Origin of the sequence: Methylophilus sp. Q8 (genome assembly GCF_000800115.1) — a bacterium.
In the GTDB taxonomy this organism is placed as follows: domain Bacteria; phylum Pseudomonadota; class Gammaproteobacteria; order Burkholderiales; family Methylophilaceae; genus Methylophilus.
This window is the reverse complement of sequence record NZ_JUHE01000001.1, coordinates 1,034,744-1,092,414: the sequence shown is the minus strand read 5'-3', so window position 1 is coordinate 1,092,414 and position 57,671 is coordinate 1,034,744. Positions and strand designations below refer to the sequence as shown.

The 57,671-nt window shown below is 51.1% G+C and carries 51 protein-coding genes (2 of these 51 running past the window's edge); 23 read left to right on the top strand and 28 right to left on the bottom strand.

Going from position 1 to position 57,671, the window contains the following annotated elements; translation table 11 throughout:
• Window positions 1–2,110 carry the 3' portion of a hypothetical protein gene (locus GQ52_RS05290; RefSeq protein ID WP_047515707.1) on the top strand. It extends 257 nt beyond the left edge of the window, so 2,110 of the gene's 2,367 nt are visible here — the last part of the coding sequence; the start codon falls outside the window, past its left edge; its stop codon occupies window positions 2,108–2,110.
• Window positions 2,111–2,232: 122 nt separating this feature from the next.
• On the opposite strand, the gene GQ52_RS05285 is transcribed toward GQ52_RS05290, so the two are convergent.
• Both GQ52_RS05285 and GQ52_RS05280 read right to left on the bottom strand, forming a co-directional pair.
• Entirely contained in the window at window positions 2,233–2,766 is a 534-nt protein-coding gene (locus tag GQ52_RS05285) for a single-stranded DNA-binding protein (RefSeq protein ID WP_024930123.1), read from the bottom strand.
• Between the two features lie 7 nt (window positions 2,767–2,773).
• Window positions 2,774–4,168: an MFS transporter gene (locus tag GQ52_RS05280; RefSeq protein ID WP_047515705.1), complete on the bottom strand. Its 1,395-nt coding sequence runs from the start codon at window positions 4,166–4,168 to the stop codon at window positions 2,774–2,776.
• Window positions 4,169–4,245: 77 nt separating this feature from the next.
• On the opposite strand from GQ52_RS05280, the gene uvrA reads away from it, so the two are divergent.
• On the top strand, window positions 4,246–7,080 hold the full coding sequence (gene uvrA, locus GQ52_RS05275) for an excinuclease ABC subunit UvrA (RefSeq protein ID WP_024930125.1): 2,835 nt from the start codon (window positions 4,246–4,248) through the stop codon (window positions 7,078–7,080).
• A 142-nt stretch (window positions 7,081–7,222) separates the two neighbouring features.
• Here the strand turns inward: uvrA and mtgA are convergent, their stop codons facing one another.
• From mtgA to GQ52_RS05260, 3 genes are read right to left on the bottom strand one after another with little or no spacing between them, the layout of a single operon-like run.
• Entirely contained in the window at window positions 7,223–7,909 is a 687-nt protein-coding gene (mtgA, locus tag GQ52_RS05270; RefSeq protein WP_047515703.1) for a monofunctional biosynthetic peptidoglycan transglycosylase, read from the bottom strand.
• A 10-nt stretch (window positions 7,910–7,919) separates the two neighbouring features.
• The gene (gene aroE / locus GQ52_RS05265) at window positions 7,920–8,744 is read right to left on the bottom strand and encodes a shikimate dehydrogenase (RefSeq protein WP_047515701.1); all 825 of its coding nucleotides are present in this window, start codon (window positions 8,742–8,744) and stop codon (window positions 7,920–7,922) included.
• Window positions 8,745–8,785: 41 nt separating this feature from the next.
• Entirely contained in the window at window positions 8,786–9,235 is a 450-nt protein-coding gene (locus tag GQ52_RS05260; protein WP_047515699.1) for a rhodanese-like domain-containing protein, read from the bottom strand.
• Between the two features lie 351 nt (window positions 9,236–9,586).
• Between GQ52_RS05260 and glnA the strand changes: the two genes are divergently transcribed.
• The 4 genes from glnA to ntrC all read left to right on the top strand — a co-directional run bounded on the left by glnA (window position 9,587) and on the right by ntrC (window position 14,234).
• Window positions 9,587–10,996 carry a type I glutamate--ammonia ligase gene (gene glnA / locus GQ52_RS05255; RefSeq protein WP_047515697.1) on the top strand — a complete coding sequence of 470 codons (1,410 nt, stop codon included), beginning with the start codon at window positions 9,587–9,589 and terminating at the stop codon, window positions 10,994–10,996.
• A 125-nt stretch (window positions 10,997–11,121) separates the two neighbouring features.
• Window positions 11,122–11,613, top strand: coding sequence for a DUF4124 domain-containing protein (locus GQ52_RS05250; RefSeq protein WP_047515695.1), 492 nt, complete (start codon window positions 11,122–11,124; stop codon window positions 11,611–11,613).
• Window positions 11,614–11,722: 109 nt separating this feature from the next.
• The gene (glnL, locus tag GQ52_RS05245; protein ID WP_024930131.1) at window positions 11,723–12,823 is read left to right on the top strand and encodes a nitrogen regulation protein NR(II); all 1,101 of its coding nucleotides are present in this window, start codon (window positions 11,723–11,725) and stop codon (window positions 12,821–12,823) included.
• Window positions 12,824–12,842: 19 nt separating this feature from the next.
• Window positions 12,843–14,234 (top strand): nitrogen regulation protein NR(I), encoded by a 1,392-nt coding sequence (gene ntrC / locus GQ52_RS05240; RefSeq protein WP_024930132.1) that lies wholly within the window; start codon window positions 12,843–12,845, stop codon window positions 14,232–14,234.
• A gap of 1 nt (window position 14,235) precedes the next feature.
• Here the strand turns inward: ntrC and GQ52_RS05235 are convergent, their stop codons facing one another.
• Together GQ52_RS05235 and GQ52_RS05230 are read right to left on the bottom strand one after the other, a co-directional pair.
• Entirely contained in the window at window positions 14,236–14,910 is a 675-nt protein-coding gene (locus GQ52_RS05235) for a DUF6445 family protein (RefSeq protein ID WP_047515693.1), read from the bottom strand.
• A gap of 107 nt (window positions 14,911–15,017) precedes the next feature.
• Entirely contained in the window at window positions 15,018–16,274 is a 1,257-nt protein-coding gene (locus GQ52_RS05230) for a porin (RefSeq protein WP_200884066.1), read from the bottom strand.
• Window positions 16,275–16,640: 366 nt separating this feature from the next.
• Between GQ52_RS05230 and GQ52_RS05225 the strand changes: the two genes are divergently transcribed.
• Window positions 16,641–17,123 carry a hypothetical protein gene (locus GQ52_RS05225; protein WP_024930135.1) on the top strand — a complete coding sequence of 161 codons (483 nt, stop codon included), beginning with the start codon at window positions 16,641–16,643 and terminating at the stop codon, window positions 17,121–17,123.
• An 8-nt stretch (window positions 17,124–17,131) separates the two neighbouring features.
• Here the strand turns inward: GQ52_RS05225 and mutY are convergent, their stop codons facing one another.
• The 4 genes from mutY to katG form a co-directional block, all read right to left on the bottom strand.
• The gene (gene mutY, locus GQ52_RS05220; protein ID WP_047515689.1) at window positions 17,132–18,169 is read right to left on the bottom strand and encodes an A/G-specific adenine glycosylase; all 1,038 of its coding nucleotides are present in this window, start codon (window positions 18,167–18,169) and stop codon (window positions 17,132–17,134) included.
• Between the two features lie 2 nt (window positions 18,170–18,171).
• Entirely contained in the window at window positions 18,172–20,862 is a 2,691-nt protein-coding gene (locus GQ52_RS05215) for an AsmA family protein (protein ID WP_047515687.1), read from the bottom strand.
• A 19-nt stretch (window positions 20,863–20,881) separates the two neighbouring features.
• Window positions 20,882–21,685, bottom strand: coding sequence for an undecaprenyl-diphosphate phosphatase (locus GQ52_RS05210; protein WP_019880670.1), 804 nt, complete (start codon window positions 21,683–21,685; stop codon window positions 20,882–20,884).
• An 813-nt stretch (window positions 21,686–22,498) separates the two neighbouring features.
• Window positions 22,499–24,682, bottom strand: coding sequence for a catalase/peroxidase HPI (katG, locus tag GQ52_RS05205; RefSeq protein ID WP_047515685.1), 2,184 nt, complete (start codon window positions 24,680–24,682; stop codon window positions 22,499–22,501).
• Window positions 24,683–25,028: 346 nt separating this feature from the next.
• On the opposite strand from katG, the gene GQ52_RS05200 reads away from it, so the two are divergent.
• A complete protein-coding gene (locus GQ52_RS05200; RefSeq protein WP_047515683.1) occupies window positions 25,029–25,934 on the top strand; it encodes a hydrogen peroxide-inducible genes activator in 906 nt (301 codons plus the stop codon).
• 12 nt (window positions 25,935–25,946) lie between these two features.
• Here GQ52_RS05200 and GQ52_RS05195 read toward each other — a convergent pair whose 3' ends face one another.
• From GQ52_RS05195 to cutA, 8 genes are all read right to left on the bottom strand, one after another.
• Window positions 25,947–26,816: a DUF3426 domain-containing protein gene (locus tag GQ52_RS05195; RefSeq protein WP_047515681.1), complete on the bottom strand. Its 870-nt coding sequence runs from the start codon at window positions 26,814–26,816 to the stop codon at window positions 25,947–25,949.
• Window positions 26,807–27,709: a 50S ribosomal protein L11 methyltransferase gene (prmA, locus tag GQ52_RS05190; RefSeq protein WP_024930141.1), complete on the bottom strand. Its 903-nt coding sequence runs from the start codon at window positions 27,707–27,709 to the stop codon at window positions 26,807–26,809. Before prmA ends, GQ52_RS05195 begins: the two co-directional genes overlap by 10 nt.
• 2 nt (window positions 27,710–27,711) lie before the next feature.
• Entirely contained in the window at window positions 27,712–29,061 is a 1,350-nt protein-coding gene (accC, locus tag GQ52_RS05185) for an acetyl-CoA carboxylase biotin carboxylase subunit (RefSeq protein ID WP_019880676.1), read from the bottom strand.
• Between the two features lie 125 nt (window positions 29,062–29,186).
• Window positions 29,187–29,642, bottom strand: a complete 456-nt coding sequence (gene accB, locus GQ52_RS05180) for an acetyl-CoA carboxylase biotin carboxyl carrier protein (RefSeq protein ID WP_047515678.1) — start codon at window positions 29,640–29,642, stop codon at window positions 29,187–29,189.
• Window positions 29,643–29,673: 31 nt separating this feature from the next.
• The gene (gene aroQ / locus GQ52_RS05175) at window positions 29,674–30,111 is read right to left on the bottom strand and encodes a type II 3-dehydroquinate dehydratase (RefSeq protein ID WP_019880679.1); all 438 of its coding nucleotides are present in this window, start codon (window positions 30,109–30,111) and stop codon (window positions 29,674–29,676) included.
• 194 nt (window positions 30,112–30,305) lie between these two features.
• Window positions 30,306–30,839, bottom strand: a complete 534-nt coding sequence (locus GQ52_RS05170) for a TlpA disulfide reductase family protein (RefSeq protein ID WP_047515676.1) — start codon at window positions 30,837–30,839, stop codon at window positions 30,306–30,308.
• Window positions 30,832–32,655 (bottom strand): protein-disulfide reductase DsbD, encoded by a 1,824-nt coding sequence (gene dsbD / locus GQ52_RS05165; RefSeq protein ID WP_047515674.1) that lies wholly within the window; start codon window positions 32,653–32,655, stop codon window positions 30,832–30,834. Before dsbD ends, GQ52_RS05170 begins: the two co-directional genes overlap by 8 nt.
• Before the next feature lie 13 nt (window positions 32,656–32,668).
• Window positions 32,669–33,004 carry a divalent-cation tolerance protein CutA gene (gene cutA / locus GQ52_RS05160; protein WP_047515673.1) on the bottom strand — a complete coding sequence of 112 codons (336 nt, stop codon included), beginning with the start codon at window positions 33,002–33,004 and terminating at the stop codon, window positions 32,669–32,671.
• 29 nt (window positions 33,005–33,033) lie between these two features.
• Here cutA and GQ52_RS05155 point away from each other — a divergent pair, with 29 nt between their 5' ends.
• The gene (locus GQ52_RS05155) at window positions 33,034–33,489 is read left to right on the top strand and encodes an FxsA family protein (RefSeq protein ID WP_047515671.1); all 456 of its coding nucleotides are present in this window, start codon (window positions 33,034–33,036) and stop codon (window positions 33,487–33,489) included.
• Window positions 33,490–33,510: 21 nt separating this feature from the next.
• Window positions 33,511–34,518, top strand: coding sequence for a CDP-6-deoxy-delta-3,4-glucoseen reductase (locus tag GQ52_RS05150; protein ID WP_047515669.1), 1,008 nt, complete (start codon window positions 33,511–33,513; stop codon window positions 34,516–34,518).
• 648 nt (window positions 34,519–35,166) lie between these two features.
• Here GQ52_RS05150 and hemB read toward each other — a convergent pair.
• The 8 genes from hemB to rpe form a co-directional block, all read right to left on the bottom strand.
• Window positions 35,167–36,162 (bottom strand): porphobilinogen synthase, encoded by a 996-nt coding sequence (gene hemB, locus GQ52_RS05145; RefSeq protein WP_047515668.1) that lies wholly within the window; start codon window positions 36,160–36,162, stop codon window positions 35,167–35,169.
• A gap of 15 nt (window positions 36,163–36,177) precedes the next feature.
• Window positions 36,178–36,966, bottom strand: coding sequence for an indole-3-glycerol phosphate synthase TrpC (gene trpC, locus GQ52_RS05140; protein ID WP_019880689.1), 789 nt, complete (start codon window positions 36,964–36,966; stop codon window positions 36,178–36,180).
• A gap of 54 nt (window positions 36,967–37,020) precedes the next feature.
• The gene (locus GQ52_RS05135; RefSeq protein WP_047515666.1) at window positions 37,021–37,524 is read right to left on the bottom strand and encodes a DUF3465 domain-containing protein; all 504 of its coding nucleotides are present in this window, start codon (window positions 37,522–37,524) and stop codon (window positions 37,021–37,023) included.
• The gene (trpD, locus tag GQ52_RS05130; RefSeq protein WP_047515664.1) at window positions 37,521–38,549 is read right to left on the bottom strand and encodes an anthranilate phosphoribosyltransferase; all 1,029 of its coding nucleotides are present in this window, start codon (window positions 38,547–38,549) and stop codon (window positions 37,521–37,523) included. Before trpD ends, GQ52_RS05135 begins: the two co-directional genes overlap by 4 nt.
• Entirely contained in the window at window positions 38,549–39,115 is a 567-nt protein-coding gene (locus GQ52_RS05125; protein WP_019880692.1) for an aminodeoxychorismate/anthranilate synthase component II, read from the bottom strand. Before GQ52_RS05125 ends, trpD begins: the two co-directional genes overlap by 1 nt.
• A 1-nt stretch (window position 39,116) precedes the next feature.
• Entirely contained in the window at window positions 39,117–40,634 is a 1,518-nt protein-coding gene (gene trpE / locus GQ52_RS05120) for an anthranilate synthase component I (RefSeq protein ID WP_019880693.1), read from the bottom strand.
• Between the two features lie 158 nt (window positions 40,635–40,792).
• The gene (locus tag GQ52_RS05115) at window positions 40,793–41,506 is read right to left on the bottom strand and encodes a phosphoglycolate phosphatase (protein ID WP_047515662.1); all 714 of its coding nucleotides are present in this window, start codon (window positions 41,504–41,506) and stop codon (window positions 40,793–40,795) included.
• A 27-nt stretch (window positions 41,507–41,533) separates the two neighbouring features.
• Window positions 41,534–42,241 carry a ribulose-phosphate 3-epimerase gene (gene rpe, locus GQ52_RS05110; RefSeq protein ID WP_024930152.1) on the bottom strand — a complete coding sequence of 236 codons (708 nt, stop codon included), beginning with the start codon at window positions 42,239–42,241 and terminating at the stop codon, window positions 41,534–41,536.
• 227 nt (window positions 42,242–42,468) lie between these two features.
• Between rpe and hemA the strand changes: the two genes are divergently transcribed.
• The 10 genes from hemA (at window position 42,469) to GQ52_RS05060 (ending at window position 51,818) form a co-directional block, all read left to right on the top strand.
• Window positions 42,469–43,728, top strand: coding sequence for a glutamyl-tRNA reductase (gene hemA / locus GQ52_RS05105; protein ID WP_047515659.1), 1,260 nt, complete (start codon window positions 42,469–42,471; stop codon window positions 43,726–43,728).
• A 47-nt stretch (window positions 43,729–43,775) separates the two neighbouring features.
• Complete coding sequence (gene prfA / locus GQ52_RS05100) at window positions 43,776–44,858, top strand: peptide chain release factor 1 (protein WP_029512270.1); 1,083 nt, start codon at window positions 43,776–43,778, stop codon at window positions 44,856–44,858.
• A gap of 8 nt (window positions 44,859–44,866) precedes the next feature.
• Window positions 44,867–45,286 carry a GFA family protein gene (locus GQ52_RS05095; protein WP_047515657.1) on the top strand — a complete coding sequence of 140 codons (420 nt, stop codon included), beginning with the start codon at window positions 44,867–44,869 and terminating at the stop codon, window positions 45,284–45,286.
• An 18-nt stretch (window positions 45,287–45,304) separates the two neighbouring features.
• On the top strand, window positions 45,305–46,153 hold the full coding sequence (locus GQ52_RS05090; RefSeq protein ID WP_047515655.1) for a DNA alkylation repair protein: 849 nt from the start codon (window positions 45,305–45,307) through the stop codon (window positions 46,151–46,153).
• The gene (prmC, locus tag GQ52_RS05085; protein ID WP_047515654.1) at window positions 46,153–47,013 is read left to right on the top strand and encodes a peptide chain release factor N(5)-glutamine methyltransferase; all 861 of its coding nucleotides are present in this window, start codon (window positions 46,153–46,155) and stop codon (window positions 47,011–47,013) included. The genes GQ52_RS05090 and prmC overlap by 1 nt, the downstream gene beginning before the upstream one ends.
• 25 nt (window positions 47,014–47,038) lie before the next feature.
• Window positions 47,039–48,172 carry a sterol desaturase family protein gene (locus GQ52_RS05080; RefSeq protein WP_047515652.1) on the top strand — a complete coding sequence of 378 codons (1,134 nt, stop codon included), beginning with the start codon at window positions 47,039–47,041 and terminating at the stop codon, window positions 48,170–48,172.
• Window positions 48,173–48,236: 64 nt separating this feature from the next.
• Complete coding sequence (locus GQ52_RS05075; RefSeq protein ID WP_024930160.1) at window positions 48,237–49,037, top strand: TIGR01458 family HAD-type hydrolase; 801 nt, start codon at window positions 48,237–48,239, stop codon at window positions 49,035–49,037.
• A 65-nt stretch (window positions 49,038–49,102) separates the two neighbouring features.
• Window positions 49,103–50,230 (top strand): homoserine O-acetyltransferase, encoded by a 1,128-nt coding sequence (locus tag GQ52_RS05070; RefSeq protein ID WP_019880704.1) that lies wholly within the window; start codon window positions 49,103–49,105, stop codon window positions 50,228–50,230.
• A complete protein-coding gene (gene metW, locus GQ52_RS05065; RefSeq protein ID WP_047515650.1) occupies window positions 50,227–50,835 on the top strand; it encodes a methionine biosynthesis protein MetW in 609 nt (202 codons plus the stop codon). Before GQ52_RS05070 ends, metW begins: the two co-directional genes overlap by 4 nt.
• Before the next feature lie 296 nt (window positions 50,836–51,131).
• The gene (locus GQ52_RS05060; protein WP_047515648.1) at window positions 51,132–51,818 is read left to right on the top strand and encodes a PEP-CTERM sorting domain-containing protein; all 687 of its coding nucleotides are present in this window, start codon (window positions 51,132–51,134) and stop codon (window positions 51,816–51,818) included.
• A 64-nt stretch (window positions 51,819–51,882) separates the two neighbouring features.
• Here the strand turns inward: GQ52_RS05060 and GQ52_RS05055 are convergent, their stop codons facing one another.
• Window positions 51,883–53,745 (bottom strand): sigma-54-dependent Fis family transcriptional regulator, encoded by a 1,863-nt coding sequence (locus GQ52_RS05055; RefSeq protein ID WP_047515646.1) that lies wholly within the window; start codon window positions 53,743–53,745, stop codon window positions 51,883–51,885.
• Window positions 53,746–54,046: 301 nt separating this feature from the next.
• Here GQ52_RS05055 and GQ52_RS05050 point away from each other — a divergent pair, with 301 nt between their 5' ends.
• The 3 genes from GQ52_RS05050 to GQ52_RS05040 form a co-directional block, all read left to right on the top strand.
• Window positions 54,047–55,915: a methanol/ethanol family PQQ-dependent dehydrogenase gene (locus GQ52_RS05050; RefSeq protein ID WP_019880711.1), complete on the top strand. Its 1,869-nt coding sequence runs from the start codon at window positions 54,047–54,049 to the stop codon at window positions 55,913–55,915.
• Window positions 55,916–55,928: 13 nt separating this feature from the next.
• A complete protein-coding gene (locus GQ52_RS05045) occupies window positions 55,929–56,249 on the top strand; it encodes a c-type cytochrome (protein ID WP_047515644.1) in 321 nt (106 codons plus the stop codon).
• Between the two features lie 184 nt (window positions 56,250–56,433).
• A protein-coding gene (locus GQ52_RS05040; RefSeq protein ID WP_047515642.1) for an AmpG family muropeptide MFS transporter crosses the window boundary here: on the top strand, window positions 56,434–57,671 show its 5' portion. It continues 7 nt past the right edge of the window; only the first 1,238 of its 1,245 coding nucleotides appear in the window; its start codon is at window positions 56,434–56,436; its stop codon lies off the right edge, out of view.

The window sequence follows — 57,671 nt, the reverse complement described above, 5'->3', positions numbered from 1 at the left end:
TTACATTTCAGCTGAATATCATGCGGGAGAATTAGTAGCGGGACAAAGCCCTGCCACCGTGCAAAGCCTGAAGGTGAGGTTTGACCAGAAGGGACATGAAAGACCCTTCCAGAAAACGGTCATCGTCGATATTGTCGATGGCTATTTAAATCCCGGCGACCGCATCACCATTCGATTGGGTGATCGTCGCCAGGGGGGGCCTGGCACACGTGTTCAAAGCTTTGTTGAAAAAGACTTCCAATTCAGGCTCTTTATTGACCCGCTAGGCAGCTCAAAATTTGCCGAAGTACCAGGAGATGTATTACTCGACATTGTCCCCGGCGAGCCATCCACGCTGCAGGTTGTAACGCCACGCCTGGTGAACCGCGAAGAACCTTTCGATATTATCGTACGTGCTGATGATGCCTGGGGCAATACTTGCCGCAACTTACCGCTCACAGGCCTTTTGAAGCTTCATGGGCCAAATGATGCAGTACAGGACCTTCCATTTACCTTGGCAGAGCAAGGGTGGGCAATTGTGCGTCACAGCAATATCAAACTGAATCAGCCAGGTGAATGGACAATAGTCGCACAAGTGCAAGATTCACCAGCAACAGCAGCCAAAGCCTATGTCAATATTTCAGCTGAAGCAGGCACCTTGCGCCCATTGTATGCAGACTTGCACGTACACTCGGATGATACAGTAGGCACCAATGACACCTTGTACAACCTTAGCTATGGTCGCGACGTGGCTGGGTTAGATGTATTGGGTTACACCGCCAATGATTTCAATATCACTGAACAGCGCTGGGACAAGGCCGTTGAACTCATCCATAATCTCAATGAACCCGGTAAATTCGTATGCTATCCTGGCACTGAATGGTGCGGTAACTCCTGCGCCGGTGGAGACCGTAATATCGTATTTTTACGCGATAGCAAACCACTCTTCCCTTTTGATCATCATGGCCGCCTGGTGCGCTCATTCGAATGGAATGAGTTTACACATGGCACACTCAAACCAGGTGCCTGGCCAGTAGATGATTTGTATGCCGCCTATGCGCATGACCCCGAAGGCCATCTGATGATGTCCCATGTAGGTGGTCGGCGATGCAACCTCGACTGGCACCATCCTGAACTGGAACGATTGATAGAAGTAAGTTCGGCCTGGGGGCAGTTTCACTGGGTTTACGCAGAAGCACTTCAACGCGGCTACCGTGTAGGTGCTGCCGCCAACAGCGATGAACACCAGGGACGTTGCGGTGGTGGGGTGCCTGCAACGGCGGTTTTTGGTTCACGAGGCGGCCTCACAGGCGTACTTGCCAAGCAATTTGACCGGGAAGGCGTAGCCAAAGCCTTGCGTGCAAGACATACCTTTGCCACGACTGGCGAACGTAGTTTTGCCAGCTTGAGCCAGGGTGCACACCTCATGGGAGATGCTTACCCATTGGATGAGACTATCCCACTCCAATATCAATTACTTGGTGACCAAGGGTGGGAGGAAATTAGCCTGTATGACGGCGACCAAGTTATCTGGATGCGCAATTTGCATGAAGAGTTGGGCTTTGCAAACAATCGTATCCGTATCAGACTGGGCGGTGCCAGAATCAAGGATCGTTACCGCGGCGCCTATTGGACTGGAGAGATTCAAATCACCGGCGCGTTGATCAATGACTTCACCGCATTTGGGCTCGATCATCCAGAGCAAGTTTGCTGGCGCGAAAATGCAACCACGCTTGGATTTCGTACGGATACCAACGGCGACAGCGACAGCATAGAGCTGCAGGTTTCAACCTTAAGGGGTTGCAAAATTACGCTGAAGTCACGCATTGATAGTTATATCAAGGTTGGGGACCCATTAGAACCTCAGCCTTATGTCCACGCGCCAACCGTCGTTTTGGAGCTGGATGGAGATACCTTGCTCAACAATCAAACCATCGCAAAGGAGTTACCCGGCGCAGAATTAAAAGTATCGATTGAGCGTATCACTGATCAGGCGTTACCACGCGATGTCTCTGGAAAGATTGATTTGCCATCGCTGCACTTGGCAACCCATCGTGAACACCCGCTTTTTATTACCGCTAGACAACGCGATCAATCCAGAATCTGGACCTCGGCATTATTCTTATACTAAATCATCATGCTGTCACTCTAATGCTCTGGTCATCGCCAAGTGTTTGAATGTGACAAAGAAAAACGCCTAAACTAAAAAGCCCCATTAAATTAATGGGGCTTTTTGATATATAACGTTCGACTCTAGAATGGAATATCGTCGTCAAAATCGTCAAAATTACCGGCTGGCTTGCTCGCTGGGGCAGGCTGGAATGCATTACGGTTACCACCGCCCGCATTATTACCGCCACCCATGGCTGGCTGACGCGCAGGTGCCTGGTTGTAATCGTCCATGCCGCCACCGCCCTGTTCCATATCGCCGCCTTCATAAGGCGCGCTGCCACCTTCGCGGCCAGTACCCAGCATTTGCATCTGGTCAGCCACAATCTCGGTACTGTAACGGGTGACGCCATCTTTTTCCCATTTACGGGTTTGCAAACGGCCTTCAACATACACCGGACGGCCTTTTTTCAGGTATTCACCGGCGATTTCGGCTAAACGGCGATACATGACAATGTTGTGCCATTCGGTTTTTTCCTGGCGTACGCCGGATTTGTCTTTCCAGTTTTCGGTGGTGGCGATGCTGAAGTTAGCCACGGCTTCGCCGTTTGGCATATAGCGCACTTCCGGGTCACGCCCCAGATTACCCATCAAAATCACTTTATTGACTGATGCCATGGTGTCACTACTCCCCTATTCTATTCATGATTGCTTGCGACAATGCCGCCTGAAATTCTTTGCTGCGCTGATTTTCCAATTTTACCATGAGCATGGTTTCTGAAGGAATGGCGACCACTTCATACACGCCTTCCATGGCACGGATATCCTGCACCAGGATGGCGGCTTGCTCGTCATTATACCCTTCTTGTATATGGAACATTTTTGTTTTGACACTAGGCGGTGCCTGCATGCCAAGCGCCAGACCAAACCAGATCACCATCAAGGCGGCACAGAAGACAAATACGGTGGGGCTGCCATAGCTGTGTGATAACCAGCCGCCCAGGGCTGCACCCAAAAACATGCCAAACGATTGCGCGGTATTGTGGATACCCATCGCCGTACCTTTAGAAGCTACGGGGGCCATTTTTGAGATCAGCGACGGCAAAGAGGCTTCGAGCACATTAAATGCAACAAAGTATGAGAACAGCGTCGCCACAATGCCCCATAAGCTATTCAGGCTGAACATAAATGCAATCTGTGTCAGCAACATGAGGCCGACTGCACTGATAAACACCGGTTTCAGTTTGGCTTTTTTCTCGGCATAAATAATGGCAGGCACCATGAGGATAAATGACAGCACCAACACCGGCAGGTAGATTTTCCAGTGCGTATTTTCATTCATGCCCGTGCTGTGCTTAATGGCAAACGGCACCACCATAAACATGGCCATTTGTGCGCCATGCAGACAAAAAGTGCCAAAGTTCAGGCGCAATAATTGGGTGTCACGCAGCACTTCACGAATCTTGGCAGGTGCGGCTTGCGCATCGGAGTGAAAGTGCGCATGCAAGGGCTCTGGCACAGCAAACTTCACCACGCCAATGGCTAAAATAGATAACACGGCGGTTAACCAGAAAATGCCTGACACCCCTATCCATTGATTTAAAATCGGCCCTGCCACCAACGACACAGCAAATGTGACGCCGATGGTGGCGCCTATCATGGCCATGGCTTGTGTACGGTGTTCTTCACGTGTGGAGTCTGCCACCAGCGCGGTGACCACGGCAGAAATCGCGCCCGCACCCTGAATCGCACGGCCCACAATCACCATGTAAATATCTTGCGCGGTGGCGGCAAACACACTGCCCACCGCAAACATGATCAAGCCCAGGTAAATCAGCTTTTTGCGGCCAAAACGGTCAGATGCCATGCCAAATGGCAACTGAAAAATCACCTGCATAAAGCCATAGGCGCCAAGTGCCAGACCGATGAGTGCGTGGTTATCCCCGCCCTGCAAAGTTTCAGCATAAATCGCAAAAATAGGCAGTATCAAAAACATGCCCAACATACGCAGCCCGTAGATAGACGCCAAGGCCGCAGTGGCACGCGTTTCTATTCGGGTCATTTTTTCGGAGAACTGCATGAATCTGTAAGAAAACTTGGCTTAATTTTGAATAATTGCGTATATTATCAGGTTGGCTGTCTGTTCGTGAAAGTATCATGGAATTTATCAAAATTCGCGGGGCGCGCACCCATAATCTGAAGAACATCAATCTGGATATTCCGCGCAACCAACTGGTGGTGGTGACCGGCCTCTCCGGCTCCGGAAAATCTTCACTGGCCTTTGATACGCTCTACGCAGAAGGGCAGCGCCGCTATGTCGAAAGTTTATCCGCCTATGCCCGCCAGTTTCTGGCACGCATGGACAAACCTGATGTCGACCTGATTGAAGGCTTATCGCCGGCGATTTCCATCGAACAAAAATCCACCTCGCACAACCCGCGTTCTACCGTGGGCACCGTGACTGAAATTCATGACTACCTGCGTTTGCTCTATGCACGTGCCGGGGACCCTGAGTGTCCGGATCATGGCATCAAACTCGAAGCGCAAACCGTCAGCCAGATGGTGGACAGCATCCTCAAATTGCCCGAAGACACCAAATTGATGATTCTGGCTCCTGTGGTGTCTAACCGCAAAGGCGAGCAGCTCGATTTATTCGATACCCTCAAAGCACAAGGTTTTGTACGTTTGCGTATTGATGGCAAGGTCTACGAAATGGACAGCCTGCCGCAACTGGCCAAAACGACCAAACACAGTGTGGACGTGGTAGTGGACCGACTCAAAGTGCGCGAAGATATGAAACAGCGTATTGCTGAGTCATTCGAAACCGCCCTGAGACTGGCCGATGGCAAAGCGATTGCCCTGGAAATGGATAATGAAAAAGAACATCTGTTTTCAGCCAAGTTTTCCTGCCCGGTATGTGATTACTCACTGGTCGAGCTAGAGCCACGTTTATTCAGCTTTAACAACCCCATGGGTGCCTGCCCCAAATGTGACGGCCTCGGCCAGGTCACGTTTTTTGACCCCAAGCGCGTGGTGGCTTTTCCGCATTTGTCACTCGCCAGCGGCGCCATTAAAGGCTGGGACAAACGCAATCAGTTTTACTTCCAGATGCTGGCCAGCCTGAGCCAGCATTACAGCTTTGACCTGGAAGCGCCGTTTGAGAATCTGCCGGAAGACACCCAGCAAATTCTGCTGTTTGGCTCTGGCCGCGAACAAATCACCTTTAAATACCTCAATGAACGCGGTACATTTTTCAGCAAGTCGCACACCTTTGAGGGCATTATCAACAACCTGCAACGGCGCTACCGCGAAAGTGATTCAACGGCAGTACGTGACGAACTGGCCAAATACATCAACGCGACCAGCTGCCCGGATTGCGCGGGCACACGTTTGCGCCGTGAAGCGCGTCACGTCAAAGTCGGTGACCGCAACATCCACCAGATTTGCGAAGTGCCGCTAAAACAGGCGCTACACTTTTTTGAAACGCTGCAACTCAGCGGCCAAAAGCTGGCCATTGCCGACAAAATCGTCAAAGAGATCGAGAACCGCCTGAAATTCCTGACCAATGTCGGCCTGGATTATTTGTCATTGTCGCGCTCGGCAGAAACCTTGTCTGGTGGCGAAGCGCAGCGTATCCGCCTGGCCTCACAAATCGGTAGCGGCCTCACCGGCGTGATGTATGTGCTAGACGAGCCTTCGATTGGCTTGCACCAGCGTGATAACGACCGCTTACTGGAAACCCTGAAGCGCCTGCGCGACATCGGCAATAGCGTCATTGTGGTCGAACATGATCAAGATGCGATTCAACTGGCTGATTTTGTTGTCGACATTGGCCCTGGGGCTGGTGAGCATGGCGGCAATATTGTTTCTTTTGGCACGCCAGCGGAAATTGAAGCGGATCCCAATTCGCTGACCGGGCAATATATCAGCGGTAAAAAACAGATCACCTTTAAATTGCCGCGCACCCAACCTGACCCTGCGCGTTGGATCAAACTGAACAATGCCACCGGCAATAACCTGAAAAATGTCAGCGTCGAAATCCCGGTGGGACTGCTCACGTGCGTCACCGGCGTCTCCGGTAGTGGCAAATCCACGCTGATCAACGACACGCTCTATCGCGTGGTGGCAACACATTTGTATGGCAGCACCACCGAAGCTGCGCCGCATGAAAGCATTGACGGCCTGGAGTTCTTTGACAAGGTGGTTGATGTTGACCAAAGCCCGATCGGCCGCACCCCGCGTTCCAATCCGGCCACGTATACCGGCCTGTTCACCCCTATTCGCGATTTGTTTGCCAGCGTGCCTGAAAGCCGTGCGCGTGGTTATGGCCCTGGCCGCTATTCATTCAACGTCAAAGGTGGTCGCTGCGAGGCGTGCCAGGGCGATGGTGTACTGCGCGTTGAAATGCATTTTTTGCCGGACGTGTATGTGCCGTGCGATGTGTGCAAAGGCCAGCGCTATAACCGTGAAACACTGGAAATTCAGTTTAAAGGCAAAAATATCCACCAGGTGTTGGCCATGACCGTGGAGCAGGCGCACCAGTTCTTTAATGCGCAACCGGTCATAGAACGCAAACTGAAAACCCTGCTGGATGTGGGCCTGGGCTATATTACGCTGGGGCAATCGGCCACCACACTATCTGGTGGTGAGGCGCAACGGGTCAAGTTGTCACTGGAGCTGAGCAAGCGCGATACTGGCCGTACACTGTATATTCTGGACGAACCAACCACTGGTTTGCATTTTGCCGATATCCAATTATTGCTGGATGTGATTCACAGACTGCGCGACTCCGGCAATACAGTGGTGATTATTGAGCACAACCTGGATGTGATTAAAACGGCTGACTGGCTGATTGACATGGGGCCTGAGGGCGGTGATGGTGGCGGTGTGGTAGTTGGCGTAGGTGCGCCTGAGGAACTGGCAAAAAATACGGCCAGTTATACTGGCCGTTACCTCATACCCTTATTAAAACATCTCGCTGTCAAGGGCTAGGTCAACATGCAACCGGTCCCCGAGATGCGCTGTCATTTGACAGTGCATCCAATACGGATGTGGTAAAGCCACATACATATATTTATATAAAACATTGTATGTGGCGGTATGAGGGTTTAATAGCTTAAACAAGCCCTTAAAATCAGGGTAATTTCACCAATCGCATGCGCGCCTGTATGGTGCCAGCGTGACGACTCAGGTAACGTGTGCTGCGATGTACATCATAAAAGCGTGGATTCGGGATCATGGCCGCCAACCTGGCAGCCTCTGCTGGTCCAAGTGATCTGGCATTCCCATGAAAGTAATGACGCGAGGCCGCTTCGGCACCAAACACACCATCGCCCCACTCAATCACATTAAGATAAATTTCCAGAATACGGCGCTTGGTCAATAACTTTTCTAGCATAAAGGTGATGACCGCCTCTTGCGCTTTGCGCCACGGCGTCCGGTGGCCGGATAAAAACAAGTTTTTGGCCAATTGCTGGCTGATGGTGGAACCACCCGCAACAATTTTGCCTTTTTTCAGGTTTTTCTCGAACGCAGTTTCTATGCCCACCCAGTCAAATCCTTCGTGGTCGACAAACTTGCTATCTTCGGCTGCAATCACAGCGCGCTTTAAGTGGTTGCTGATTTTTGCATAGGGCACCCATTGCTGCTGCAACTTTGCATCAGGGTGACTTTCCTGCATGACTTCGAGGCGTGCTTCCATAAACGCGGTGGAGGTCGGGTTATGCTCAATCCACCATACAATATGCAATAGCGCCCACACCTGGTACAGGCAAACCCACAGCAGCAAGAGGCCAAAAAACAGTTTAATGGCTTGTTTCATTGTGAGAAACCTAGGACTGACGCAAAGACTGGATCACAGAAGCAGTGTCTGGTCGCAAACCATGCCAGAGATAAAACGCTTCGGCCGCCTGTTCTACCAGCATGCCCAAGCCATCTGCCACGCGCGCGCCTGCTGCACGCGCCTGCTGCATAAATGGCGTGTCTCTGCCATACATCATGTCGTAGGCCAGCGTATGTTGCTGGAATACCAGTGCTGGAATTTGCAACACACTATCGTTTAACCCGGCTGAGGTAGCATTAATCACCACGTCATAGCCTTGCGATAAGTCGGCAAATGTCTGCACCTGCAATTTCACCTGCACATGCGCAGCGTCTACGGCAAAACGATCTGCCATGGCCTGCGCTTTATCCAGGCTGCGATTAGCAACGGTCAGTTGCAAGGGCTGCTGTTCAAGCAAAGGCAACACCACGCCTTGCGCAGCACCACCAGCACCAAGCAACAATATGGTTTTACCAGCCAGGCGCGTTTGCTGATGTTTGAGGATGTCGTTGACCAGGCCGCAGCCGTCCGTATTGTCACCAAGCAACTGCGAAGCTTTGAAGCTTAAAGTATTCACCGCACCTGCCGCCTGCGCCCGCGCAGATAAATCCTGGCAGGCATCAAAAGCCTCAAACTTAAATGGCACCGTCACATTGGCGCCCACATAACCGTCGGCTTGCAAGCGCGCAATCGTTGCAGCAAAGCCATCCAAAGGCGCCAGCACCTTCTCGTAAACGATGGATTTATTGAATTGCTGTGCAAAGGCCTGGTGGATCAATGGCGATTTGCTATGTTCGATTGGATGACCAATCACTGCATACTTTTCAACGGTCATACGCGGCAAAGCTTCATTTGTCTAAAGTGATTGATACAGCGTTAATTAGTCCACGGCAGGCCAGCATGCTTCCAGCCGTTAATCAAGGTTCTTTGCTTCAGCGCATTGGCCTCGCCTTCAAAGCCTTCAATCATATTGTAAGCATTGCTATAGCCCAATTGCTGTGCCAGCAGAGCCGCATTATGGCTGCGTCCGCCCGTACGGCACATAAAAATCACGGTGCGAGATTTATCCACTTGCGCTTGCAATTGTGCAGCAAACTCGGCATTTGCCACCATGCCAGGATAAAACGCCCACTCGACATGGGTTGCTACCGGCACGCGCCCGACCAATTCCAACTCCGCACGTGAGCGTACATCGACCAACACCGCTTCGCTATTCTGGCTAATCAATGCATAGGCCTCTTGTGGTGTCACCGCACCTGCATATGACAAGCCGGTTTGTGAGGCGCGGACATGGGCCTGAGTTAAGATATTTTCTACGCTTTCCAAATCACACCTTCATTCATTCACACAAGGACTAAAACGGCGAGTATACCCGCGAAAGCAAGTCAAAATCACAATGCACAATTTTGGTGCTCAATTTGTTGCATTGCACACAAATAGTGCATGATGTTTTTATAATTTTATGTAAGATACCCCTTAACCATGCAAAATGGTTATTTTGGCGTGGCATGCTTCCTGCTAATATTACACATTGAGATTTCCTGGGATTCGGTCATCCGGCTGAATCCCAACTATCCATTGTTTGACACTTGCTCACGTTCCGGGACATCCGCAACATGCCCCGCTTTTTGCGTGTGCAACTTAAAAATTTAGACCTTGATCATTGAGGAGAATGTAATGTCCGTTGCAAACGTAATGAAATTGGTTGCAGAAAACGACATCAAATTTGTCGATTTCCGTTTTACCGACACCAGAGGTAAAGAGCAGCACGTGACTGTGCCAGTTTCTCACTTCGACGAAGATAAATTTACTGAAGGCCATGCATTTGACGGCTCTTCCATCGCTGGATGGAAAGGCATTCAAGCCTCTGACATGCAACTGATGCCTGATGCAAGCACCGCATACATTGACCCGTTTTTTGACGAGCCAACATTGGTTTTAACCTGTGATGTTGTTGACCCTACAGATGGTAAAGGTTACGACCGCGACCCACGTAGCTTGGCGAAACGCGCTGAAGCCTACCTGAAATCCAGCGGCCTGGGCGACACAGCCTACTTCGGTCCTGAGCCAGAGTTCTTCATTTTTGACAGCGTACAATGGGATGCCACCATGGGTGGTAGCTTCGTTAAGATCAACTCCGAAGAAGCAGCCTGGTCATCAGGTGAAAAATTCGAAGGCGGCAACACAGGCCACCGTCCAGGCGTTAAAGGTGGCTACTTCCCAGTACCACCAGTCGACTCACTGCACGACATCCGTTCTGCCATGGTATTGACACTGGAAGAGCTGGGCGTGCCAGTTGAAGTGCACCACCATGAAGTGGCGACTGCTGGTCAATGTGAAATCGGTACTAAATTTGCAACACTGACACAACGTGCTGACTGGACGCAAATCCTGAAATACGTAGTGACCAACACCGCGCACGCTTACGGTAAAACTGCAACCTTTATGCCTAAACCAATGTTTGGCGATAACGGTTCTGGTATGCACGTGCATCAATCCGTATGGAAAGATGGCAAAAACCTGTTTGCAGGTAACGGCTATGCTGGTTTGAGCGATTTCGCCCTGTACTACATCGGCGGCATCATCAAACACGCGCGCGCATTGAACGCGATCACTAACCCAGGCACTAACTCATACAAGCGCCTGGTGCCACATTACGAAGCACCGGTAAAACTGGCTTACTCTGCTAAAAACCGTTCTGCTGCGATCCGTATCCCATTCGTACATTCAGACAAAGCACGTCGTGTTGAAGCTCGCTTCCCAGACCCGATTGCCAACCCATACCTGGCTTTCTCAGCTTTGCTGATGGCTGGCCTGGATGGCGTTCAGAACAAAATTCACCCAGGTGAACCAGCGACAAAAGACTTGTACCATCTGCCACCAGAAGAAGATGCATTGATTCCAACCGTGTGTTCTTCATTGGAGCAAGCGCTTGAGTACCTGGACAAAGACCGCGAGTTCCTGACACGCGGTGGTGTGTTCACTGATGACTGGATTGACTCTTACATTGCATTAAAAATGGAAGAAGTTACCAAATTGCGTCAAACACCACACCCTGTTGAGTTTGGTTTGTACTACTCCTGCTAATCGCAAGAGACGCACCAAAACAGGGCAGCTTAGGCTGCCCTGTTTTTTTATGCACACTCAGCATCGCCAACCTTTTGCAGTAAACACACGTTGATAACCTCAACAATCTACTCTAAACTATTGCCATGAAAAGACTTTTTTACGTTCTCGCTTTTGTACTGGCATCAAGCAGCTGCCTGGCGGATATCTACAAGTATACGGACAGCAATGGTGTGACCACTTACACCAATATCAAGCCAGAAGGTCACAGCAAAGCAGAATTGGTCATTAGCGGCCCAAAAACGGCGGAGCCACCACCCGTTGCGCGTGAAAAAAAACCTAGCGCAAAAGCCCCCTCTCCGGCTAATTTCCCCAAAGTGGATAACCAGACGCAAAACCAGCGCGACCAAAAACGCCGCGAATTGCTCATGAGTGAATTAGAGCAAGAAAAACAAGCACTTGAACATGCAAAACAGCTCTACGAAGAGGCGCAAAATACGCCCGAAGTCTATAAAGGCGCCAATGGAAAAACCTTTAGAAACGTCGCAAAATACGATGAAAAACTACATGTGATTGAAGCCGAAATTCAGGCCCATGAGCGTAACATCGAGCTACTCAACAAAGAACTTAATCTGTAAACGCACCATTTTGGGAATTCTTTAAACCATTTTTGACACCTGAGTTAGAATTGGCTTGGCTTTTGCTTTAAAACAGGGCGTGATTCACTCTTTTTAACAAGCTTAGGATATGGTTCAAAAATCTCCCCACGGGTTTAGCGGTTTAGAGCACATTGCAACAGCAGTGATTCTGCTCAATAACCAGCTGGAAGTAACCTATGCAAACTCGAGTGCAGAGATACTGTTCGCGTTTAGCGCCAACCAAATTCACGGCCTGCACATTCACGATGTATTCGTGAATTGCGAGATTCTGCAAATGGCAGTCACCAATGCCATACAAACTCAAGGTCCCTTTCGGGAACACGAGTTCACGCTGACCACACAACGCGGGCACACCACGGCGGTCACTTGTACCGTCACACCCATTTCAACCACGTTCAACCAAACGCCAGAGGACATGCTGATCCTGGAGTTTGTGCAAATGGACCAGCAATTGCGCATTGCGCGCGAAGAGCGCATGCTGATTCAACAGCAAGCCAACTCAGAGTTGTTGCGCAATCTGGCACACGAAATCCGCAACCCCTTGGGTGGTTTGCGCGGCGCAGCGCAATTGCTTGAATTCGAGCTGCCACAAGCTAGCCTGAAAGAATACACGCAAGTCATTATTAAAGAGGCGGATCGCCTGCACAGCTTGATGGATAGGCTGCTGGCGCCCCATCGCGTACCCAAATACGAGCCGACCAACATTCATGAAGTATTGGAACGCGTACGCAGTTTATTGCTGGCGGAATCCCCCAATCATATCCGCGTCATTCGCGATTATGATACCAGCCTGCCCGAGCTAATAGGCGACCGCGAAAAGTTGATTCAGGCGGTGCTGAACATCGCCCGCAACGCCGCGCAAGCCATGCAACAAAGCCAGACGGAAAGCGCAAGCATTACCTTCCGCACGCGTGCAGAACGCCAGATTACGCTGGCCAGGAAACGCTACCGCGTTGGTATCCATCTTGAAATTATTGATAACGGCCCTGGCATCCCGGCAGGCATTAAAGAACGTATTTTTTACCCTCTGGTTTCGGGTCGCGAAGGCGGCACAGGCCTGGGGCTAGCGTTGGCGCAAACATTTATTACGCAGCACCATGGCATGATAGATTGCGATTCACAGCCAGGCAAAACAACCTTTCATATATTGCTACCGATTGAAAGTACGCAATTAAAATCATCAGCATAATAATTGACGAGAAATAGCTATGAAACCAATCTGGATCTTAGACGACGACAAATCCATCCGCTGGGTGTTTGAAAAAGCACTGGCACGCACAGACTTTGATTTCAAAACCTTCTCGTCCCCTGCAGAAGCACTGAATGCCTTAAACCGCGAGCAACCACAAGTGATTGTCAGCGACATTCGCATGCCTAACGGCTCCGGGCTGGACTTTCTGTCAGAGGTAAAACAGCGCTTTCCGGATATCCCCGTCATTATCATGACTGCTTACTCCGACCTGGAAAGTGCAGTGGCGGCATTTCAGGGTGGCGCCTTTGAATATCTGGCCAAGCCTTTTGATGTCGACCAAGCCATTGAAATTATCAAACGTGCGGTTGAAGAGAGCATGCGCCAATCGGTTGAAGCCGTCGAAGACACCGGCCCATCGCCAGAAATTATCGGTCAGGCACCAGCCATGCAAGAGGTGTTCCGCGCCATTGGTCGCTTGAGCCGCTCACATTCAACGGTACTCATCAATGGTGAGTCTGGCAGCGGTAAAGAGTTGGTCGCCAGCGCGCTGCACAGACATAGCCCACGTGCAGACAAACCATTTATCGCGATTAACACCGCAGCGATCCCTAAAGATTTGCTGGAATCCGAATTGTTTGGCCACGAACGCGGCGCGTTTACCGGCGCCGCAGCGGCCAGAAGAGGGCGCTTTGAGCAGGCAGACAACGGCACCTTATTTCTGGATGAAATCGGCGACATGCCTGCAGACTTGCAAACACGCTTATTGCGCGTGCTATCCGATGGCCAGTTCTATCGGGTCGGCGGCCACCAGCCAATCAAGGTCAATGTACGCGTCATTGCGGCCACGCACCAGGATCTGGAAGAGCGCGTTAAACAAGGCCTGTTCCGTGAAGACTTGTTTCACCGCTTAAACGTCATCCGCCTGCGCCTGCCGCCTTTGCGCGAGCGCAGGGAAGACATCCCCTTGCTGACCAAGCATTTTCTCGCCCACAGCGCTCAACAGCTGGGTGTAGAGCCTAAACAATTATCCCAAGCGGCCATCAAATACCTGATGTCAGTGAATTGGAGCGGTAACGTCCGCCAACTGGAAAACGTCTGTCACTGGCTCACTGTCATGGCACCCGGCCAGAACGTAGACGTGAATGACCTGCCACCAGAACTGAAAGAAGATACCGGCAAGCACAACACGGGCGGCTCCTGGCAAGAAGCATTAGCGCAAGAAGTTACAGATGCGCTCAATCGAGGCGAAACCAATATCCTGGATGCAAAAACCAAGGAGTTTGAACGCATCCTTATCACGCGAGCCTTGGCCCATACCGATGGCCGTCGCATTGAAGCGGCCAATCAGCTAGGCATGGGACGCAATACGCTGACGCGCAAAATCCAGGAATTAGGGATAGACGATTAAATTAGATATGCACCTGCTGGCTACGCCATAGTGGGAATGAGCTGTGTTTCTGCGCATCAATACTGCTGACAAAAAAGACTTGCGCCAAGCGTGAGTCTTTTAAGGTTTTGCCAAAGAAGTTATTTGCGGCATGAAAGTGACGGCCTTCATACAAAATCAAAGTGTTATACACATTATTGATGCGTACGATTTCATCGAACATGCTGTGATAAGCGGTATCCATCTTCACTGTCCCGTCTGCAAAGCGCTTATCGTTTACCTTTAACGCTTTCTCATAGGCATCTTGATCAAAACTTTTATTTGGCCTGAACAGTGAGGTGCCTGAATCGAGTGGCGCATCTGGACTTAAATACAATACGGCTGCAAACACCGCATTACCATCAGTGTGAATTACACCTCTACCATAATCTTCACTCACACTCTGAAAGTTGGTCGAAATTGCCCAGCGCATATGCTCATATTCTGAGTTATGAAATAACGAGATGATTTTTGTGCTCAGCTTCTCAAATAAAGGCTTATTAATGACGGATAAATCTTTTGTGCGAGCCCCTGGAAATACGTAAGGTACATCTTTCAATTGATGGCGATATTGGTATTTCTGATTCAGCGCAAAAGTCCTTACTGCGTCTGGGTCTTCATAAAAATTTTCAACGATCGTAACAGGATACAAATTCATAATTTATTAACCACTATCAGCAGATAAGCTTTTATTGAGATAAAAAAACGGCAACCGAAGTTGCCGTTTTTCTGACTTTTAATTTAAGCAGTTAAACTGCAATTAAACTAGAAGAACAGGATCGCACCCAGAGAGATGGTTTTTGCTTTAACATCTGTATCTGCAACAGTACGATTGTTTGTTTCGTCTTTAGCAACAGAGTATTCAGCAACCAAGTTCAGGTGTTTTGTCAGAGGGTGGTAAGCACCAACTGTCCACATGTTAGCTTTAACGTCGCTGAATGTGTCAGCACCGTTACCGTCCAATGTAGATTCACCGTAAGAAGCAGCCAACTTAGTACCTACGCCTGGAACAGTGTAAGAACCTTGTACGTACCATTGGTCAGAGTCACGACGTTTGCCGTTAGCATCGAAACCACCAGCAAACTGAACTGTTTGGCCGATACCTTTACCTTGGCCGTAGTAACCAACCAGACCGAAGTCAGCAAATTTCAGGCTAGTACCGATATCCCATGCGTAAGCACGCTCGCTACCGAAGTTAGTACCTGCAGTTGTTGTAGTTGTCACTACACCAGTACCCAGATCTGCAACTGATGCAGTTGTTGAAGCACCAGCTAAACCTTCAACCTTTTGGCTGATAGCAGATGCCCAAACTTTACCAGCTACATCACCTGTCCACTCGTAAGAAGCTTTACCTTCGTACGCAGTTTGTGAACCAGCACGGTCAGTAGAACCAACACCGCCGTTAGCAGCGATTGCGTTCCAGCCTTGTGTCAAACCAGCTGTGAATTGGAAACCGTTCCAGTTTGGTGAGGTGTAAGCAACTTGTGCTTTCCAGTCAGCATACATGAAACCACGGCCGATACGACCCAAAGTTGTTGTGTTGCCAGCCAAAGAGCCAGCAGCAGAACCAACGCCCAACAGAGTTTGGTCGTTCAAGATAGCGTCTGAAGCGTAAATGCCCAGATCTTTACCCAGCTTGATAGAACCCCATGAAGCATCACCGAAAGTCAAGAATGCTTGACGGTTTTCTTGTTGTGAAGATTGCTTACCAGCTTGTGTTGTAGAAGCACCTGGGTTGATGCTGATTGTGAAACCAACATCCAGGTCGTTCTGACGTGTTTTACCAGAAACGCTCAGGTAGTTTGGCAGCAAACCTGTAGTGATGTTAGCTACGCTGTCACCATTTTTGTACTCGCCAGCAGCAGAGTCATCACCGCTGAAGCTAGTGTGAGTGTAGTAAGCGTTTACAACGCCACCGATGTCCAGAGTCCAGTCACCAGCTGGGATAGTGATGCCAGCTTGTGCGCCAGTAGCGGCAGCGAACAGAGCTGCTGCAACTGCAACGTTCAATTTTGTATTCATACGAATCTCCAAAAATGTTGTTTTCACAACTTGTGTAAGGATATTGCTTTTTAAGATGAGCGCAAAAACGCTCATACTCGAGAACTCCTGCGGAATCACTTAAAGCATTTCCAACAAGGTCAGAGCAATTTTTGCAAATGCAGGGCTTTGGGCGCAAGTGAATACGTCAAATTGCTTAGCGCAAGTTTGATTTGTTGCAGAATTGCAACAGTCTGACTAGTTCTGGAAATTGCAAGGTTATGAAAAGGAGCGGTTTTACTAGGCTGTTCAAACTGAATTTATCTAAAAGTTTCTGCTAGGATAGCAATGTTTAACAGTGTCTTTTGCTGTCCATACCTTTATATATGATTCTAACCGGGGCTTCTCATGATTTCTGACATTCAGTTATGTAGTCGTTTTATAGATACATTAGACTGGATTTGCCAAGTGCTGATCAGACACTCTGATGACTTCAATGTCGCCCTGGTGAGAATTGCCTATGGGGATGACAACAGCCTGGGCGAGGCTTATGGCGCGCCTGAGGCATTGCGCCAGCTCTCTTCTTTGACACACGATTTGCAGCGTTCGTTTAGACGTTCAGATCTGGTCGGCAGGGAAGGCACTGACTTCTGGATTTTATTCCCTTACACCCGCGTCACGGATAATGTCTACGACAAGCTTATGGATGTGATTCAAGGTTCTGCGCACGCGAACTTGAATATTGTTGAGCGCGAAATCGCTATTTTTGAGTTGCCTGTGATTTACACAAAAGCGCTGGTGAAACCTGATAGCGCGCCTTCTTTATTAAAACATCTCAAGAACAATCAGGCCGAGTTGGCCACCCATGTATTTCGACTCGCAAACCTCTAGGCACCCGCCTAAGGCTGTTTGAACGCTTTAATTAAAGTGCGCACAGGCGTTGGCAGTGCCGCTGAAATCGCGTCAGAGAAGGTCAGCCACTGCATATGAGGGGGGAGGGCAGGCCGTCGCCCGGTCAGCTGTAATGGTTGCGGCGTAATTTCAAGTTTGAAATGTGTAAAGGTATGCCACAACACTGGCAACACTTCGAGTGTCTCGGTTTCCAATCCCAGGCTATCCTGCACATGCGGCACGGCTATTTGCGTAGAAGATAATTCAGGCAGGCTCCATAACCCTCCCCATATCCCCTGATTGGGCCGACGCTCCAGCAAAATCTCACCCGCATCCACAATCATCAGCATGGTGACCTGCTTTTCTGGCAATGCTTTGCGCGGTTTAGAGGCGGGCAGCTGAGCCACACGCTGTTGTTGATATGCCTGACACTGATCCTGCATAGGGCAATCATCGCACCGCGGTTTGCTGCGCGTGCAGAAGGTCGCACCAAAGTCCATTAAGCCTTGCACATACGCTGGCAAACCATCATCAGGCAATAACGCTTCAGCAATTTGCCACAGTTTTTTTTCAACTTCGGGCAAGCCTGGCCAGCCATCTACCGCATACAACCTGGCCAGCACACGCTTAACATTGCCATCTAAAATGGTCTGGCGCTGATTAAAAGCGAATACACTAATCGCGGCAGCCGTTGAGCGGCCTATGCCTTTAAGTGTCTGGATGGTATCGAAATCTGTTGGAAAAATACCACTATGCTCACGCATGATAGTCTGCGCAGCATGATGCAGGTTACGTGCGCGGGAGTAATAGCCCAAACCACTCCAATGACGCATCACCTCGTCCTGCTCAGCCTCGGCCAGACTGGCGATGGTGGGAAAACGCTGCATAAAGCGGTCATAGTAGCCGATGACGGCCGACACCTGCGTTTGTTGCAGCATGATTTCAGACACCCACACGGCGTAAGGATCACGCGTTTGTTGCCACGGCAAATCATGGCGACCATGAACCTGCTGCCAGGCAATCAGTTTTTCGGCAAATTCACTCACAGCTAGAAGTTCAACAGCTTTTTCAAGGCCTTCTGCTTGAGCTGGTCGGCAGGCTTGGCTGGTTCCGTTGTTGTCCCGCTTTCGGATTTGGAGGCATCACCACCCGCGCTATCGCTAGATGATTTGCCATTGAGCAATCCTTTTAAAGCGTCGGCCTTCGTGCCGCCAAGTTTGTCGGTAATCGCATCCAGTGCCACGGATTTCGCCAATGCTTGCCCCAACGCGGCCATATCGATACCAAATTTAGGCGCGGCAAAAGTGCCCGTTATTTTAACTGGCACACCCACGCTACCAAGCTGCTCGGCATCTTTACCACCCTGACCTTTGAGCGAATTGACCAGCGTTGGCTTGGCCAGATAGTTAATCTGTTCTTTGCCAATATCGATATCGCCCTTGCTTTCGCCCTTGGTCAACCGAAAAACCGGCGCCTTCATGGCCAGGTCGTCATTGTGCGCAACACCGTTTTTGATATTAAACGTTGCCGTCAACTCACTAAAGTCTGTTTTTTTGCCTTTATCCGCATCGGCATCCGACTGGCCTTTGAGCACATTCAGCTTGCCTTTGGCGTCCCGGATCGCGCCAGCCAGATCAAAGCCTTTCACGGCGCCTTCAGCCATACGCAAATCAACCGAGCCGCCCAGTGACTTTTTTAGCGCCGTCACCGTATTACCTTGCGCTGTCACATTTAAATTCAAGTTACCGTTGCCAGACAGCATGTCATTATTAATAGTATCGACCAACAACGGGCCGACGGCGATATTTTGCAGGCTTTGTTGAATCGCCAGCGCGGGGGTCGCACGGGCATCCAGCTTGACTGCGCCGCGCACCGTGCCCTGATAGACATCCACATTGAGCGGATCCAGACTCGCCAGCCCATCTTGTGCTTTCAAACCAATATTAAGGTTTTTAGCTTCTGTTTTGCCATATTTCAACCAACCCACACGGATACTGCCCTGCGCATTCAGTGCTTTCAAGGCAGACAAATCAATCGGTTGCTCAGCCTTATCGGCCGCTTTGTCAGCAGGTTTGCTTTCACTGGCGCTGGCCGTCGATTGCGGCAAGTAGCGATTCAAATCCAGCTTGTCTATATTGAGGTCAAACGTATATAAAGGCTTGCTGAACTGGCTAACCCCGACATTACCTTGAATACGCGTGTCATCCAGTTTGACATCCAGGCCTTGCAAGGCGAGCTTTTGTCCATCGGCTTTGATGCCAACATTGAGACCACTCAAGGTATAGGGACTGTATAAAATCTTGCCGATATTGATGCTGCCATCAAGGAACAAGGTTTTTAAGGCGCTCAGGTCGGCAGGTTTATCTGCTTTGGTGCTGACTTTAGCGCTGCTCGCTGCAAGCTCTTTTTTACCACCTGCATTGCCGAGCAGCGCGTTCAAGTTCAAAGTATCAGCATGCAGCTTGAAACCAATATGCGGCGTACTGAAACCGGCGACACTCACATCGCCATTCAGTTTGGTTTCCGCCAGCACTAAGTCAAACGTGGTTTTAACCTGCTCTTGTTTCACATTGGCATTGGCTGCCAGCTTGAACTGGCCCTGCATGGCACCATTAGGCAAAGCCGGGTCTTTAATATCAAATTTGCCAGCCAACGCAGGTACTTCAAAAATCAGGTCGGTCAGATTGGCTTTCACCGGGGATGCGAAGTGGCCTTCCACTTTGCGCGCACCCGCATTGACATTAATATCCGCTGTAATGCCTTTGCTTTCCACTGCCTGTTGATTACCCTTTAATTCAGCCAGTACCACGGCCAAGTCCACATCGCCATTGGCATCTTTCTGCTTGAGTGACAGCAATACTTTGTCGCTACTGATGAGCGTTGGATTCACTGTCAAGGCAGGCGCCTGTACGCTGACATCGCGTTGAGCGCCTTTAAAGTTCCCTTGCATGGCCAGTTTCAGGCCAGATACATCCAATGCCGTTTTCGCAGCATCAACATCCACTGAGCCTTGCGCAGTGACTGTGACGTCCTGCCCATCCAGCAGCGCACCCTTTAATTGTGCGTCTAAGCCTTTAACAACAAAATGCTTACCTTCCGGGTCAGCCATGATATTGACCTTGATCGCCGCTTTCGCATCGATGGCAGGCTGGTTAGCCGCCAGGTGAAAATCTGTCGCCACATCAAACGGCTTTTTCAACGCCACTTGACCAGTGGTCAGGTTAAACTGGTCTACACTATATTGCGCGCCTGTGCCTTCATTGCTAAAACTGGCCTGGGTGTTAGTGATTTTGACGCCTTGCACATCAAAATTAATCTGCTGTGACTCTTCCTCTTCCTTGCTCAGCAAATCATCAAAGTTGAAGCTGCCATCGGCATGCTGAATCACATTGACCTGCGCGCCATCCAGGTAAACGGTATCCACCACGATTTCTTTTTTGAGCAGGGGCAATACTGCCAGCGCCACTTTGGCGCTTTTAATCGCAGCAAACTGTTTGTCAGATTGATGCTCGGACAAAGTGATTTCACCTAAATCAGCACCGATTTTTGGCCAGAAGCTGAGCTTGATGTCACCCTTGATATCCAGCATGCGCTGTTTTTTGTCTTTCACCAACTGAATCACGGTTGGCTTGTAATCGTTAGGATTAAAAGTCACCGCCAGGTAAACCACCACCAATAGCAACAGCGCCAGCAGCGCAGCGATGCCTAACGCAATTTTTTTAAACAGTGCACGATTCATGACTCACACCTTAAACAGATTAATGTGCAAAAAAGGCCAATATCAGAATACCAAATACGATGCGATACCAGGCAAACACCGCAAATGAATGCTGGGCCACGAAACGGATCAACGCACGAATCACCACCAGCGCAGACAGGAACGAAACCACAAAGCCAATCAAGAAAATCAGCGCATCATCAGCAGACAACAAATCACGCGCCTGGTATAAATCCAGCCCGGTCGCCGCAAACATAATCGGCAACGCCAGAAAGAATGAAAACTCAGTCGCGGTCTGACGACTCAGGCCAAAACACATACCACCCAGAATCGTGGCACCTGAACGTGACATGCCGGGGAACAAGGCCAGCGACTGAGCAAAACCAATCTGCAATGCTTGCTTGGCCGTGATCTGGTCAACATCGCTCGTTTTGCCTGCAGGCGCAAATTTTTCAATCAGTAAAATCAGTACGCCGCCAACGACCAGCGCAATACCCACCGTGAATGAGGAAAACAAATGTTCTTTAATCTGATGATGAAATGCCAGGCCGATCAGCGCAGCTGGTAAAAAGGCAATAATCAGGTTGCGTACAAAATGTTGAGCGTTGGTGTCGGTTTGAATGCGTTGCACCGTATTCCAGAGACGCTGGCGGTATTCCACGCAGACCGCCAGGATCGCGCCCAACTGGATGATGATTTCAAACACATCGCGTTTATCTTTAGAGAGAAAATCCAGCCACTCCCCGGTAATGATCAGATGTCCAGTACTACTGACAGGAATAAACTCGGTCGCGCCTTCGACCAGGCCCATGATCACGGCCTTCAGCATCAAATAAATATCCATGGCTGTATTCTAGCAGACACTGCAAAGGACTTGCGGGGTGTTGGGAAAATTAGCAGGATCAGTCATACCGTGAAATATTTAGTCATAAATGTAGCGTTTTGCGTGATTGCGGTATGGCTGGAGTCCAAACGAAGTGAGGTGGGAATAAAAGGTTGCTCGTTTTCTGGAGGGTTCCTTTTCGCCTCTAGGCGCGTCACTTTCTGATGCTTGCCCCTCAGAAAGTAACCAAAGAAGAGGGCACCCAGCCATCACGGCCTGACGGCTCCCTTGCGTTGCTCAACAAAATAAGCGGTCACGAAACTCATCCTAGCGGGCTGCACAATACGCAGCCCACCGCGGGATTCGAACAGTCGCTCCCTCTACTCTTATTTTGCCTCCGCTACTCAGCGTGATGGAATGGGATTTGTCTCATCTAACTTGCATTGGTTTAGTTCGGACGATTCAAAAACTAGATTCTTTTGTTAAACCTTCTAAACGATGGCGCTCACTTGGTGTTCGGGGCCCCCATCTGCCGCGCCGAGCAACGCAGGGTTGACGGGGGTCTTCGGCAAGCAACTGTTTGAGCTCCAAAGGAGCGAGTTTTTGATTGCCGCCCGGCAAACCGAGTAGCACAGGAAACAAGCGGAAGTTGGGGTGCACTTTCTTTTGGTTACTTGTTCTTTGTGCAAGCAAAGAAAAGTAACTCGCCAAAAAGGCGAAAAGCAACACCACATAAATACACAAACCTAAGAATTACCTTCTCTACGAGATCCGATCCACAAATAAAAAAGCGCCTCGATTGCTCGAGGCGCTTTCGCTTTACAAAAATAGCAACTACTTCAAATCAAACCGATCTGCATTCATGACTTTCGTCCAGGCAGCCACAAAATCCTGCACAAATTTCTGTTTAGCATCGTCTTGCGCATACAGCTCTGCATAAGCACGCAATATCGAGTTAGAGCCGAACACGAGGTCCACACGTGTCGCAGTCCACTTCACTGCACCCGTACTGCGGTCACGCACTTCATACAGGTTTTGCCCTGTTGGCACCCATGTATAACGCATATCAGTCAGGTTAACAAAGAAGTCGTTACTGAGCACACCAGGTCTATCGGTAAACACGCCGTGCTTGCTTCCGGCATGGTTGGTATCCAGCACTCGCAGACCGCCGATCAGCACCGTCATTTCTGGCGCGGTCAATCCCATCAATTGGGTACGATCAAGCAACATATCTTCCGGGCTGGGCACATAGTCCGCTTTCAGCCAGTTGCGGTAACCATCATGCACTGGTTCCAGCACATCAAAAGACTCCGCATCGGTCTGCTCAGCGGTAGCATCGCCACGACCCGCAGCAAATGGTACTTTCACCTCAACACCTGCCGCCTTGGCTGCTTGCTCAACTGCGGCAGTGCCTGCCAGCACAATCAGGTCGGCCAGACTGACTGGTTTACCAAACGCTTGCTGAATCCCTTGCAGCACAGCCAGCACCTTCTGTAACCGGGCTGGCTCATTGCCTATCCAGTCTTTTTGTGGCGCCAGGCGAATACGCGCCCCATTGGCACCGCCACGATAATCCGACGCACGGAAAGTACGGGCACTGTCCCAGGCGGTGGCAACCAGCTCTGCAGTGGTCAGGCCGCTACCCAGAATTTGCGCTTTCAAACTAGCGACATCAGCCTCGTTCAGTGCATTACCAGCAGGCACCGGGTCTTGCCAGATCAGGTCTTCCTGCGGCACATCTGGACCAATATAACGGGCTTTTGGCCCCATATCGCGGTGCGTCAGCTTGAACCAGGCACGGGCAAATACCTCGGAAAAGTATGCCTGGTCATCACGAAAACGCTCCGAAATCTGACGATAAGCCGGGTCTTTAATCATGGCCATGTCAGCATCGGTCATAATCGGGTTATAGCGGATGCTAGGATCTTCAACATCGACCGGTTTGTCTTCTTCCTTGATGCTCACAGGCGTCCACTGCCATGCACCAGCCGGGCTCTTGCTCAGCGCCCATTCGTGGTTAAACAGCATGGCAAAATAGCCGTTATCCCAACGCGTCGGGTGTGTGGTCCAGGCGCCTTCAATGCCACTGGTGACTGAGTCACGGCCAATGCCACGTGTCGTATGGTTGTTCCAGCCCAGGCCTTGCTCATGCACATCGGCTGCTTCAGGGTCGGCACCCAGGTTGCTGGCCTGGCCGTTGCCGTGTGCCTTGCCCACGGTGTGACCACCTGCCGTCAATGCCACAGTTTCTTCATCATTCATGGCCATGCGGGCAAAAGTTTCACGGATATCGTGCGCTGTTTTTAATGGATCAGGGTTGCCATCCACACCTTCCGGATTGACATAGATCAGGCCCATCATCACCGCTGCGAGCGGGTTTTCGAGATCGCGCTGGCCGGAATAACGATTACCTTCGCTACCGGTTTTGGCCAGCCACTCTTTTTCGTTACCCCAGTAAATATCTTTTTCCGGATGCCAGATATCGGCACGGCCAAAAGCGAAACCAAACGTTTTCAGGCCCATGGACTCGTAAGCGATAGTGCCGGCGAGGGCGATCAAATCTGCCCAGGACAGCTTGTTGCCATATTTCTTCTTGATCGGCCACAGCAGGCGACGTGCCTTGTCGAGGTTGACGTTATCAGGCCAGCTATTGAGCGGTGCAAAACGCTGGTTGCCCGTGCCTGCACCGCCACGCCCATCCGCCACACGATAAGTCCCGGCCGCATGCCAGGTCAGGCGAATCATTAAGCCACCATAATGCCCCCAATCAGCTGGCCACCATGCCTGGCTGTCGGTCATTAAAGCATGCAGGTCTTTTTTCACGGCCGCCACATCGAGGGTAGCGACAGCCTGGCGATAATCAAAAGCCTCCCCCAGCGGATTAGTCTTGCGATCTTGCTGATGCAGGATATCCAGATTTAAAGCATTGGGCCACCAATTGGTATTGGATTGGCCGCTGGCGGTAATTGCCCCATGGCTAAAAGGACACTTGCCGGTCGCGTGTTGTTTATTCTCCATTTTTAAGCTCCTTTTTCGATTATGATCATCCAGGCTCCAGAGATGACCAGATGATCAATATACTACTTCTTAATTATTGCGATAATAGTTCATCACCCAAATGATCAAAGCGATCTTGTTGCTGATTAAAAGCAGGCAGCGTAAGCCGCCAATGTTTCCTGCAAATCAGGGGGTTCGGTATACAGCCAGGCCAACATGTTTTCTCCTTATGAATGAAGTGCGAGTGAGTACATGACTTGCATTCTAGGCAAGCGATATTAATTTGCATAATTGTATGTTTTGATATTATTGATTAATAAAATTAATAGAATTACACTAGCAGCCATCACCTGATAAGAGCACCGCCATGACCCTGATTGAATTGAAGTTTGTGTTAGCCGTGGCACAAGAACGTAATTTTCGCCGCGCAGCCGAAAAATGCTTTGTCACCCAGCCCGCGCTGAGCCTGGGTATTAAAAAGCTGGAAGAAGAACTAGGCGTGTCATTGTTTGAACGCAACCGCAATGAGGTCACACCCACCGAGATCGGCGAGCAGATTATTGCGCAGGCGAATATCGTGCTGGAGCAGGCGGCCAAAATCAAAGACATGGCTAAACATGGCAACGACCCGCTGAACGGCCTGTTTAAACTGGGCATGATTCACTCGGTAGGGCCTTACTTGCTGCCGGAAATCATTCCGCCATTGATAAAAACGGCACCGCATATGCCGCTGGAGGTGGAAGAAAACATCACCGCGACCCTGGAGCAGCAACTCAAAAATGGTGTCATTGATGCCGCCGTCATTGCTTTGCCATTTGATGTGCCTGGCATTGAAACCATCCCGCTTTACGATGAAGACTTTAATGTCGTTGTGCCGGTGAGCCATCCATGGGCGACGCGCAAGACCATTCATGCGGATGAGTTAAGTAACGAGAAAGTGCTGTTGTTGAATACTGGCCATTGCTTTAGTAACCAGGTGACGCAGGCCTGCCCGGAGTTGAGCCGCAAAGGGGAGGTATTACAAGGGAATTCACTGGAGACCATACGTAATATGGTGGCTTCCAATCTGGGGATCACGGTTTTACCGGCCATGGCGACCGTATCGCGCTATCAAAATCCGCTGATTCGAGTCATCCCGTTTAGCAAACCCGCACCTAGCCGACGCATTGCCTTAGCTTGGCGTAAAAGCTTTGTACGCACCGCCGCTATTGAGGTGCTGGGAAAAGTAATGATGGAAGTGGGTGCAACGCAGGCGCAACTTGCTCGCCGCTAAATACAGGAGTACTTAGTAGGCGATGGCAACGCGGAAGCCGGTGACCAGTTTTTCATCGACGCCGAGCAAGGTTTTCACTGCTTGCTCTTGCTGCGGGGCCAGTCCATCGGCAACCTTGACCGAGGCAGGCAAATACTCCGATGGTGCGAGCGTTTTACGCAGCACCGGCTCATCAGCGGTATTGGTCAGGGTCAGTTCTACTGTAGGGTAAGCCTGCGCAACGCTGCCATGATTCATTAGCACACTGGAAAAAATGAGTACGCCCTGACGCTCTTTATGCTCCTGAATATCAGCGTCATCAATGGTCAACTGGGCAATCTCGCGCGGCACACTGACATCGCAATGCAGCGGCTTGCACAATGCCAGCAAGAGCGGTTTGGTTTGCGGGTAAGTGGCCGCCAGGCTGGTGCGCGAGAAATATGTTAATTGCAAGCCAAGCAGTAACAGCAGGGCGCCTGCTAGCGCGATAAACACACGTTGGCTGGCAGCGCTTTCCACGGGCACTGGCCGCTCATCGGCAAGGGAGATATCACGTAAAAATGCCGGGATAACAGGTTCTGAATCCGCGCCTTCTGCATGCAATGGCGTGGAAAAAACATCGTCTAATGGCAGGTCTGGTCGCAGCGAAAAATCTGGCACTACGGAGGTATTGTCGCTTTGTGCCGCTTCGGCACTCACTTTAAAATACACGGCGGCATCGCTGGCCACTTCAGTCGTATCGGCGGCCGGCAAGGGTGGCGTAATTGACGATAGCAAATGCGAGCCAGCATCAAACACATGGTCGCATTCGCCACAGCGCACCTTGCCTGCATAGGCTTGCAATTGTTCGTCAGTGACTTCGAATTGTGTTTGGCAGGCCGGGCAGGCCGTAATTAAGGACATTTTCTGCTTCCCGTCAGCAAGACCCATCCATCTTGCTGGATGGGGGCATCCATATCAAACCACTCTGAGTAACGTGCCAGCAAGATGTCCTGCTGGCTATCCAATATGCCGGATAATGCAACTTTGCCGCCACTTTTGCAAGATTTGGCAATCACTGGCGCCAATACCATCAGCGCACTGGAGAGAATATTAGCCACCACAATATCAAATGGCTCATGCAGGTAGTCTGCAGAATCATAAAATACGGCATCCACCTGATTATTAGCCGCATTATCGCGGCTGGCAATCACGGCTTGCCCGTCAATATCAACACCGATAGCACTCTGCGCGCCTAACTTTTTAGCTGCAATGGCCAAAATCCCTGAGCCACAGCCGTAATCCAGCACATTGGCCTTGGCCAATAAGGGCTTGGGCAATTGCGCCAGCCAGCTCAAGCATAAATGCGTGGTTGGATGACTACCGGTACCAAAAGCCAGGCCTGGATCCAGCACAATATTGATGGCATCGGCATTCGGTGCCTGATGCCATGAAGGCACAATCCACAACTGATCGGTCACGCGGATTGGGTCAAACTGGGCTTGTGTCGCCCGCACCCAGTCCTGCTCTTCAATCTGTTCCACCTGGTACTTCAAGCCATCCAGTTGCAAGTCAGACTGCACATTCGCCAGTAGCGCCTGCACATCTGCCTCGGCATCCAGCATGGCAGTGACGATATTCTGTTCCCAGATACCCGGTGGCGGGTCGCCAGGTTCGCCGAAAATGGCCTGCTCGGCCATCGTGTCGGCGTGCGCATCTTCTATGCTGACAGACAATGCACCATGCTCCATGAGCACGTCACTGAGCGACTCGGCCTGCGGCTCGGTCGATTGAATTTTAAGTAACAGCCAATGCAACATTATTTCGAGCTGATACCCAGCTTCTGCTCCAGATAGTGAATGCTGGTGCCGCCTTGCTGGAAGGCCAAATCGGCCATCAGGTCAGAATGCAGCGCAGTATTGGTTTTAATGCCTTCAACATACATCTCAGACAAAGCCACGCGCATTCTGGCAATCGCCTGTTCGCGGGTCGCACCATGCGTGATCAGCTTGCCGATCATGGAGTCATAATGTGGTGGCACGGTATAACCGCCATAGACATGGGTATCCATGCGTACGCCAGGGCCGCCAGGCATATGGAAGCGATTGATAAAGCCTGGGGAAGGCACGAAAGTGTAAGGGTCTTCAGCGTTAATACGGCACTCAATGGCGTGACCATTCAAGACGATATCGCGCTGACGGAACGGTAATTTTTCGCCCGCAGCAATAAAGATCTGTTGTTGCACCAGGTCGATACCCGTGATCATTTCGGTCACGGTATGCTCCACCTGCAAACGTGTGTTCATTTCAATGAAATAGAACTCACCATTTTCGTACAAAAACTCAAAAGTGCCTGCACCACGGTATTTAATCTTGCGGCACGCCTCTGCACAACGCTCACCAATCTTGTCACGGATTCTTTCCGTTAACAGTGGCGAAGGCGCTTCTTCAATGATTTTTTGATGACGGCGCTGCATGGAACAGTCACGGTCACCAAGATAAACCGCGTTACCATGCTGGTCAGCCAGGATCTGGATTTCAATATGGCGCGGATTCTCGAGGAATTTTTCCATGTAAACCATGGGGTTACCAAAAGCCGTTTGTGCTTCGGCTTTAGTCATATTCACCGCATTCAGCAACGCCGCTTCGGTATGCACCACACGCATGCCACGACCGCCACCGCCACCAGCGGCTTTAATAATGACCGGGTAGCCAATACGTTTGGCCGTTTTCATGATTTCGGCCGGATCGTCATTCAAGGCGCCATCAGAGCCTGGCACACAAGGCACGCCCGCTTTTTTCATGGCATCTTTAGCGGAAACCTTGTCCCCCATCAAACGGATGGTTTCGGCGCGCGGGCCGATAAACACAAAACCACTTTGTTCAACACGCTCGGCAAAGTCTGCGTTTTCAGACAGGAAGCCATAACCAGGGTGAATCGCTTGCGCATCAGTCACTTCTGCAGCACTGATCACCGCAGGGATATTCAGGTAACTTTTAGCTGACGGCGCAGGGCCAATACACACAGACTCATCGGCCAATTTGACATATTTAGCATCACGGTCGGCCTCGGAGTGCACCGCCACCGTTTTAATCCCCAACTCACGACAGGCGCGCTGCACGCGCAAGGCAATTTCGCCGCGGTTGGCAATCAGTATCTTCTCAAACATTATTAACTCCGCGTCTCAATAGCCGCGTGGCTTGCAGCCACGACGCAATTTAACTTCGTTGCTGTGCTGCCTGCAGGCAGCTGGTCGCCGCGATTGGCAATCAGATTTTTTTCAAACATAGCGGATTAACCAATCAGGAACAATGGTTCGCCGTATTCCACTGGCTGGCCGTTTTCAACAAAAATCTTCTTAATCGTGCCTGAGAACTCGCTCTCAATTTCATTGAGCAGCTTCATCGCCTCAATAATGCACAAAGTATCGCCAGTGCTTACACTGCTGCCAACATCAACAAAGGATTTGGCATCAGGGGATGAAGCGCGGTAAAAAGTACCGACCATCGGTGATTTAACCACTTTGCCATCCAACACTTCAGCCGGGGCAGCGGCAGGCGCAGCAGCAGCTGGCGCGGCGGCAGGTGCCGCAACCGGTGCCGGGGCAGCCACATATTGTGCGACCGGCGCAACGCCAGGCGCCATGGCGCGACTAATACGTACTTTTTCCTCACCCTCGGTCAGTTCCAGTTCGGAAATCCCCGATTCCTCTACCAGATCAATCAGTTTTTTGAGTTTGCGTAAATCCATAAAAGCCTCGAATGTAAATGTTTTAATGTTATTAGAGTTGTTGGATGTAACGATATGCGGCGAAGTATCCCTCTGCGCCCAAACCGCAAATCACTGCGGTTGCAATATCGCTGAAATAAGAATGATGACGGAATGACTCGCGTGCATGCACATTCGACAAATGCACTTCAATAAACGGCACATTGACCGCAGAAAGGGCATCACGAATGGCAACGGAGGTATGTGTGAATGCCGCTGGATTGATAATGACATAATCAACGCGGTTCACGGAAAGTGCGTGTATTTTCTCAATGATCTCGGCTTCAGAATTACTTTGAAAAGTATCCAGACGCACCTGATCAGCGCGCGCCAAATCCTGCAAACGCTGATTAATGTCTGCCAGTGTTTGACTGCCATAATGCTGCGGCTCACGGGTGCCCAGCATATTTAAATTGGGTCCGTGAATCACCAGGATGGATTTGGTGCCCATTTCACACGCCTCTCATGGAGAAAAGTACAACCTTCATGGCGTCGAAGTTTGCCGAAGTTATTGCATTTTGTCCAGAGAAATTCGCAGTTTAAAGAAAATTGAAAGTCGCTAATTTAGCCGACAATTGAAGGAGTTTTGCAGCGAACAGGCGGGATTTGACCGCCTGCGTACACTAGAAAAAAGTAAGCAAACCGCTACAACTTGAGTGCATTTTGCAGCATTTGGCGATTGACGCGGCCAAAGAAAATCTGCGTCACTTCGCCTTGCGCGGAGATCACCACCGTATAAGGCAACACACCTTTATGGTTACCTAATGTTTCTGCCAATGGCATGCCTTCATTCTCGGCTATCAGCAGGGGATAGCTCACGGGCGTGCTTTCTATAAACTCATGCACGGCGGCCGCTTCATCAATCGCCAGGCCCAATACAGCAATCTGAGGATGTGCACTGGCCAAAGCAGAAATCTCCGGCATTTCTTCGCGGCAAGGCTCACACCAGGTCGCCCAGAAGTTCAAAATAAGCGGCTTGCCTTTATATTGCGCCAATGGATATGCTTTACCGCCATGATCGAACAGGGTGGTGGCCCATACTGGCGCAATGTCCGCTGCACTCGGCAATGCGGATTCTGTTGCCATAAACTGGTGGCGGTTAAGATATAACCAGCGAAAACCGCTGCCCAGCACCACCATCAATAAAACTGTCATGACCACGCGAGCAACATTACGCATGTGGTGACGCCTCCACTGGCTTTAACTTCAGCGCGCGGACGGTACGCACAAAGCGCTCAGCATCCTGATAGCCTTTAATGACCGGCTGCACGGCCTGGCCCTGGGCATTGAAAAACACGATGCCGGGCGGCCCGAATAAGGCAAACTGTTTCAATAACGCCGCATCTTCGGCACGATTGTCTGTGACATCGGCCTGCAACAGTAATACGCCTTGCAATGCAGCCCGCACGGCAGGATCGCTGAAGACAAACTGCTCGTACTCCTTGCACGAAACACACCAGTCGGCATAAAAATCCAGCATTACCGGCTGACCATGGGCAGCCTTCAAGCGTTGCTCAAGTGCTTGCACGCTATGCACGCGCTCAAACGCCAATGGCTGCACACTGGCAGGCGAACTTGCCATCAGGGCTTGTAAGGGTTGTAGCGGCGAACGCGCCCCTGACCAGGCACCAACGAGCAAGGCGATGCCATATAGCAGCAAGATGACCGCAAACCCTTTAAATAGGCGCGGTACCGTGCCCGCCGTAGCAGGTAATGGATCAATTGCCCGCAAATAAATCGCAGGCACAATGCAAAGTGCCGCCCATAACACCAATTGTGCCGCCACCGGCAAAATCGGGCTGATGACCCAGATCGCCACACCGAGCATTAGCACACCAAACAAACGTCGAATCGTATTCATCCACTCACCGGCTTTGGGCAATAATGTGCCCGCAGAGGCGCCGATCAATAACAATGGCACGCCCATGCCTAAGGAAAGTGAAAACAAAGCCACCGCACCCAGCGTGACATCATGGGTTTGGCTGATATAAAGCAAGGCACCCGCCAACGGCGCGGCCACGCACGGGCTAATAATCAGGGCGGAAATCGCACCCATGAGAAAGTCACTAAGTAAATGACCACCTTTAAAGCGGTGGCTCCAGTTAAAAAAGTAATTCTCAACCGCGCTTGGCAACTTCAACTCATAAAAGCCAAACATCGAAAAGGACAGCACCACAAAAATCAACGCGCCCGTGATCAGAGCAGCGGGCGTTTGCAAAGCGTTGCTCAATAACTGCCCCGACAAACCAGCAGCAACCCCTGCCAGCGTATAAGTCAGGCACATGCCCAAGGTATAGGCCAATGACAGCGTGAAGGCTTTACCGCGTGAAACATGCGCATTTTTACCGACAATAATGCCGGATAGAATAGGAATCATGGGGAACACACAAGGCGTCAATGCCAACAACAATCCCGCCCCGAAAAAGCCCGCAACAATCTGCCACCAGCGGCCAGAAGATAACAATTTGCCGGAGAACTCTTCTTCAACAGGCGCAACGTCTGACGCAGCAGATGTGATGCTGCCAGAAGAAACCGCAGATCCAAAAGAAGGTGACTTGGACAAAGGCAGTGATTTTGTTTGTGGTGGATAGCACAAGCCTTTTTCACTACAACCCTGATAGCGCACCTGCAACGTATCAGGCGCGGCGCCCGTAAACACGACCTCGGCTAAGGTGTCGTGGTGAAACACCTGCTGCTCACCAAAATTAGGGTCATTTTTAGTTTCGCCCGCAGGCAATGTGATTTTGGCAGTGTCCCCGGCGGGCAACACCAATTGAATGCGCTCACGGTATAAATAATGTCCCGGTGCCACGGTGAACTTGAGCTGCGCATGGCTGGCATCTACCAAACCGGCCTCGACTTTAAACGCCTCATCGACGGGCAAGAAATCTTCACTGCTCTCTTCAGTAAACAGTTTTGAAAACTGCGACGCCGCATGCACGGGTGGCATGACGAGCAACAGCGCGACCAGCAGGATCCAGCTTCTTAACCACATTGTCATCAACGATTTACTCCCGCACCCTTGTTTCTGCCGCCACCCATGCCAGATATTCTGGCAAACCCTCGTTCACATGGATGCCTACAATCTCCGGAAGTTCATAAGGATGCAGCATCCTTAGCTTAGTCGCACAAGCAGCATAGCCCTGACAAGTCGTTTTGATGGTCAATCCAATCTCTTCCGTTTGCTCGACTTGCCCTTGCCAATGATAGATCGAAGTGACAGGGCTTGAAATATTGACGCATGCCGCCAACTTCTCTGTAACCAACGTCTGCGCGATATGCTCAGCACATGCCCTGTTCGGCACATGCGTAAACACGATTATAATTTCCTCTTTTGGCGTCACGGGCGCTGACTCACAGACAGGATTCTGACATGCGTTTTATCATCTTTGCTATTCTACTGGCTTTTCCGTTCCTGGAGATAGCCGTCCTGATCGAACTCAGCCAACGCTATGGCTGGTGGGTATTGGTGTACCTGGTGATTATCGGCTATCTGGGCTTGAAATTGATACGCAACGAAAAAGACCAGATTGCGGCACGCATGTTCCAGCAAATGGGGGCCGGTAGCAATCCGGTAGCCGCCATGTTTTCAACGGCCAGGAATATGTTTGCCGGGGTACTGCTATTGATCCCTGGCGTCATCAGCGATGTGCTCGCCGTGATCTTGCTGCTGATTCCCGGCAACAACACCAACGTGGGTGCAACAGGTAATCAAAACAGCGCACAGTATCGTGCCAGCGCCAACGACGAAGTGATTGAAGGCGAATTTACCGAAGTAGATGACAGCAAGCCAGCAGACAACGTGGTGCACTTACCTCGCAAAGATTAACCCGACAGAAAACAACGCCTTATGAATCGTGTCTTGATTGAAAACAGTGGCCATACCTTTGACGTACGCCCCAGCCAAACCGTGCTCGAAGCCGCGATTGAAGCAGGCATCAACCTGCCATACGGCTGCCGCAACGGCGCCTGCGGCGCCTGTAAAGGCAAAGTGCTGACCGGCAAAGTCATGCACGATGATTTCCAAGGCAGTGCCTTGACCGATACCGAACTCGCGGCAGGCCTGGCATTATTTTGCTGTGCCAGACCGCTCGAAGACCTGGTCATAGAATGCCGCCAGATCGACGCGGTACAAGGTATCAAGCCACGCATTTTACCGGTGCGTGTACAACACAAAGAACAACTGGGTGAGGACGTCATGGTGCTGCATTTACAGTTACCAGGCACCGAACAACTCACCTTTATGGCCGGGCAATACATTGAATTTCTGCTCAAAGACGGCCGCCGCCGCGCATTTTCCATCGCCAATGCCCCGCACGAAAAAGGCTTTATCGAGCTGCATATCCGCAAAATTGCCGGTGGTCACTTCACCGAACAAGTATTTAACGAGATGCCGGTAAAAACCATACTTCGCATAGAAGCACCCTTGGGTAGCTTTTTCCTGCGCGAACAAAATGAAAAACCTATCATCATGGTCGCGGGCGGCACTGGTTTTGCACCGGTTAAAGGCATGATAGAGCACATGATTTTCAACCAGATCCAGAGACCGGTGTATCTCTATCGTGGTGCGCGCCAGGTCAGCGACTTGTATATGGACGAGCTTTGCCAACGCTGGGCGCAATTTATGCCCAATATTCAATATATCCCGGTGATTTCAGACGGCAATAATGATGATTGGGATGGCCGCCGCGGACTGGTGCATCAGGCAGTGCTGGAAGATCATGCGGATTTGAGTGGATTTGAGGTGTATGTGTGTGGCGCACCTGGCATGGTAGATATTGCCAAACAGACGTTTGTCGCGCGTGGGCTGCCTGAAGAAGAGTTTTATAGTGATGCGTTTACGTTTGCGCCTAAGTAAGCTTGCTTTTTTTGCTAAAAACACGGCTAAAGCTAACTGTACTGACTTACGATTTTATGTGACGATTTGTTTCGCCTCTCGGCGAGTCACTTTCTGATGCTTGCCCCTCAGAAAGTAACCAAAGAAGAGGGCACCCAGCCATCACGGCCTGCGGCTCCCTTGCGTTGCTCGACAAAATAAGCCGGTCACGAAACTCAACCTGGCAGCTCACACAAAACGTGAGCTGCTGCGGGATTCGAACAGTCGCTCCCTCTATTCTTATTTTGTCTCCGCTACTCAGCGTGATAAATGGGAGTTATCTCACTAAACTCACATTATCTAAATCTGAACAAAAAACAGACTCGTTTGTTAAACCTGTTAAACGATGGCGCTCACCTGGTGTTCGGGGCCCCCATCTGCCGCGCCGAGCAACGCAGGGTTGACGGGAGCAGTCGGCAAGCAACTGTTTGAGCTCCAAAGGAGCGAGTTTTTGATTGCCGCCCGTCAAGCCGAGTAGCACAGGAAATAAGCGGAAGCTGGGGTGCATTTCTTTTGGTTACTTATTCTTTGGGCAAGCAAAGAAAAGTAACTCGCCTAAAGGCGAAACAAATCGGACAAAAATTTACTTTAAAATAACGTGACCATCGACGAAAAGAGCAGGTTAACCAACTAACCCTTCAACCATCTCGCAATATCCATCGCATAATACGTCAACACGCCATCCGCCCCGGCGCGCTTAAACCCCAACATCGCTTCCAGCACACACGCCTTCTCATCCAGCCAGCCATTCTGTGCGGCGGCCTTGAGCATGGCGTATTCACCACTGACATGATAAGCATAGGTCGGCACACCAAACTCGTCTTTGACACGGCGTACAATATCCAGATACGGCATACCTGGTTTCACCATCACCATATCAGCGCCTTCTTCCAGGTCCAGCGCAACTTCTTTCAGCGCTTCGTCAGAGTTGGCCGGGTCCATCTGGTAATTGTATTTGTTGCTTTTGCCGAGGTTGCCAGCAGAACCAACTGCATCACGGAACGGACCGTAGAAAGCAGAGGCGTATTTGGCGGAGTAGGCCAGTATGCGGGTATAGATATGCCCGTGCTCTTCCAGCGCATCGCGGATGGCACCAATACGGCCATCCATCATGTCAGAAGGCGCGACCACATCAGCGCCTGCTTCTGCGTGGCATAAGGCTTGTTTGACCAGGACCTCAACAGTTTCATCATTGAGCACATAACCCGTGTCATCAATCAGGCCATCCTGGCCATGCGTCGTGTAAGGATCCAGGGCGACGTCAGTAATCACGCCCAGTTCAGGGAAGGCTTGCTTTAGGGCTTTGACAGTACGCGGCACCAAGCCATCCGGGTTGTAGGCTTCTTTGGCATCCAGGCTTTTGTATTGCTGTGGCACCACCGGGAACAAGGCCAGGGCCGGAATACCCAGTTTGACGCATTCTTCAGCCGTTTTAAGTAACACATCGATGCTTTGACGTTGTACGCCAGGCATGGATTTTACTTCTTCAACCTTACCTTCGCCCTCCAGCACAAATACCGGATAAATCAGGTCATTCACCGTGAGGACGTTCTCGCGCATCAAACGGCGCGAGAAATCATCTTTACGCATGCGGCGTGGGCGGATAGCGAGAAATTGATTACTCATGAGCGTCCTTTTGCTTTATCCAAATACCCTGGCCAGTTCAGCGCCGGGATCGTCCTGACGCATAAACGCTTCACCCACCAGAAAACCATTCACATCATGGCTACGCATCAATGCGACATCTTCAGGCGTAAAAATGCCAGATTCTGTGACCACAAAGCGGTCCTCAGGGGTGTTTTCGAGCAAATCGAGCGTGGTTTGCAAGCTGACATCAAAAGTGCGCAGGTTACGGTTATTGATACCCAACAAAGGCGTTTCCAGTTGCAGGGCCAATTCCAGTTCATCAGCATCATGCACTTCTACCAGCACCGCCATGCCGAGATTGTGGGCCGTGAGCTCCAACTCCCGCATTTGTGCCAACTCCAGCGCGGCAACAATCAGCAAAATGCAGTCAGCGCCCATGGCGCGCGCTTCATAGACCTGATAAGGGTCGATCATGAAGTCTTTGCGCAGTACCGGCAGCTTACAAGCGGCGCGGGCTTGTTTTAAATAAGCTGCGGAGCCTTGAAAATATTGTTCATCCGTGAGTACGGACAAGCAGGCGGCGCCGCCTTTTTCATAGCTTTTGGCGATTTCAGCCGGATTGAAATCCGCACGAATAATGCCTTTGGATGGACTGGCTTTTTTAATTTCAGCAATCACCGCTGGTTTATCCGCATCGACCTTATCAACAATATTGCCGATAAAATCACGACAATCAGGCTGATCCAGCGCTTCATCACGCATCGCATTCAGCGGCTTGATCGCTTGTGCCTTAGCGATTTCTTCGCGTTTGGTCGCTAAAATTTTATTTAAGATATCAGACATAATTTACTCGCATGTTTTATCGTTTAACTGTCAGCGCTATAGCGCTGGCAAGGCTTATTCGTAAGTGTGGCCCTGATGTTTAATCCAGCCATGTTGGCGACCCTGCGGATCATGATGCGTCCAGTGCATGATGCCACCTTTGGGGTTGTAAATATACTCGCCTTTAAAGGTCACCACATCGCCCGCACTCAATGCTTCCACCCGTGGTGCCAGATCAATATTATGCGCGAATAACAAGGTTTGTTCAGGCGAAATACTGACTAAAAAACGTTGGTGCCGGGCACCTTTGTTATCGTCAGGCAGCAGTTTTTTCACCACGCCGCTCCCCGCCAGCCAGACATGGCTTTGCTTTTGGGCAAAGGCCTGCTTAACGGCGGTATTGTCTTCCGCGGTCAGGCCAGCAGATAGTGATTGCAGGTTAAGCGTTTGAGCCGGTGATTTAACTTCAACGGTTGACTGCTGCTGATTGCTTGTACCATAGCCACTTGCGCCCTGTTGCGACGTTTGCTGACACGCAGCCAGCAAACAGACCAGCGCAATCAATCCGTAGCGTTTCATGCCGCCTGGCTCAAGGCTTTCAGTTGTTGCAGTTTATTCAAGGCCGCGCCTGAGTCAATGGATTGCGCCGCTTGCGCAATGCCCGATGGCAAATCATTTGCCAGGCCAGACACATAAATGGCAGCACCGGCATTCAGCAATACAATATCGCGCGCCGGGCCTTTTTCACCGGACAGCAAACCCATAATAATCTCGCTGGAATGCTGTGCGCTTTCAACCCGGATACTGTTGATGTCATGTAATGGCATGCCAAACTGGGCCGGGTTCAAAGTGTACTCACTGACTTGTCCGTCTTTGAGTTCCGCCACATAAGTGTCGGCAGAGAAAGATATTTCATCCATTTCATCCGCGCTATGTACCACCATCACATGCTCACTACCCAACTTTTGCAAAGTCTGAGCCAGTAAGGGCACAAGATCGCGATGAAATACGCCCATGACCTGGCGCTTGGCACCGGCCGGGTTGGTCATTGGGCCTAACAAATTGAACATGGTACGCACCCCAAGTTCGCGGCGCACGGGCGCGGCATACTTCATGGCTGCATGATGATTTGGTGCAAACATAAAGCCAATGCCCGCTTCATTGACGCAACGCACCACTTGCTCCGGCGTCAACGCGATATTCACGCCCAGCGCTTCCAGCACATCGGCAGAGCCGCTTTTTGAAGATGCTGCACGGCCACCATGTTTGGCGATTTTTGCACCAGCCCCTGCAGCGACAAAGGCTGACGCCGTTGAAACATTAAATACCTTGTTAGGCGCACCACCCGTGCCACAGGTATCAATCAAATGACGCGTATCGCTAATATCCACTTTACTGGAAAGCTCACGCATCACCTGCGCGGCAGCGGCAATTTCAGTGACGGTTTCGCCTTTAACACGCAAAGCAGACAAAAAGCCCGCAATCTGGATCTGGGTAAATTCACCACTCATGATCTGCTGCATGATTTGCAGCATTTCCTCATGCGTGAAATCGGTATGGTCAATCAGTCGCTGCAAGGCGATTTTAGGCGTCATACTCACCATTAATAGCCCTTCAGGAAGTTGTCCAGCAACTCATGTCCGTACTCGGTCAAGATAGATTCGGGGTGGAATTGCACACCTTCCACGGCCAGTGTTTTATGCTTGACGCCCATGATCTCGCCATCTTCAGTCCAGGCAGTGATCTCCAGGCAATCCGGAATGGTTTCACGCTCAATGACTAGCGAGTGGTAGCGCGTCGCGGTATACGGGTTAGGCAGGTTCCTGAAAACGCCGGTATTGGTATGGTGGATCAATGAGGTTTTACCATGCATCAGGGTTTTAGCCTTGATGATCTTGCCGCCAAAGGCCTGGCCGATGCTCTGGTGGCCCAGGCACACGCCCAGCAGCGGAATTTTGCCAGCGAATTCATGAATCAGTGGCACAGAAATACCTGCTTCATTCGGCGTACAAGGACCAGGGGAAATCACGATTTTCTCCGGCTGCATTGCTTTAATCTGTTCCAGCGTGATTTCATCATTGCGGTGCACATGTACGTCTTGACCCAGCTCGCCGAAATACTGCACGAGGTTGTAGGTAAAAGAGTCGTAGTTATCAATCATCAACAACATATCAGGCTCCCTTTCCTGCATGGGTTTGAATATTGGCGGCTTGGTTATCCAGGCCGGCCTGCACAAGTTCGGCGGCACGAATCACTGCTTTGGCTTTATTTTGGGTTTCGTCCCACTCAGATTGCGGCACCGAGTCGGCAACAATACCGGCACCCGCCTGCACATAAAGCTTGTTGTCTTTAATCACCGCCGTACGGATAGCAATCGCCACATCCATATCGCCGTTAAAGCCTAAATAACCGACTGCGCCAGCGTAAATACCACGCTTGGAAGGCTCCAGCTCTTCAATGATTTCCATGGCGCGTACTTTGGGTGCGCCGGACACCGTACCTGCAGTAAATGTCGCTTTAAGGACATCAATTGCATCCAGGCCTGGCTTGAGCTGGCCTTCGACATTGCTGACGATATGCATCACATGCGAGTAACGCTCTATGGTCATGTTGTCAGTAACTTTCACCGTCCCCGTCAGCGCGACACGGCCAACGTCATTGCGGCCCAAATCCATCAATTGCACGTGCTCAGCACGTTCTTTGGGGTCAGCCAGCAACTCGGCTTCCAGCGCCAGGTCATGATCCCGATTCCTGCCACGTGGGCGCGTACCGGCAATCGGGCGCGAAGTCACCGTGGTGTCTTCCAGACGCACCAGGATTTCTGGTGACGCACCGACGACATGGTGGTCGTCCATATCGTAATAGAACATATAAGGTGATGGATTGAGGCTGCGCAGGGCGCGATACAGGCTCAGTGGCGATGCATCAAAGTCTTGCACCATGCGCTGGCTGAGCACCACCTGCATAATGTCGCCTTCGAGGATATATTGCTGGCCCTTTTTAACCGCCGCTTTGAAGTTTTCTTCACCAAACTCTGACACAGCTGGGGTTTTGCTGGTTGGCAAGGCTGCGGGAATCTCGACTTGTGTACGCAACTTCTCCAGCAAGGCATGCATACGCGCACAGGCGGTTTCGTAGGCATTGGCTTTAGCCGGATCAGCGTAAACAATAAAATACAATTTGGCAGATAAGTTATCCACCACCGCAATTTCTTCTGACACCATCAGCAAGATATCAGGCACACCAATCGCATCCGGCTTTTTCTTTTTGCCCAAACGCTTTTCAATGTATTGAATGGTCTCGTAGCCAAAATAGCCCGCCAGGCCGCCGGTGAAACGTGGCAAGCCATCGTATGGCGGTGTTTTAAAACGGGCCTGGTAAGACTTGATAAAATCGAGCGGGTTTTGATCGGTGTGCGATTCAATGACTTGATCGCCTTGAATGACTTGCAAGGCCTCATCACGCACGACAATGCGCGTGGTGGCTGGCAGGCCAATAATCGAATAACGGCCAAAGCGTTCGCCGCCTTGTACGCTTTCGAGCAGGTAAGAGTAGGGTTGATTCGCCAGTTTCAGATACAGCGACAAAGGCGTATCCATATCGGCAAAGGTTTCCATCACTAGCGGAATACGGTTATAGCCTTGCGCCGCCAGCGCGTCGAATTCGGTCTTGCTCAAAGTGCTTAACATGATGCTTTTTTCCAGTTTGATTCGTTGAATGTGTCGCGCGCAAACGTCACGACAGCGTGGTGCAAATGGCGTACACCTGCGCGTGGGGCAGGGCTAGCCTCGCCACGAACGACGCCAGCTTAATACTGGCCAACTGGAAGAATGATGAGCACAAAACATCATGATATATGGGTAAATTTTTTGTTATGCCCGCTTAAGAGAGCAGGTAACTCCAGCAAATTCACCACTTCGGTGAGTTGCTGCACCGTGGCATCCACAGTGTTAGCATCAATCGCGCGACCCTGATTATACCCATAAGGCACGGTCACGACAAAGCACCCGGCTGCATGCGCGGCTTGAATATCGGTTTCAGAGTCACCGACCAGCATCGCTTCAGCTGGCAAGGTGTCTAGTTTTTGGCAAATATGCAACAGTGGTAACGGATCCGGCTTCTTCTTGGATAAGGTATCGCCAGATACCACAATTTCAAAAAAATCCGCCAATCCGGCATGTTGCAACAAGGGCAGGGTGAATTTTTCCGGCTTGTTGGTCACACACGCCAGACGATAGCCTTGTTTTTTTAACTGCTGCAACGCCGGCAACACACCCGCAAAAGCCTGGCTGTCAGTGGCGTTGGCATCATAAAAGCCATGATAAAGCACTTGCGCACTGGCAAACTCTTGCTCGCCAGGCTCGCCATGCATGCTACTGGTCAAGCAACGCTTGATCAGGTTTTGCACGCCCTCACCAATATAGGTAGTAATTTGTGCTTGTGGCAACATCGGCTTGCCTAAAGCCACCAGCATACGGTTGGCGGCTTCGGCAATTTGCGGTGCGGTATCAAGCAGGGTGCCGTCCAGATCGAACATCACCACCCTGACTTGGAACCGCATATGAATTACCCTTGCAACGCTTTAAATTTAGACCGTTGCCAACGCAGCGCGTAACTGACTAACAATCGTGTCATAACGGTTAGGATCAGTGTCTTTACCTGCACCAAACACAGCGCTGCCCGCTACAAATGTATCGGCACCGGCTTTAGCAATGTCAGCGATGTTGTTCGCGTTCACGCCACCGTCCACTTCCAGCCAAATTTGACGGCCGGTTTTTTCAGTGTAAGCGTCAATACGTGCACGTGCCTGTTTCAATTTGTCCAAAGTGGCTGGAATGAATTTCTGGCCACCAAAACCCGGGTTCACAGACATCAACAGAATCATGTCGACTTTGTCCATCACGTAGTCCAGGTAATGCAATGGCGTAGCTGGGTTGAATACCAGGCCAGCTTTACAGCCGCTGTCACGAATCAATGCCAGGCTGCGGTCGATGTGGTCAGACGCTTCCGGGTGGAAAGTGATGATGTCAGCACCCGCTTTGGCAAAGTCAGGGATGATGCGGTCGACAGGTTTTACCATCAGGTGCACGTCGATCAGCGCGCCAGCGTTGTGAGACAACTCACGAATGGCATCACATACCAGAGGACCAATAGTCAGGTTAGGCACGTAATGGTTATCCATCACGTCAAAGTGCACGATATCAGTGCCAGATTTGATCACGTTTTCGATTTCCTGACCCAACTTGGCAAAGTTGGCAGAAAGAATACTTGGGGCGATGCGAAAAGTTTTGTCCATGCTGGTGTTCCGTAGGTTGGGTTCCGTGAATTAATCTAATAAAAATTTAGCAAAACCAATATTTTACCGCCAATTTGTGTCAAATTGACAGGATTCTTGCTTGTGGCGCGTGAATATAAGAAAATGTCGGCACTTTAGCCATGGATTTCAATTCCAAACGCCCATGAACTGTTTGCAAGCGCCGATTTGTTTGTCTTTTCACCCTGTCCCGCAGGTAAAATAGCGCCATGCAACTGTATACCATTGGTGTCAACCACACCACCGCCCCCATTGCCATCCGCGAGAACGTTGCGTTTAACAACGACACCTTGCCGCATGCGCTGGCGGATCTGGCCCGACACAACGTGGCAGAAGTGGCTATTTTATCGACCTGCAACCGTACAGAAATCTATGTGCAGTCTATCCGCCCCGAGGTCGTCATTGACTGGCTGGCTAACTACCACCGCCTGGAGGCAGATAAACTACTGCCTTATACCTACACGCTCAGCAGTCACGAAGCGGTAAAACACGCTTTTCGCGTCGCCAGCGGCCTGGACAGCATGGTATTGGGCGAGGCGCAGATCCTGGGGCAATTCAAGCAGTCGGTTAAAATTGCGCAAGACTCCGGCACCCTGGGCACCATGCTGCACAAATTGTTCCAGCGCACCTTTGAAGTGGCCAAAGAAGTGCGCACCAATACTGACATTGGCGGCAGTTCGATTTCAATGGCCGCTGCTGCCGTTAAACTGGCGCAACGTATTTTTGGTGACCTGAGTTCACAAAGCGTGCTATTTATTGGCGCAGGCGAAATGATAGAGCTGTGTGCCGACCATTTTGCCGCGCAAAAACCCAAAAAAATCACCGTTGCCAACCGCACACTGGAGCGTGGCGAACAGCTCGCGGAAAAAATTCGCGGCCAGGGCCTGAATGTGCAAGCGATCTTGCTCAATGACCTGCCCGAGCGCTTTCCAGAATTTGACATCGTCATCACCAGCACCGCCAGCCAGTTGCCAATTGTCGGCCTGGGCATGGTAGAGCGCGCGATTAAAGCACGTAAGCACCGGCCGATGTTTATGGTCGACCTCGCCGTGCCGCGTGACATTGAGCCCGAAGTCTCCGCGCTGGATGATGTGTTTTTATACTCGGTCGACGATCTGGCGCAAGTGGTGACCGAAGGCCTGGGCAACCGCCAGGAAGCCGCCGTCAATGCTGAGCTCATCGTGAATTCGCGTGTTGAGCACTTTATGCAGTGGCTCAAACAACGCGAAGCGGTGCCCACTATTAAAGCCTTGCGCGACCAGGTAGACACCGTACGTAAAGCCGAGCTGGAAAAGGCGCTTAAATTGCTGCAAAAAGGCGAATCGCCGGAAAAAGCCCTCGAAGCCCTGAGCAATGCACTCACCAATAAATTTTTGCATGGTCCCAGCCATGCGCTCAACAACTCTCACGGCGATGCCCATGCGCATATGGAGCACCTCGTGAAACAACTCTTTCAAATTAAAGAATAACTTTTCAAGCCTGGCATCCGCGCACGCTTTGAAGATTAGGTAACCACATGAAACCAAGTATGTTACAAAAGCTCGCCAACCTCAGCGAGCGCCTCGAAGAACTCAACCGCCTGCTCAGCAGCGAAGGCGTGACTGACAACATGGATAACTACCGTAAGATCATGCAGGAACATACGGAAATTACGCCTATTGTTGAGCAATACCATATCTACATCCAAACCGAGTCCGACCTGAAAGAGGCGCATGCCATGCTGGCCGACCCGGAGATGAAAGAATTCGCGCAGGAAGAGATAGACAGCGGCAAAAAACGCCTGGAAGAAGTCGAACTGGCTTTGCAGAAATTGTTGTTGCCCAAAGATCCTAGCGACGACAAAAACATCTTCCTTGAAATTCGCGCCGGTACCGGCGGTGACGAATCCGGCCTGTTTGCCGGGGACCTGTTCCGTATGTATTCACGCTTTGCCGACCGCCAGGGCTGGAAAGTGGAAGTCGTCTCTGCCAACGAAGGCGAAGTCGGTGGCTATAAAGAGGTCATTGCCAAAATCATCGGCTACGGCGCTTACTCAAAACTCAAATTCGAATCCGGCGGCCACCGCGTACAACGCGTGCCAGACACCGAAACCCAGGGCCGTATCCACACCTCAGCCTGTACCGTCGCCATTCTGCCTGAGGTAGAAGAGGTGGGCGATGTCGAGATCAACCCGGCCGATATCCGTATCGACACCTTCCGCGCGTCAGGCGCCGGTGGTCAGCACATTAACAAAACCGATTCTGCCGTGCGCATTACCCACGCACCAACCGGCATCGTGGTGGAATGCCAGGACGGCCGTAGCCAGCACGCCAACAAGGCACAGGCCATGCAAGTGCTGGCCGCGCGCATCAAGGCCAAACAGGTCGATGAGCAGCAAAGCAAAATTGCCTCCGAACGCCGCAACCTGATTGGCTCGGGTGACCGTTCTGAGCGTATCCGCACCTACAACTACCCGCAAGGCCGGATCACCGACCACCGCATCAACCTGACGCTGTATAAAATTGAAGCCATCACCGAAGGCGATATGGACGAGTTGATTAATGCGCTGGCGACCGAGTATCAGGCAGATTTGCTGGCCAGCCTGGGCGAAGACGCGTAACACCTAAGATGACGGTCACGGCGACTATCTCCAAACATACGGGCAGTTGCCTGTGTGGCGCAGTACGCTACGAAGTGCGTGGTGAGCTTGGGGCGCTGGTATATTGCCACTGCCAGCGTTGCCGCAAAGCCTCCGGTTCTGCATTTAATGCCGTCACCCCTATTTCTGGCGCAAATTTCACCATCACGCAGGGTGATGCAGCGCTAAACACCTACCGCAGTGACGCCGGAGTCTGCCGTACGTTTTGTAGTCACTGCGGCTCGCCGATCATGGCGTACCGGGAAAGCACCCCAGAGGCTTTGAGGCTGCGCGTTGGCTCGCTGGATACCCCCTTAGCGACGCACGTATCGGCACATATATTTGTTGGTTCAAAAGCCGAATGGGACGATATTCACGATACAGCGCCGCAATACGCAGAGCGACCTTAACAGAATACTGACTAAAAAATGACTCAACTCCGTATTCCCGCCGCACCGCGCAGTATCCAGAAAGATAACCCAATCAAGTTTTTGCTGGATAGCGAGGCGATTGATTGCCTGGCGCACAATATTGGGCTGGTGCATACCAGCTTTGATGCAGAGACCTTTAAACAATTAGCGCTGACCAATATTGCGCCACTGGGGTTTATGGATCGCTCGGCACACATTGCAGCTGCGTTAAAAGCCACTCTGCCCGCCAAGTTTTCAGAAGCAACCGAAGTATTAATCAATACACTCACGCCCCCCAATACACATACCGAACGCCTGGGCCTGGGCGTGTTTTTCTACCTGCCACATACACGCTTTATTGCCGAGTATGGCCGTGATGCGCAACATAATGGTGGCGAGGATCCGTTTGAAGCGGCGATGCGTGCACAATATGAATTGACGCGCCGCTTTACCGCAGAGTTTTCGATTCGGCCTTTTTTGATTCACGATTTTGAACGCACCTTGCATCAACTCACCTTGTGGCTGAATGACCCGGACCCGCATGTGCGCCGCTTATGTTCTGAAGGCTGCCGCTCACGCCTGCCCTGGGGCGCTCGCATTCCGCAACTGATTGCCGACCCGACGCCAGTGTTACCGATTCTGGAAGCCCTTAAAAACGACCCGAGTTTGTATGTGAGGCGCAGTGTGGCTAACCACCTGGGTGACATTGCAAAAGACCATCCGGCATTGGCGTTTGACGTATGTGAGCACTGGCTCACCAATGCAGATAAAGACCTGAAATGGGTGATCCGCCATGCAGTTCGCCATCCGGCCAGGCAAGGCAATGCCACGGCCATTGCTTTGCGCAAAGCGGCTGGGGGCAGATAATGCCGAACACCGTGCAACAATGGCTACAAACGGCCCGGCAACAGTTGGCGCAATTTGTCCCGCCGGATGAGGCGAGTATGGAAGCGCAAATATTATTGATGCATGTGCTGAATGTGAACCGTGCCTGGCTGATTGCACACGCAACTGACAACCTGACTGACATGTCTATCACCAAGGTCGAATCACTCTTGCAACGCCGTTTGCAAGGCGAACCGGTTGCGCATATTTTGGGCTCACGCGAGTTTTTCGGGCTCGCGCTCAAAGTCACGCCAGACACCCTGATTCCACGCCCAGATACCGAAACTCTGGTCGAAGCCGCCTTAGCAAAAGTCAATGGCCGCATACGCGTACTGGACCTAGGCACCGGCACCGGCGCCATCGCACTGGCCATTGCCAGGCATGCACCAGCGTGTGAAGTCGTTGCGGTAGACGCGTCAGCCAGCGCGCTCGCCGTGGCGGCGGAAAATGCTGCGACGTTACAGCTTAGCAATGTGCAATTCCTTGCCAGCAACTGGTTTGCGGCCTTGCCTGCGCACAAGTTTGACCTGATTGTCAGCAATCCGCCTTATATCGAAACAGATGATCCGCATTTGCTACAAGGCGATTTACGTTTTGAGCCCATCAGCGCACTGGCCTCTGGTGCAGATGGCTTGCAAGATATCCGACAAATTGTCGCCGAGGCACCTGGCTACTTAAATGCAGGTGGCTGGTTGCTGTTGGAACATGGCTACAATCAGGCCGAGGCCGTGCAACAACTGTATCATGCAGCGAGGTTTGAACAGATTCAAACGCTACAGGATTTGGGCGGCAATCCCAGAGTCACGCTTGCGCAATGGCCCACAGCATCGACACACCAATAATAAAAAACTCACAGGGAGACACTCCATGATTCACAAATTACGCTTGGCAATCCGTAATGATTTAGAGGCACCAGAAGAAGCCAGACACTTTGGCTCCGGCTGGTTAAGCGGTGTCGCCGCACTGGTACTCAGTATCGCCAGCCTGTGCCTGTTGCTGGGTGAGCGTCTGCAAGGCATATTCTCAACACAAGCGCTCTCACCGCTCTATGCCTTGCCACAGTTCACACTCATGCTTCAGGTATTACTCGTTGCCAGTTTTCTGCTCGCCTGCAGCAACCTGGTGTTACGCCGTAATCGTATTTTGGGCTTTACCGCGATTTTGCTGGTATTGCTCACCATCACCATTGCTGAAACGCTCAATGCACAAGCTGCTCGTGCCAGCGGCGTTGCGCTTAGCCTGGACTGGTTTGTCCTGAATATCTTGCTCACCGGCTTGTTATTTATCCCACTGGAGAAACTGTTTGGCCGCTTAACCCAGCAAGCGTTGTTCAGGGACGAATGGCGTGAAGATTTATTTTATTTCCTGATCAGCAGCGTGTTTGTGCAAACACTGACCTTATTCACATTGGCGCCTGCGATGACCATTGTGCATCACACCGGCGACTGGGCAACCCTGCGACAAACCATTGCCAGCCAACCACTGTGGCTGCAGGTAATCGAAATCATGTTTCTCACCGACTTTGTGCAGTACTGGTTTCATCGTGCTTTCCATCAAGTGCCATTCTTGTGGGGCTTTCACGCCGTGCATCACTCCGCCAAAAAGATGGACTGGCTGGCAGGGTCACGCATGCACATCGTTGAAATCGTTGGTTTGCGCAGCATGACAGTGGTGCCCATGTATGCACTGGGTTTTGCCGAAAGCGCATTGCATCTTTATATTTTGCTGGTGTACCTCAACGCCACCTTTGTCCACGCCAATGTGCGCTTTAATGTGGAGTGGCTGAAACCATTGATTGTCACGCCGCGCTTTCACCACTGGCATCACGGTATTGAAAAAGAAGCGATTGATGTCAATTTTGCCATTCACTTCCCGTTATTTGATAAGCTGTTTGGCACTTATTACATGCCAAAAAACCAATGGCCAAGTGGCTATGGCATCGGCGGCCATCCGGTACCGAATGGCTACTGGAAGCAATTCATGTATCCCTTTAAAAAGTAGTCCATACACATTGCGCACGATTTTTGCTGCTAGCAGTCTATCTGTGTGTAGTGAAAGGCCAATCATGTTTAATTTCAATTCGATCAAAGCCGTGTTATTTGACCTGGATGGCGTGCTCTATATCGGGCAGCAGCCAATGGATGGCGCCATTGAAGCGGTGGCCAAGATCCGCAAGGCAGGCATCGCCGTGCGTTTTGTCACCAACACCAGCACACTCTCTTTGCTGGCATTGCAAAAAAAACTCAACGATCTCGGCTTCAATGTAGTGCCGGAAGAAATCATGAGTGCACCACAAGCGACCATTCAATACCTGAAAAAACAGCCTAACCCGGTGTGCAAATTGCTGCTGGCCGACGACGTGAAAAAGGATTTCGCCTGTTTTGACCAGTCGGAAACAGCGGCCAATTATGTGGTGATTGGTGATATTGGTGATCGCTGGTCTTATGAATTACTGAATGAGGTGTTTCATTGCCTGGTGAATGGCGCGCAATTGATCGCGATTCACAAAAACCGCTTCTGGCAGACTGAAACCGGATTGCAAATGGACATTGGTGCCTTTGTCACCGGGCTCGAATATGCCAGCAATACCAAAGCCATGCTGATGGGTAAGCCATCGCAGCATTTCTTTAATATGGCGGTTGACGCGCTACGGCTAAAGCCTTCCGAAGTGATGATGATAGGCGATGATATTGATGCCGACGTTGGTGGTGCGCAAGACGCCGGCCTGCATGGCATTCTGGTCAAAACCGGCAAATACCGCGAAACCTATACCCGCTTGTCTGCGGTGGAGCCCGATGCCACGATTGCATCGATTGCCGACTTACCGGCCTTGCTGGGTGGCTTGTCGATCTCTGCGCACTCATAAAAAGACAACACTATTGCACGCCAGCTGTCTCGCCGTTTCAGCATGCTGCATAGTATAATTGCAGCATGTCTGAATCGAATTCTGTTGGTATCGTCAAAGCGCAGGTTGCGCATTTCACCCAGCCGCTCACCCTTAAAAGCGGCGCAGTGTTGCCACAATACCATCTGACTTATGAAACCTATGGTGAACTCAACGCCGCCAAAAACAACGCCGTGCTGATCTGTCACGCCCTGTCTGGTAACCATCACGTCGCGGGCCGCTATTCGCCAGACGATAAATATCCAGGCTGGTGGGACAACCTGATTGGCCCTGGTAAACCGTTAGACACCAATAAATTCTTTGTCATTGGCCTCAATAACCTGGGTGGCTGTCATGGCAGTAGCGGGCCCTCCAGTGTCGATCCACTGACTGACAAACCCTATAGTGCGACTTTCCCGGTGGTGACCGTGGAAGACTGGGTCGAATCACAAGCGCGTTTATTGGACTATCTGGGCATTGATCAATTAGCCGCTGTGATTGGTGGCAGCCTGGGCGGCATGCAGGCACTGCACTGGAATATCGTCTACCCGGAGCGCGTACGCCATGCCTTTGTCATTGCCTCTGCCCCCAATTTAACCGCGCAAAACATGGCGTTTAACGAGGTGGCACGCCAGGCGATCATTACCGACCCTGAGTTTTTCGACGGCGATTACTACAACCACGGCACGGTACCGCGGCGCGGCTTGCGCATTGCGCGCATGCTGGGTCATATTACCTATTTGTCTGATGACGTGATGGGCGAAAAATTTGGCCGCAAACTGCGTCACGGTGATGTGAAATATAGCTTTGATGTCGAGTTTGAAATGGAATCTTACTTACGCTACCAAGGCGATAAATTTGCCGGTGAGTTTGATGCCAACACCTATTTGCGCATGACGCGCGCGCTGGATTACTTCGATCCGGCACTGGATTATGACGGCGATTTGAGTAAAGCCCTGCGTCGCGCACAGGCAAAATTTGTGGTGATTTCATTTACCACCGATTGGCGCTTTTCACCTGCGCGCTCGCGTGAGATTGTCAAAGCACTACTCGATAACGCCTTGCCAGTGAAATATGCCGAGGTCACCTCAGACCACGGCCATGACGCCTTTTTGATGCCGGACCCGTATTATCACAACATCATGCGTGCTTACCTGGAGCAAATTAAAGTATGACGAATGTAAATATTACAAATATTCGTCCAGATTTTGCATTAATTACAAACTGGGTAAATGCCAAAGCCAAAGTCTTAGATTTGGGTTGCGGGGACGGCACCTTGCTGACCCACTTGCACGAGACACTGGAAACTACTGGCTATGGCATTGAAAAAGACGATTCCAACTGGTTGGCCGCACTGAAAAACGGTGTCGACGTGATCCAAATGAACCTCGAAGAAGGCTTGTCCGGCTTTGAGGACCAGTCATTTGATACCGTGATTCTGTCGCAAACCTTGCAAGCCATGCATAACACCGAAAGCATTGTGCAAGAGATGCTGCGCGTCGGCCGCGAAGTGATCGTGACTTTCCCCAATTTTGGCTACTGGCGCAACCGCATGCAGATTACCTTCGGCACCATGCCTGTCTCCAAAAGTCTGCCATACCAATGGTATGACACGCCTAATGTGCACTTGTGCACGATCAACGACTTCGACGATTTTTGCGTCCAGCACCAAATCCAGGTCATAGAGCGCAAGGTGATTACCGGCGGCCAGGATATTCACATATTGCCCAACCTGATGGGCAACCTGGCGATGTATCGCCTGAGAAAACACAGCGCCTGATCGCCGCCACAGCAAACAATTACCCTATATTCGCCGCCTACACTGGCTGACGAATGTCAGCTCCCAACGATAGGGCGCATCTCACATGCCGTCCTATCGTCCACAAAAGACCATCAATTAAAAATAACAGATATATTGACTTCCATCTATTATTTATTAATAATGATAATCATTCTTATTATCAATAAAATAAGGATACATGGTAAGACGTTTGTGAGTAACGCAGCCAGTTAAAAGATTCTGGCGCGCATTAAAGACGCCAGTCATTAATAATTACTCAAAAGGAAGTTAGTAAAATGAAAGCTCAATATTTAAGCATCGCTATCGGTGCAACTCTGTTCGCAATCACAGGCCTGGCACAAGCGAATACCACCTACAGCAGTTTTGTTGACGTGGCAGACTCCGTCTCGTTTGATGGCTGGAATCAGCTGAACCGCAACCGCGTTGACAACAATGGCGCTGCAAACCCACTGACCGCAGCGCAATTGGCCGCAGGCACAGCAGGTAACGTTGCCGGTTCAGGCGACGCATTGCTGACCCAGGTTTCCGGCAGCTACTACCCAGCTGGTTTTGGTTTATATGGTGATGGCAACCTGACATTCACTGACCATACCGTTGCCAGCAACATCAGCGCACTGGCATTTCAGGGTATCGTCAATGACTTCAATGCGTCATTCGGTGGTGAAGCATATACCATTACGCTGAGCTACAACGGTGGTAGCCAGGCAATCGCAGGCACATTGGTTAACTTTGTGAATACCGGTACTGTTGATGACTATTACTACTACTCCTGGGACTTGAGCGGCGTTTCTACACCAATCACTTCTTATACTTTAAGCTTCAGCGCTGGTTTCTCACAAGCACTGGCATTCCAGGTTGATCAAGTCGCCTCCGTGTCTTCAGTGCCTGAAGCTGATAGCTATGCCATGATGATGCTGGGCCTGGGTGTGATGGGTGCTGTTGTACGTCGTCGCAACAAATAATCACTGCATAATAAAGCCATGAAAAAAGCCCCGGGATTGCCGGGGCTTTTTATTTAGCGATACGCTAATCCAAATGCAAGGCTTTCAAGCGGCGATACAAGGTATTTCTGCTCATGCCCAATTGGCGTGCCACCGCAGACACATTCCCTGCCTGCTGTTGCATCGCAATACGGATGGTCTCATCAGACTGTGCTTTCAAGGTTAATACCGGTTGCGGCACCGTTGCACGCTCGGCCTCAACCGCCATTTCATCGAGAAAGTCGTGCGTCAGATGCTGCCGTTCAATCACGCCGCCATCGGCCAGCGCCACCGCTGTACGCAACACATTATGTAACTGGCGCACATTGCCCGGCCACGGATGCACGGCAAACACGGCAAGCACCTCATCACTCAGCGTGACTTGTGGTGCCTGTTCAATTTGCAAAATCATCTGGATCAGACGCGACATATCCTGACGCTGGCGCAAGGCAGGTAACTGCACGGTTAAACCATTAATGCGGTAATACAAATCACTGCGAAACTCACCCGCCGCCACTTTATCCTTGAGTTTCTGGTTAGTGGCACTCACGAGGGTAAAATTGACCGGAATGGATTTGCTGGAGCCCAAGGGCGTGACGCTGCGCTCCTGCAATACACGCAGCAACCTGGCCTGTAACGACAAAGGCATATCGCCGATTTCATCCAGAAACAACGTACCGCCATCGGCCTGCTGGATTTTGCCGACATTGCCTTTACGCTTGGCGCCGGTATAAGCGCCTTCTTCATAGCCGAACAATTCGGCTTCAATTAACCCTTCCGGCAAGGCTGCGCAATTGACGGCAATAAAGGGCTGCGCTCTACGCACACTGGCATCATGAATCGCCCGTGAAAATAATTCTTTACCGGCGCCGGTTTCACCCAGGATCAAGACCGGGATATCGCGGTTAAGCACTTGCTTGACCTGGCTGATGGCTAATTTTAATTGCGGATCACCGCTATCCAGCAATTCAAGGCTAGCGGCGGATTCACGTGTTACAGACTGCACCGGCTTACTGGAAATACCAGGCACCTGCATGCTGGAAGCGCGCGCAAACAGGCGGGCGCCATTGCGCAAGCGCAACGGGAACAACACCTCGGACGACAAACCACGCTGCTTGAATGCTAGCCATGACTCATCAAAAATATCTTCAAACGGAATGCGGCGCGCAGACAGTACATCCTGATCCAGCGGCAGGCCGAACTGGAATTGTCCACTACGGTTAATGGCCTGCAACTGGCCTTGCGCATCAAACAGGGCAACGCCTTCCCACAAGGTGCCGATGAACTCGGGCCGCACATGGAAATGCACACCAATTTCGCCGTCTGCAGTGGCATGGAACAAGCGATTTTCCACCATTTGTGCCGCCATTTTGACCAGCGCCAGCGTATGTTGCTGCGGCGCATTTAAATCATTAGAGACATCCAGTGTCGCCACCAAATGATTATTGGCGGCAAAAATAGGCACGGCAGAACAGCTTAACGAATGGTGATAAGCCATAAAGTGCTCGGCCCCTTGCACGCTGATGGGCAAGCGCTCCACTAAGGCAGTACCAATGGCATTCGTACCGCGGTGCTCCTCGCTCCAGGAGGCACCCGGCAACAATGAGGCACGGACTTCATTTTCTTCGACACCTTCGCCTCTGGTGCGCAAAATCACGCCTTCGCTGTCAGTCAAAATCACCAGGCTGCGCGTATGGGCAATTTGCTCGCTTAAGGTGAGTATTTCCGGCTCGGCATGGGTCAGTAACAAACGGTTTTTTTCCAGTCGCTGCGCCAGCTCCTGTGCCGTAATAATCTGGTCTTCACCTGGTGCCTGTTCATCCACCCCTTTGACCATGCAACGCCGCCACGAACGCGCAATCGCCTCGGCAATCGCGCGCTGGTCGTCGCGCATACCGGGCTGCGGCATTGGAGAAGCGGGCGGGGAATATTTGTTGGGCATTTAAAACTGAACACCTGTCACATCAGATTGAACAACTGTACCAGTATGGCACAGTCGTGAACAGTATTCGCCGTGTTGCGAATCCCCAGGAATGTTCTCATACCAGATTAAGCAATTGATTTTAATTCATTTTTTACATTTTCCAAAATAACGCATGCAGTTGGCACGTGCGTTGCAATCAATGGCAGGCAGTCACAAAAGAAGCCTTTGTTGACCGCTTGCAACACTACACATACCAGCTTCACCGCAACCATTTTGGAGGTTATTTATGCAACAACGTATCAAGCTCGCCATCACTGCAATGATGCTAGCCAGCGTGAGCACCAGCGTATTGGCAAATGCCGAACTGGACGCCATGATGAAAGACGACAACCAGTGGCCTATGGCGCGTAAAGATTACGCAAACCAGGGTTACAGCCGCTTGTCACAAATCAACAAAAGCAACGTCAAACAATTGAAACTGGCATGGACATTTGCCACTGGCGTTAACCGCGGCCACGAAGGTGCGCCACTGGTGATTGGCAATACCATGTATATCCATACCGCATTCCCGAATAACGTGTATGCGCTGGACCTGAACGATAACCAGAAAATCCTGTGGTCTTATTTTCCTAAACAGGACCCGGATGTGCAGTCTGTATTGTGCTGCGATAACGTCAACAAAGGCTTGGGCTACGGTGATGGCAAAATTCTGCTGCAACAGAATAATGGCGTCTTGGTAGCTTTGGACGCTAAAACCGGCGCCAAATTGTGGGACGTGAAAGTGAATGACCCGAAAACCGGTTCAGCCAATACTAACGTACCGCATGTATTTAAAGACAAAGTAATTACCGGCTGTTCAGGCGGTGAATTTGGCGTACGTTGCCATATCAGTGCTTACAGCCTAAAAGATGGCAGCCTGATCTGGAAAGCTTACAGCACCGGCTCTGACAGTGAAGTCATGATAGGCGCAGACTTCAACAAGGAAAATCCGCAGTACAGCGCCCTGTCCTTATATGAAGACGTGAACGGCGGTAACAAAATGGGTGGTTCATTCAAGAACCTAGACAAATCCCAATTGAAATTTCCGGAAGCCAACCTGGGTGTACGCACCTGGTTGAAACCGCAGCAACAGAAAGATGGCTGGCAAAATGGTGGCGGCCCGACCTGGGGCTGGTACTCATACGACCCGAAATTGAACCTGATGTACTACGGCACCGGCAACCCAGGCACTTGGAACCCGGACGTGCGCCCAGGCGACAATAAATGGTCAATGACGATTTTCGCCCGTGACCTCGATACAGGCATGGCACGCTGGGGCTACCAGATGACACCGCATGACGAGTGGGATTACGACGGCATGAACGAAATCATTTTATGGGAAGCCAACGGCAAGCAACTGGCCTCACACTTTGACCGTAACGGTTTTGGCTATACCTTTGACCGCACCAACGGTACCTTACTGGTAGCAGAAAAAATGCATCCGTTCGTCAACTGGGCGAGCAAGATTGACATGAAAACCGGTATTCCGGTCAAAGACCCAAAATACTCCACGCACCAGGATTACAACGCCAAAGGCGTATGCCCTTCTGCGTTGGGCGTAAAAGACGAGCAACCAGCAGCTTACTCACCTAAAAATAAAACATTTTACGTGCCTTTGAACCACGTGTGCATGACCTACGAACCGGTTGAATCCAAGTATGTCGCTGGTCAACCATGGGTAGGCGCAACCCTGACCATGTTTGCAGGCCCGGATGGTGTGATGGGTGGCTTTATGGCCTGGGATGGCCTCAAAGGCAAAGCGCAGTGGTACAACAAAGAGAAATTCTCTGCCTGGGGTGGCGCATTGGTAACGGCGTCTGACCTGGTGTTCTACGGCACGCTGGATCGCTGGGTGAAAGCGCTGGATGCCAAAACCGGTAAAGAACTGTGGAAATTCCAGGTTGGCTCCGGCGTGGTAGGCAACATGATCACCTATGGTCACAAAGGCAAGCAATACGTAGGCGTATTGTCCGGCATTGGTGGCTGGGCTGGTGTGGCCATGAACCTCGGCCTGACCAACGATACCGATGGCTTGGGTGCAGCGGGTGGTTACAAAGAGCTGACCAAATACAATGCCGCACCTGGTGGCGGTGGCATGAACGTATTCAGTTTATAAGAGAGGATTTCTGATGAAATTATTCAATCAAACTTTACTGGCAACAGCCTTGCTCGCGGCCACTGCCTCCGCGATTGCGGGTAGCGGTGCCGAAGCATTGGCTCAGAAAAGCGGTTGTTTGCTGTGCCACGGTGTGGACAAAAAAGTCGTCGGCCCTGCTTACAAGGAAGTGGCCGCCAAATACAAAGGCGACAAAACGGCTGAAGCCAAACTGATACAAAAAGTGAAAACCGGTGGCGGTGGTGTATGGGGCGAGATGCCTATGCCACCTAACAGCCCACAAGTGAAGGACGACGATATCAAGACCATCGTCCAGTGGGTATTAAGTTTGTAGTTCCCCTGTGAAATAAAGCGTCAGTGGCAGCGCTGGAATCTGGCTGCCATGCTTGCAACGGCGCCTCCACTGACTCTGCATTTCCAACGTTTTACCATTGATCTCCGAGTGTGGCCAACCCGTAAGGGTTGGCTTTTTTTTGCCTTAAGATTGGCGGCCAGGTAAAAGCGTTTACAATGCGGGCATGACCATCGCACAAACCCTGTTTACGCGCCGCATGCTGATGTGTGTGGCATTAGGCTTCAGCTCCGGCCTGCCGCTTTACCTGCTACTGCAACTATTACCCGCCTGGCTGCGTAGCGAAGGTCTTAATCTCAAAACCATTGCCGCCTTTGCTTTTATGCAGTTGCCATACACCTGGAAATTTTTATGGGCACCACTGATGGACAGATACAGCTTGCTACAAGCGCTTGGTCGCCGTCGCAGCTGGATATTAGCCACCCAACTGGCCTTACTTGCCAGCATCATCAGCCTCGGCATGTTTCAACCACAACAAGACATTACTATGGTCGCTATCCTTGCGACATTGGTCGCCCTGTTTTCTGCGAGTCAGGACATCGTCATCGACGCTTACCGTCGCGAAATTTTAAGCGACCAGGAACTTGGCCTGGGCAACAGCATACACGTCAACGCCTACCGCATTGCCGGGCTGGTACCCGGCTCACTGGCACTCATTCTCGCCGATCACCTGCCATGGTCACAAGTGTTCCTGATTGTCGGCCTGTTCATGTTACCGGGCATCGGCTTTACTTTATGGTCACAAGAACCCGTCATTGTCAGCGTACCGAAAACACTTCTCGCTTCAGTTGTAGAACCGTTTAAAGAATTTATGCATCGCAGTGGCTGGCAACATGCGCTGTGGGTGCTGCTGTTTATTCTGCTATATAAACTCGGTGACAGCATGGCCACCGCGCTCGCCACCCCTTTCTATATTGATATGGGCTACAGCAAAACCGATATCGGCGCGATTGTGAAGGGCAGTGGCCTGGTGATGCAGATTGCTGGCGCCTTTGTTGGCGGCCTGTGGATGCTTAAACTCGGTATTAATCGCGGCCTGTGGGTCTTTGGCGTGGTCCAGGCTTTATCGATTCTCGGTTTCGCCTGGCTGGCGCACAGCGGGCCATTTATCGAAATCGGCGTGGCCGAGCGCAGCATGCTTGGCATTGTCATCGGGGTTGAAGCTTTTGGCGTTGGTTTAGGTACGGCGGCTTATGTCGCTTACATGGCACGTGAAACCAACCCGGCGTATACCGCGACCCAACTCGCCTTGTTTACCAGTCTGTCTGCCGTACCACGCTCTGTATTCAATGCACTCACAGGCGGCATGGTGGAGAGCCTGGGGTGGGAACAGTTTTTTTATGTGTGTACCTTGCTGGCGATCCCGGGGATGTTACTGTTGTTTAAGGTGGCTAGGTGGCGAGA

What these genes read in the sequence shown, in the direction of transcription:
- GQ52_RS05250 (WP_047515695.1), top strand. Translation starts at nt 11,122, where the DNA reads ATGAAAAGACTTTTTTACGTTCTCGCTTTTGTACTGGCATCAAGCAGC.
- GQ52_RS05095 (WP_047515657.1), top strand. Translation starts at nt 44,867, where the DNA reads ATGACGGTCACGGCGACTATCTCCAAACATACGGGCAGTTGCCTGTGT.
- trpD (WP_047515664.1), bottom strand. Translation starts at nt 38,549, where the DNA reads ATGGTGAGTATGACGCCTAAAATCGCCTTGCAGCGACTGATTGACCAT.
- GQ52_RS05135 (WP_047515666.1), bottom strand. Translation starts at nt 37,524, where the DNA reads ATGAAACGCTACGGATTGATTGCGCTGGTCTGTTTGCTGGCTGCGTGT.
- rpe (WP_024930152.1), bottom strand. Translation starts at nt 42,241, where the DNA reads ATGGACAAAACTTTTCGCATCGCCCCAAGTATTCTTTCTGCCAACTTT.
- hemA (WP_047515659.1), top strand. Translation starts at nt 42,469, where the DNA reads ATGCAACTGTATACCATTGGTGTCAACCACACCACCGCCCCCATTGCC.
- GQ52_RS05235 (WP_047515693.1), bottom strand. Translation starts at nt 14,910, where the DNA reads ATGAATTTGTATCCTGTTACGATCGTTGAAAATTTTTATGAAGACCCA.
- accB (WP_047515678.1), bottom strand. Translation starts at nt 29,642, where the DNA reads ATGGATTTACGCAAACTCAAAAAACTGATTGATCTGGTAGAGGAATCG.
- ntrC (WP_024930132.1), top strand. Translation starts at nt 12,843, where the DNA reads ATGAAACCAATCTGGATCTTAGACGACGACAAATCCATCCGCTGGGTG.
- GQ52_RS05055 (WP_047515646.1), bottom strand. Translation starts at nt 53,745, where the DNA reads ATGCCGCAGCCCGGTATGCGCGACGACCAGCGCGCGATTGCCGAGGCG.
- GQ52_RS05045 (WP_047515644.1), top strand. Translation starts at nt 55,929, where the DNA reads ATGAAATTATTCAATCAAACTTTACTGGCAACAGCCTTGCTCGCGGCC.
- GQ52_RS05125 (WP_019880692.1), bottom strand. Translation starts at nt 39,115, where the DNA reads ATGTTGTTGATGATTGATAACTACGACTCTTTTACCTACAACCTCGTG.
- mtgA (WP_047515703.1), bottom strand. Translation starts at nt 7,909, where the DNA reads ATGAAACAAGCCATTAAACTGTTTTTTGGCCTCTTGCTGCTGTGGGTT.
- aroQ (WP_019880679.1), bottom strand. Translation starts at nt 30,111, where the DNA reads ATGGGCACCAAATCCATCCTGGTGATTCACGGACCCAATTTAAATATG.
- trpC (WP_019880689.1), bottom strand. Translation starts at nt 36,966, where the DNA reads ATGTCTGATATCTTAAATAAAATTTTAGCGACCAAACGCGAAGAAATC.
- accC (WP_019880676.1), bottom strand. Translation starts at nt 29,061, where the DNA reads ATGTTTGAGAAGATACTGATTGCCAACCGCGGCGAAATTGCCTTGCGC.
- metW (WP_047515650.1), top strand. Translation starts at nt 50,227, where the DNA reads ATGACGAATGTAAATATTACAAATATTCGTCCAGATTTTGCATTAATT.
- trpE (WP_019880693.1), bottom strand. Translation starts at nt 40,634, where the DNA reads ATGTTAAGCACTTTGAGCAAGACCGAATTCGACGCGCTGGCGGCGCAA.
- GQ52_RS05210 (WP_019880670.1), bottom strand. Translation starts at nt 21,685, where the DNA reads ATGGATATTTATTTGATGCTGAAGGCCGTGATCATGGGCCTGGTCGAA.
- katG (WP_047515685.1), bottom strand. Translation starts at nt 24,682, where the DNA reads ATGGAGAATAAACAACACGCGACCGGCAAGTGTCCTTTTAGCCATGGG.
- GQ52_RS05090 (WP_047515655.1), top strand. Translation starts at nt 45,305, where the DNA reads ATGACTCAACTCCGTATTCCCGCCGCACCGCGCAGTATCCAGAAAGAT.
- GQ52_RS05060 (WP_047515648.1), top strand. Translation starts at nt 51,132, where the DNA reads ATGAAAGCTCAATATTTAAGCATCGCTATCGGTGCAACTCTGTTCGCA.
- glnA (WP_047515697.1), top strand. Translation starts at nt 9,587, where the DNA reads ATGTCCGTTGCAAACGTAATGAAATTGGTTGCAGAAAACGACATCAAA.
- GQ52_RS05225 (WP_024930135.1), top strand. Translation starts at nt 16,641, where the DNA reads ATGATTTCTGACATTCAGTTATGTAGTCGTTTTATAGATACATTAGAC.
- GQ52_RS05150 (WP_047515669.1), top strand. Translation starts at nt 33,511, where the DNA reads ATGAATCGTGTCTTGATTGAAAACAGTGGCCATACCTTTGACGTACGC.
- GQ52_RS05070 (WP_019880704.1), top strand. Translation starts at nt 49,103, where the DNA reads ATGTCTGAATCGAATTCTGTTGGTATCGTCAAAGCGCAGGTTGCGCAT.
- GQ52_RS05280 (WP_047515705.1), bottom strand. Translation starts at nt 4,168, where the DNA reads ATGCAGTTCTCCGAAAAAATGACCCGAATAGAAACGCGTGCCACTGCG.
- GQ52_RS05170 (WP_047515676.1), bottom strand. Translation starts at nt 30,839, where the DNA reads ATGCGTAATGTTGCTCGCGTGGTCATGACAGTTTTATTGATGGTGGTG.
- glnL (WP_024930131.1), top strand. Translation starts at nt 11,723, where the DNA reads ATGGTTCAAAAATCTCCCCACGGGTTTAGCGGTTTAGAGCACATTGCA.
- GQ52_RS05285 (WP_024930123.1), bottom strand. Translation starts at nt 2,766, where the DNA reads ATGGCATCAGTCAATAAAGTGATTTTGATGGGTAATCTGGGGCGTGAC.
- hemB (WP_047515668.1), bottom strand. Translation starts at nt 36,162, where the DNA reads ATGAGTAATCAATTTCTCGCTATCCGCCCACGCCGCATGCGTAAAGAT.
- aroE (WP_047515701.1), bottom strand. Translation starts at nt 8,744, where the DNA reads ATGACCGTTGAAAAGTATGCAGTGATTGGTCATCCAATCGAACATAGC.
- GQ52_RS05115 (WP_047515662.1), bottom strand. Translation starts at nt 41,506, where the DNA reads ATGCGGTTCCAAGTCAGGGTGGTGATGTTCGATCTGGACGGCACCCTG.
- prfA (WP_029512270.1), top strand. Translation starts at nt 43,776, where the DNA reads ATGAAACCAAGTATGTTACAAAAGCTCGCCAACCTCAGCGAGCGCCTC.
- uvrA (WP_024930125.1), top strand. Translation starts at nt 4,246, where the DNA reads ATGGAATTTATCAAAATTCGCGGGGCGCGCACCCATAATCTGAAGAAC.
- GQ52_RS05230 (WP_200884066.1), bottom strand. Translation starts at nt 16,274, where the DNA reads ATGAATACAAAATTGAACGTTGCAGTTGCAGCAGCTCTGTTCGCTGCC.
- GQ52_RS05155 (WP_047515671.1), top strand. Translation starts at nt 33,034, where the DNA reads ATGCGTTTTATCATCTTTGCTATTCTACTGGCTTTTCCGTTCCTGGAG.
- GQ52_RS05195 (WP_047515681.1), bottom strand. Translation starts at nt 26,816, where the DNA reads ATGTCCTTAATTACGGCCTGCCCGGCCTGCCAAACACAATTCGAAGTC.
- GQ52_RS05200 (WP_047515683.1), top strand. Translation starts at nt 25,029, where the DNA reads ATGACCCTGATTGAATTGAAGTTTGTGTTAGCCGTGGCACAAGAACGT.
- GQ52_RS05080 (WP_047515652.1), top strand. Translation starts at nt 47,039, where the DNA reads ATGATTCACAAATTACGCTTGGCAATCCGTAATGATTTAGAGGCACCA.
- prmC (WP_047515654.1), top strand. Translation starts at nt 46,153, where the DNA reads ATGCCGAACACCGTGCAACAATGGCTACAAACGGCCCGGCAACAGTTG.
- GQ52_RS05075 (WP_024930160.1), top strand. Translation starts at nt 48,237, where the DNA reads ATGTTTAATTTCAATTCGATCAAAGCCGTGTTATTTGACCTGGATGGC.
- dsbD (WP_047515674.1), bottom strand. Translation starts at nt 32,655, where the DNA reads ATGTGGTTAAGAAGCTGGATCCTGCTGGTCGCGCTGTTGCTCGTCATG.
- GQ52_RS05215 (WP_047515687.1), bottom strand. Translation starts at nt 20,862, where the DNA reads ATGAATCGTGCACTGTTTAAAAAAATTGCGTTAGGCATCGCTGCGCTG.
- GQ52_RS05050 (WP_019880711.1), top strand. Translation starts at nt 54,047, where the DNA reads ATGCAACAACGTATCAAGCTCGCCATCACTGCAATGATGCTAGCCAGC.